This is a genomic window from Ruegeria sp. CDSA021 (assembly GCF_059612325.1).
The window spans coordinates 396,401-447,795 of sequence record NZ_JBXWQJ010000001.1; the positions used below are offsets into that span (position 1 = coordinate 396,401).

The 51,395-nt window shown below is 57.6% G+C and carries 54 protein-coding genes (1 of these 54 cut by a window edge); 32 read left to right on the plus strand and 22 right to left on the minus strand.

Annotation, left to right across the window (positions count from 1 at the left end; all coding sequences use genetic code 11):
• Together AC2FLD_RS01975 and dusB are read right to left on the minus strand one after the other, a co-directional pair.
• Positions 1 to 707: the 5' portion of a two-component system sensor histidine kinase NtrB gene (locus tag AC2FLD_RS01975; protein ID WP_050602287.1), read on the minus strand. 382 nt of this gene lie to the left of the window's left edge; 707 of the gene's 1,089 nt are visible here — the first part of the coding sequence; its start codon is at positions 705 to 707; its stop codon lies off the left edge, out of view.
• A complete protein-coding gene (gene dusB, locus AC2FLD_RS01980; RefSeq protein ID WP_496672910.1) occupies positions 704 to 1,687 on the minus strand; it encodes a tRNA dihydrouridine synthase DusB in 984 nt (327 codons plus the stop codon). Before dusB ends, AC2FLD_RS01975 begins: the two co-directional genes overlap by 4 nt.
• A gap of 182 nt (positions 1,688 to 1,869) precedes the next feature.
• On the opposite strand from dusB, the gene AC2FLD_RS01985 reads away from it, so the two are divergent.
• From AC2FLD_RS01985 to AC2FLD_RS02010, 6 genes are all read left to right on the plus strand, one after another.
• Positions 1,870 to 3,000, plus strand: a complete 1,131-nt coding sequence (locus AC2FLD_RS01985; protein WP_496672907.1) for a bifunctional 2-C-methyl-D-erythritol 4-phosphate cytidylyltransferase/2-C-methyl-D-erythritol 2,4-cyclodiphosphate synthase — start codon at positions 1,870 to 1,872, stop codon at positions 2,998 to 3,000.
• Positions 2,997 to 3,494 carry a phosphatidylglycerophosphatase A family protein gene (locus AC2FLD_RS01990; protein WP_496672904.1) on the plus strand — a complete coding sequence of 166 codons (498 nt, stop codon included), beginning with the start codon at positions 2,997 to 2,999 and terminating at the stop codon, positions 3,492 to 3,494. The genes AC2FLD_RS01985 and AC2FLD_RS01990 overlap by 4 nt, the downstream gene beginning before the upstream one ends.
• Positions 3,491 to 3,958 carry a CinA family protein gene (locus AC2FLD_RS01995; RefSeq protein WP_496672901.1) on the plus strand — a complete coding sequence of 156 codons (468 nt, stop codon included), beginning with the start codon at positions 3,491 to 3,493 and terminating at the stop codon, positions 3,956 to 3,958. Before AC2FLD_RS01990 ends, AC2FLD_RS01995 begins: the two co-directional genes overlap by 4 nt.
• A 424-nt stretch (positions 3,959 to 4,382) precedes the next feature.
• Positions 4,383 to 5,063, plus strand: a complete 681-nt coding sequence (locus AC2FLD_RS02000) for an orotate phosphoribosyltransferase (RefSeq protein ID WP_050602283.1) — start codon at positions 4,383 to 4,385, stop codon at positions 5,061 to 5,063.
• A 225-nt stretch (positions 5,064 to 5,288) separates the two neighbouring features.
• Positions 5,289 to 6,779 (plus strand): replicative DNA helicase, encoded by a 1,491-nt coding sequence (locus AC2FLD_RS02005; protein ID WP_050602282.1) that lies wholly within the window; start codon positions 5,289 to 5,291, stop codon positions 6,777 to 6,779.
• Between the two features lie 121 nt (positions 6,780 to 6,900).
• Complete coding sequence (locus tag AC2FLD_RS02010; RefSeq protein WP_496672898.1) at positions 6,901 to 7,947, plus strand: Hint domain-containing protein; 1,047 nt, start codon at positions 6,901 to 6,903, stop codon at positions 7,945 to 7,947.
• A gap of 35 nt (positions 7,948 to 7,982) precedes the next feature.
• On the opposite strand, the gene AC2FLD_RS02015 is transcribed toward AC2FLD_RS02010, so the two are convergent.
• Positions 7,983 to 8,522, minus strand: coding sequence for a GNAT family N-acetyltransferase (locus tag AC2FLD_RS02015; protein ID WP_496672896.1), 540 nt, complete (start codon positions 8,520 to 8,522; stop codon positions 7,983 to 7,985).
• A 240-nt stretch (positions 8,523 to 8,762) separates the two neighbouring features.
• On the opposite strand from AC2FLD_RS02015, the gene alr reads away from it, so the two are divergent.
• The 10 genes from alr to AC2FLD_RS02065 all read left to right on the plus strand — a co-directional run bounded on the left by alr (position 8,763) and on the right by AC2FLD_RS02065 (position 18,666).
• Entirely contained in the window at positions 8,763 to 9,797 is a 1,035-nt protein-coding gene (alr, locus tag AC2FLD_RS02020; protein WP_050602279.1) for an alanine racemase, read from the plus strand.
• Positions 9,794 to 10,576 carry an MlaE family ABC transporter permease gene (locus AC2FLD_RS02025; RefSeq protein ID WP_496672893.1) on the plus strand — a complete coding sequence of 261 codons (783 nt, stop codon included), beginning with the start codon at positions 9,794 to 9,796 and terminating at the stop codon, positions 10,574 to 10,576. Before alr ends, AC2FLD_RS02025 begins: the two co-directional genes overlap by 4 nt.
• Entirely contained in the window at positions 10,573 to 11,319 is a 747-nt protein-coding gene (locus tag AC2FLD_RS02030; RefSeq protein WP_496672890.1) for an ABC transporter ATP-binding protein, read from the plus strand. Before AC2FLD_RS02025 ends, AC2FLD_RS02030 begins: the two co-directional genes overlap by 4 nt.
• A 457-nt stretch (positions 11,320 to 11,776) precedes the next feature.
• Positions 11,777 to 12,229, plus strand: a complete 453-nt coding sequence (locus AC2FLD_RS02035) for a paraquat-inducible protein A (RefSeq protein WP_496672887.1) — start codon at positions 11,777 to 11,779, stop codon at positions 12,227 to 12,229.
• Between the two features lie 195 nt (positions 12,230 to 12,424).
• Positions 12,425 to 13,162 carry a DNA repair protein gene (locus tag AC2FLD_RS02040; RefSeq protein ID WP_496672884.1) on the plus strand — a complete coding sequence of 246 codons (738 nt, stop codon included), beginning with the start codon at positions 12,425 to 12,427 and terminating at the stop codon, positions 13,160 to 13,162.
• A gap of 121 nt (positions 13,163 to 13,283) precedes the next feature.
• Entirely contained in the window at positions 13,284 to 14,648 is a 1,365-nt protein-coding gene (radA, locus tag AC2FLD_RS02045) for a DNA repair protein RadA (protein WP_050602273.1), read from the plus strand.
• Between the two features lie 40 nt (positions 14,649 to 14,688).
• A complete protein-coding gene (locus tag AC2FLD_RS02050; protein ID WP_050602272.1) occupies positions 14,689 to 15,282 on the plus strand; it encodes a CvpA family protein in 594 nt (197 codons plus the stop codon).
• Positions 15,283 to 15,936: 654 nt separating this feature from the next.
• Complete coding sequence (gene purF / locus AC2FLD_RS02055) at positions 15,937 to 17,460, plus strand: amidophosphoribosyltransferase (RefSeq protein WP_496672882.1); 1,524 nt, start codon at positions 15,937 to 15,939, stop codon at positions 17,458 to 17,460.
• Positions 17,461 to 17,775: 315 nt separating this feature from the next.
• Entirely contained in the window at positions 17,776 to 17,979 is a 204-nt protein-coding gene (locus tag AC2FLD_RS02060) for a hypothetical protein (protein ID WP_253276798.1), read from the plus strand.
• A gap of 42 nt (positions 17,980 to 18,021) precedes the next feature.
• The gene (locus AC2FLD_RS02065) at positions 18,022 to 18,666 is read left to right on the plus strand and encodes an SDR family NAD(P)-dependent oxidoreductase (RefSeq protein ID WP_496672879.1); all 645 of its coding nucleotides are present in this window, start codon (positions 18,022 to 18,024) and stop codon (positions 18,664 to 18,666) included.
• A gap of 60 nt (positions 18,667 to 18,726) precedes the next feature.
• Here AC2FLD_RS02065 and AC2FLD_RS02070 read toward each other — a convergent pair whose 3' ends face one another.
• The 4 genes from AC2FLD_RS02070 to AC2FLD_RS02085 form a co-directional block, all read right to left on the minus strand.
• Entirely contained in the window at positions 18,727 to 19,569 is an 843-nt protein-coding gene (locus tag AC2FLD_RS02070; RefSeq protein WP_050602267.1) for an ATP-binding protein, read from the minus strand.
• 116 nt (positions 19,570 to 19,685) lie between these two features.
• Complete coding sequence (gene tatC / locus AC2FLD_RS02075) at positions 19,686 to 20,567, minus strand: twin-arginine translocase subunit TatC (RefSeq protein WP_496672876.1); 882 nt, start codon at positions 20,565 to 20,567, stop codon at positions 19,686 to 19,688.
• Positions 20,564 to 21,022: a Sec-independent protein translocase protein TatB gene (gene tatB, locus AC2FLD_RS02080; protein WP_050602265.1), complete on the minus strand. Its 459-nt coding sequence runs from the start codon at positions 21,020 to 21,022 to the stop codon at positions 20,564 to 20,566. Before tatB ends, tatC begins: the two co-directional genes overlap by 4 nt.
• Before the next feature lie 6 nt (positions 21,023 to 21,028).
• Positions 21,029 to 21,244: a twin-arginine translocase TatA/TatE family subunit gene (locus AC2FLD_RS02085; protein WP_050602264.1), complete on the minus strand. Its 216-nt coding sequence runs from the start codon at positions 21,242 to 21,244 to the stop codon at positions 21,029 to 21,031.
• A gap of 222 nt (positions 21,245 to 21,466) precedes the next feature.
• On the opposite strand from AC2FLD_RS02085, the gene AC2FLD_RS02090 reads away from it, so the two are divergent.
• A complete protein-coding gene (locus AC2FLD_RS02090) occupies positions 21,467 to 21,772 on the plus strand; it encodes a hypothetical protein (RefSeq protein WP_496672874.1) in 306 nt (101 codons plus the stop codon).
• Positions 21,773 to 21,793: 21 nt separating this feature from the next.
• Complete coding sequence (locus tag AC2FLD_RS02095; RefSeq protein WP_050602262.1) at positions 21,794 to 22,465, plus strand: helix-turn-helix transcriptional regulator; 672 nt, start codon at positions 21,794 to 21,796, stop codon at positions 22,463 to 22,465.
• Positions 22,466 to 22,527: 62 nt separating this feature from the next.
• Here AC2FLD_RS02095 and AC2FLD_RS02100 read toward each other — a convergent pair whose 3' ends face one another.
• The 8 genes from AC2FLD_RS02100 to AC2FLD_RS02135 all read right to left on the minus strand — a co-directional run bounded on the left by AC2FLD_RS02100 (position 22,528) and on the right by AC2FLD_RS02135 (position 29,977).
• Positions 22,528 to 23,706 carry a peptidoglycan DD-metalloendopeptidase family protein gene (locus tag AC2FLD_RS02100; protein WP_496672871.1) on the minus strand — a complete coding sequence of 393 codons (1,179 nt, stop codon included), beginning with the start codon at positions 23,704 to 23,706 and terminating at the stop codon, positions 22,528 to 22,530.
• A gap of 62 nt (positions 23,707 to 23,768) precedes the next feature.
• On the minus strand, positions 23,769 to 24,419 hold the full coding sequence (locus tag AC2FLD_RS02105; protein WP_050602260.1) for a protein-L-isoaspartate(D-aspartate) O-methyltransferase: 651 nt from the start codon (positions 24,417 to 24,419) through the stop codon (positions 23,769 to 23,771).
• Complete coding sequence (gene surE, locus AC2FLD_RS02110; protein ID WP_496672869.1) at positions 24,416 to 25,198, minus strand: 5'/3'-nucleotidase SurE; 783 nt, start codon at positions 25,196 to 25,198, stop codon at positions 24,416 to 24,418. The genes AC2FLD_RS02105 and surE overlap by 4 nt, the downstream gene beginning before the upstream one ends.
• A 118-nt stretch (positions 25,199 to 25,316) precedes the next feature.
• Entirely contained in the window at positions 25,317 to 26,441 is a 1,125-nt protein-coding gene (locus AC2FLD_RS02115) for an ABC transporter ATP-binding protein (RefSeq protein ID WP_496672866.1), read from the minus strand.
• Positions 26,442 to 26,486: 45 nt separating this feature from the next.
• Positions 26,487 to 27,539: a methyltransferase domain-containing protein gene (locus tag AC2FLD_RS02120; RefSeq protein WP_496672863.1), complete on the minus strand. Its 1,053-nt coding sequence runs from the start codon at positions 27,537 to 27,539 to the stop codon at positions 26,487 to 26,489.
• A 107-nt stretch (positions 27,540 to 27,646) separates the two neighbouring features.
• Complete coding sequence (locus AC2FLD_RS02125; RefSeq protein ID WP_496672860.1) at positions 27,647 to 28,759, minus strand: DNA alkylation repair protein; 1,113 nt, start codon at positions 28,757 to 28,759, stop codon at positions 27,647 to 27,649.
• Between the two features lie 2 nt (positions 28,760 to 28,761).
• The gene (locus tag AC2FLD_RS02130; RefSeq protein ID WP_496672940.1) at positions 28,762 to 29,541 is read right to left on the minus strand and encodes an SDR family oxidoreductase; all 780 of its coding nucleotides are present in this window, start codon (positions 29,539 to 29,541) and stop codon (positions 28,762 to 28,764) included.
• 73 nt (positions 29,542 to 29,614) lie between these two features.
• Entirely contained in the window at positions 29,615 to 29,977 is a 363-nt protein-coding gene (locus tag AC2FLD_RS02135) for a SnoaL-like domain-containing protein (RefSeq protein ID WP_496672857.1), read from the minus strand.
• Between the two features lie 109 nt (positions 29,978 to 30,086).
• Between AC2FLD_RS02135 and AC2FLD_RS02140 the strand changes: the two genes are divergently transcribed.
• From AC2FLD_RS02140 to AC2FLD_RS02155, 4 genes are all read left to right on the plus strand, one after another.
• On the plus strand, positions 30,087 to 31,691 hold the full coding sequence (locus tag AC2FLD_RS02140; protein WP_496672854.1) for a peptide chain release factor 3: 1,605 nt from the start codon (positions 30,087 to 30,089) through the stop codon (positions 31,689 to 31,691).
• A gap of 49 nt (positions 31,692 to 31,740) precedes the next feature.
• The gene (locus AC2FLD_RS02145) at positions 31,741 to 32,484 is read left to right on the plus strand and encodes a hypothetical protein (RefSeq protein WP_496672851.1); all 744 of its coding nucleotides are present in this window, start codon (positions 31,741 to 31,743) and stop codon (positions 32,482 to 32,484) included.
• Entirely contained in the window at positions 32,481 to 33,410 is a 930-nt protein-coding gene (locus AC2FLD_RS02150; RefSeq protein WP_496672848.1) for a glycosyltransferase family 2 protein, read from the plus strand. Before AC2FLD_RS02145 ends, AC2FLD_RS02150 begins: the two co-directional genes overlap by 4 nt.
• A 185-nt stretch (positions 33,411 to 33,595) precedes the next feature.
• Positions 33,596 to 34,957 (plus strand): DEAD/DEAH box helicase, encoded by a 1,362-nt coding sequence (locus tag AC2FLD_RS02155; protein WP_496672846.1) that lies wholly within the window; start codon positions 33,596 to 33,598, stop codon positions 34,955 to 34,957.
• Here the strand turns inward: AC2FLD_RS02155 and AC2FLD_RS02160 are convergent.
• From AC2FLD_RS02160 to AC2FLD_RS02170, 3 genes are read right to left on the minus strand one after another with little or no spacing between them, the layout of a single operon-like run.
• On the minus strand, positions 34,954 to 35,856 hold the full coding sequence (locus tag AC2FLD_RS02160) for a DMT family transporter (protein WP_496672843.1): 903 nt from the start codon (positions 35,854 to 35,856) through the stop codon (positions 34,954 to 34,956). The genes AC2FLD_RS02155 and AC2FLD_RS02160 overlap by 4 nt on opposite strands.
• Positions 35,857 to 35,877: 21 nt before the next feature.
• On the minus strand, positions 35,878 to 36,780 hold the full coding sequence (locus AC2FLD_RS02165; RefSeq protein ID WP_496672840.1) for a fatty acid desaturase: 903 nt from the start codon (positions 36,778 to 36,780) through the stop codon (positions 35,878 to 35,880).
• Positions 36,773 to 36,976, minus strand: a complete 204-nt coding sequence (locus AC2FLD_RS02170; protein WP_496672837.1) for a DUF2061 domain-containing protein — start codon at positions 36,974 to 36,976, stop codon at positions 36,773 to 36,775. The genes AC2FLD_RS02165 and AC2FLD_RS02170 overlap by 8 nt, the downstream gene beginning before the upstream one ends.
• A 108-nt stretch (positions 36,977 to 37,084) precedes the next feature.
• On the opposite strand from AC2FLD_RS02170, the gene AC2FLD_RS02175 reads away from it, so the two are divergent.
• Positions 37,085 to 37,954, plus strand: a complete 870-nt coding sequence (locus tag AC2FLD_RS02175) for a helix-turn-helix domain-containing protein (protein ID WP_496672835.1) — start codon at positions 37,085 to 37,087, stop codon at positions 37,952 to 37,954.
• 79 nt (positions 37,955 to 38,033) lie between these two features.
• Positions 38,034 to 38,216 carry a hypothetical protein gene (locus AC2FLD_RS02180; RefSeq protein WP_496672833.1) on the plus strand — a complete coding sequence of 61 codons (183 nt, stop codon included), beginning with the start codon at positions 38,034 to 38,036 and terminating at the stop codon, positions 38,214 to 38,216.
• 1 nt (position 38,217) lies between these two features.
• Here the strand turns inward: AC2FLD_RS02180 and AC2FLD_RS02185 are convergent, their stop codons facing one another.
• From AC2FLD_RS02185 to bcoG, 4 genes are all read right to left on the minus strand, one after another.
• Positions 38,218 to 38,976, minus strand: a complete 759-nt coding sequence (locus AC2FLD_RS02185) for an SDR family oxidoreductase (RefSeq protein WP_496672830.1) — start codon at positions 38,974 to 38,976, stop codon at positions 38,218 to 38,220.
• A complete protein-coding gene (locus AC2FLD_RS02190) occupies positions 38,973 to 40,439 on the minus strand; it encodes a carnitine 3-dehydrogenase (protein WP_496672828.1) in 1,467 nt (488 codons plus the stop codon). Before AC2FLD_RS02190 ends, AC2FLD_RS02185 begins: the two co-directional genes overlap by 4 nt.
• A gap of 8 nt (positions 40,440 to 40,447) precedes the next feature.
• Positions 40,448 to 40,765 carry a hypothetical protein gene (locus AC2FLD_RS02195; RefSeq protein ID WP_496672825.1) on the minus strand — a complete coding sequence of 106 codons (318 nt, stop codon included), beginning with the start codon at positions 40,763 to 40,765 and terminating at the stop codon, positions 40,448 to 40,450.
• A 62-nt stretch (positions 40,766 to 40,827) separates the two neighbouring features.
• Positions 40,828 to 41,742 carry a 3-dehydrocarnitine:acetyl-CoA trimethylamine transferase BcoG gene (gene bcoG / locus AC2FLD_RS02200; RefSeq protein ID WP_050602243.1) on the minus strand — a complete coding sequence of 305 codons (915 nt, stop codon included), beginning with the start codon at positions 41,740 to 41,742 and terminating at the stop codon, positions 40,828 to 40,830.
• A 133-nt stretch (positions 41,743 to 41,875) separates the two neighbouring features.
• Between bcoG and AC2FLD_RS02205 the strand changes: the two genes are divergently transcribed.
• The 8 genes from AC2FLD_RS02205 (at position 41,876) to AC2FLD_RS02240 (ending at position 50,942) form a co-directional block, all read left to right on the plus strand.
• The gene (locus tag AC2FLD_RS02205) at positions 41,876 to 42,862 is read left to right on the plus strand and encodes a GlxA family transcriptional regulator (protein WP_496672821.1); all 987 of its coding nucleotides are present in this window, start codon (positions 41,876 to 41,878) and stop codon (positions 42,860 to 42,862) included.
• Positions 42,863 to 43,283: 421 nt separating this feature from the next.
• Entirely contained in the window at positions 43,284 to 44,315 is a 1,032-nt protein-coding gene (locus tag AC2FLD_RS02210; protein WP_496672818.1) for a LacI family DNA-binding transcriptional regulator, read from the plus strand.
• 116 nt (positions 44,316 to 44,431) lie between these two features.
• Positions 44,432 to 45,724, plus strand: a complete 1,293-nt coding sequence (locus AC2FLD_RS02215) for an ABC transporter substrate-binding protein (protein WP_050602630.1) — start codon at positions 44,432 to 44,434, stop codon at positions 45,722 to 45,724.
• A gap of 173 nt (positions 45,725 to 45,897) precedes the next feature.
• Positions 45,898 to 46,836 carry a carbohydrate ABC transporter permease gene (locus AC2FLD_RS02220; protein WP_496672815.1) on the plus strand — a complete coding sequence of 313 codons (939 nt, stop codon included), beginning with the start codon at positions 45,898 to 45,900 and terminating at the stop codon, positions 46,834 to 46,836.
• Positions 46,837 to 46,843: 7 nt separating this feature from the next.
• Positions 46,844 to 47,677, plus strand: coding sequence for a carbohydrate ABC transporter permease (locus AC2FLD_RS02225; RefSeq protein ID WP_050602632.1), 834 nt, complete (start codon positions 46,844 to 46,846; stop codon positions 47,675 to 47,677).
• A 9-nt stretch (positions 47,678 to 47,686) separates the two neighbouring features.
• Positions 47,687 to 48,691, plus strand: a complete 1,005-nt coding sequence (locus tag AC2FLD_RS02230) for an ABC transporter ATP-binding protein (RefSeq protein WP_496672812.1) — start codon at positions 47,687 to 47,689, stop codon at positions 48,689 to 48,691.
• Positions 48,691 to 49,461: an L-iditol 2-dehydrogenase gene (locus AC2FLD_RS02235; protein ID WP_496672809.1), complete on the plus strand. Its 771-nt coding sequence runs from the start codon at positions 48,691 to 48,693 to the stop codon at positions 49,459 to 49,461. Before AC2FLD_RS02230 ends, AC2FLD_RS02235 begins: the two co-directional genes overlap by 1 nt.
• Complete coding sequence (locus AC2FLD_RS02240; protein WP_496672806.1) at positions 49,449 to 50,942, plus strand: mannitol dehydrogenase family protein; 1,494 nt, start codon at positions 49,449 to 49,451, stop codon at positions 50,940 to 50,942. The genes AC2FLD_RS02235 and AC2FLD_RS02240 overlap by 13 nt, the downstream gene beginning before the upstream one ends.
• The last annotated feature ends 453 nt before the right edge of the window (positions 50,943 to 51,395 follow it).

Sequence of the window (51,395 nt, forward strand, 5' to 3'; positions counted from 1 at the left end):
TGATCCGGGTCTCCATAAGCCAACGGCAAAGACGGGTCATAATCTTCGATGATCGTCATATCCGCACCAAAACCCAGCAAGGCAGACCGGCGTGCGCGATCCAGAACGTCATGGATATTGACCGGCTTGAAGTCAGGTTTCTGCAGGTTTCCAAATTGTTCGACCTGTTCCAACAGCTTTACGATCCTACGGCTCTCAGCCACGATAAGATCCGTAAGTTCAAGGTCTTGTGGTGGGATATTCATGCTCAACAACTGTGCGGCACCTGTAATCCCGGCCAACGGATTCTTGATCTCGTGGGCCAGCATTTCGGCCATGCCGATGGCCGATTGCGCAGCCGATTTGACGGTATTGCCCCGTGTCATCCGCCCCGACAACTCGCGCGGTGAGATAATCATGATCATCGATCCCGGATGCCCAACCAACGGCGCGATCTGCAAAGCGCATTGCAGCGGTGCGCGGTTTCCCGACCCGGCGTCGACATCGTTGACAAAAAGTGGCGTGCCAAGGGTTCGCGCGCGCTCGAATGCTTCTTCCAGCGGTGCGTCCACGGCGATCTGATCCCACACCGGATGGCCGACCACTGCCTTGCGTGACGCGTTCAGAAACCCCTCACCTGCTGCATTTACATCTGAAATCCGATCATCCACGTCAATGATGAAGGCCGGAACAGGCAAGGAATTCCAAATGCTGGCGTTTGAGTTCATGCTGCCACCTCGCCCGTATCATTCAACGCATCCGCCAGCAGACGCAGCACTTCCCTTGGATCGCGAGAGGTCAGAACGGCCCGCCGCAGCGGCGCAGGGGTCGCGGCCTCATCCATGTACCAGCCCAGATGTTTGCGTGCGACGCGCAGACCCAGATTCACATCGTAGAAGGCCAGCATCGCCTGATAATGCGCCTGCACCATGTCGATCAGATCCGCCCCGACCGGAATATCCGGGGCCTCTGCCCCGTAAAGGTCATGGCATATTTGAGCCAAGAGCCAGGGCTTGCCCTGCGCGCCGCGCCCGACCATCACCCCATCCGCGCCCGACTGATCCAGCGCAATCCGCGCAGCAGCGGTATCCACGATGTCGCCATTTGCAACGACTGGAATCGAAACAGCCTCTTTCACGGCTCGGATCGCCCGCCAATCAGCATGGCCTTTGTAGAACTGACACCGCGTGCGACCATGGATCGTGACCATCTGAATGCCTGCGTCCTGCGCACGCCGCGCCACATCCGGTGCATTGAGCAGAGAGTCGTCCCAGCCCAACCGGGTTTTCAAGGTCACAGGCAGATCAACTGCATCGACCACGGCTTCGATCAGGGTCAGGGCGTGATCCGGTGTTTTCAGCAAAGCTGAGCCGGAGTAGCCATTGGTCACTTTCTTGGCGGGACAGCCCATGTTGATGTCGATTACCCGCGCGCCCCTGTCGGCGACCTGACGGGCGGCTTCGGCCATCCAATGCGCCTCGCGTCCGGCCAGTTGCACGGCAGTGTTTTCCACATCCGCAGACAGTTCCGCACGTTCGCGCACGCCCGGCTTGGCTTGCACCATCTCCTGACTGGCGACCATTTCACTGACCACCATGCCAGCGCCAAATCGCATCACCAGATCGCGAAAGGGGCGATCAGTGATTCCGGCCATCGGGGCCAGCAAGACCGGCGGTGTTACTTCCTTGTCAGCGAGGTGCAGGGTCAACGTGCTTAATCCTTGGGCAGTTGCTGTTTTGATATCGAATTCTGCGCATATGAACAACAAAACGCCGCGAAACAAGCCCGCGAAATCATCACATGCCTATTTTTTAATCGCTTTACCTTGAGTGATTGCCTCGGCTTTCACCGCCGCCTAAACACAGACCAATACGAAGGAGCGCCCGAGACATGACCACAGCCGCCATCATAGTTGCCGCAGGGCGCGGAATGCGTGCCGGAGGCGGCGTACCCAAGCAATGGCGCAGCCTTGCGGGTCGTCGCGTGGCTGACTGGACGATCGAGCGGTTTCGCGGACAGGTGGATCACATCGTTCTGGTGCTTTCAGACGAAGACACACCAGCGTGGGAAGAGTTTCGCGAATCTGATCTGATCCTCGCTTCCGGCGGGTCAGATCGCTCGGGTTCGGTGCGTAGCGGACTGACGGCCCTGGAAGGTCTGGGTGTTCAACATGTTCTGATCCATGACGTGGCCCGGCCTTGTGTCTCGCAGCGCATCATACAGGACGTGCTGACCGCGCTGGAAACGCACCAAGCGGCTGCCCCGGGGCTTGTCGTCACAGATGCATTGTGGGTTGGTCAAGACCATGCTGTGACCGGCACGCAAGACCGCAACGGCCTTTACGCCGCGCAGACACCGCAGGGATTTCACCATGATGCCATCACCGCCGCCCATGCAGCCCATTCGGGCAGCGCTGCGGATGATGTGGAAGTAGCCCGCGCAGCAGGGCTTGAAGTGTGCATTGTCCCCGGCGACGCGGATAATCTGAAGATCACCCGACCCGAGGATTTTGCCCGGGCAGAACGGATAATGGGAACGGATATGGATGTGAGGCTGGGCAACGGGTACGACGTGCACCGTTTTGGCGACGGAGATCACGTAATCCTGTGTGGCGTGAAAGTACCGCATGATCGCGGATTGCAGGGGCATTCGGATGCCGATGTCGGAATGCATGCCGTAACCGACGCAATCTATGGCGCTTTGGCACAAGGTGACATCGGTCAACACTTCCCGCCTTCTGATCCACAATGGAAAGGCGCGGCCAGCGAGATTTTTCTACGCCATGCGGTCGAGATGGCCGGGCACATGGGATACCGCATTTCGAACGTCGACTGCACGCTGGTCTGCGAGTATCCAAAGATCGGCCCTCATGCTGCCGCCATGCGCGCCGAGATGGCTCGTATCATGGGGTTGAGCGAGGATCAGGTCTCGGTCAAGGCCACCACGTCCGAGCGTTTGGGCTTTACCGGCCGCAGCGAGGGGATCGCCTCGCTCGCCACTGCCTGTCTGGTGAAGGCATGACTGCGGCGCAGGTGATCGGCACGGTCGGCGGTGTCGGCTATTTGCGCCCTGCCCCCGGCACCTGGGGATCTTTGGCAGCGCTGCCCATGGTTTGGGTGTTGCACACGCTGGGTGGGTTTCCTCTGCTGGCACTCGCAACGCTTGTTGTTTTTGTCGGCGGCCTTTGGGCGACCCGCGTGATGACAGAGGGGCAAGACGATCACGACCCATCGGAAATCGTCATTGATGAGGTCGCAGGTCAGTTCACCGCGCTTTGGGCGATTTCTTACCCGTCCTGGGCCCATGGGATCGACATTTCCGCCCTTTGGCCAGGTTGGGTGGCAGGGTTCATTCTGTTCCGCCTGTTCGACATCACCAAGCCGGGGCCCGTTGGCTGGGCCGACCGGCGCGGCGATCCGATGGGCGTGATGCTGGACGACGTCATCGCAGGCGTTTTTGCAGCCATCGGCGTGATGGTTCTGGCCGGATTGGCACACGGAGTTCTGGGCCTATGAACGTGACCGAGCTGCTGGATCTTGCCAAGGCGCAGGGCGTTATGATCTCTACTGCTGAAAGTTGCACCGGCGGCATGGTGGCCGCGGCCCTGACCGATATTCCCGGCAGTTCCGCCGTGGTGGACCGTGGATTTGTCACCTATACCAACGCAGCGAAACAGGACATGCTGGGCGTTCTTGCCGAGACGCTGGCCGCGCATGGTGCAGTGTCGGAAGACGTCGCCCGCGAGATGGCAGACGGCGCCCTGCGCCATTCTCAGGCCCAGCTTGCCGTATCGATCACCGGCATTGCCGGACCGGGCGGATCCGAGTTCAAACCGGAGGGGCGCGTATGTTTCGGGCTGGCGCGCGACGGCCGGACCACCCAAACCGAAACCGTTGAATTCGGCGCGTTGGGGCGAGATGCCGTCCGTTTGGCGGCCCGTGATCACGCGCTGGGTCTGCTGAAAGACAGCCTTTCATAGGCACTCGCTCTTCAGGCATATCACAAGCAATTTTGCAGAACCTGTCGTCCCTTTAGCAAAAGGCGATATTTTGAGCGCTTATTGAGGAACCGCCACTTTTGTCCCGGACACCCGGACCGCGCATTTTACGGGCTGGTGTTTGTGGGTGCCTTTACGGCAGTTGTCACGATTGTTTTGGTGAAGGTGGTTGCACTTCTCATCCTGCGTCGCGTAGACGCCAAGACCGAAACAAACAGGCGCGATCTGTCGACACAGGGCGAGCGCGTCTAAGACATGAGCAGCTAAGCCCACCTTGGCTGCCCATCGCCCGTAAGGGCAAAAGCGGACCTCTTGGGGGTCCGCTTTTCTTTTGCGGGCCTCTCGACTCCGGCCCAAGGGTCGGGCTATCAGCCCGCAACGTGTTTTCAGCCCCGAGGTTTGCGCCATGATCCCTAGTTCCTTTCCCGACAGCACCGAAATCGCTCGCCTGACCGCGCGGATGCTGCTGGAGATCAAGGCTGTCCATTTCAACGCGCGCGAGCCGTTCACGCTGGCCAGCGGTCTGCCCAGCCCGACCTATATCGACTGCCGCAAACTGATCTCGTACCCGCGCATCCGCTCGACCCTGATGGATTTCCTGACCGTCACCGTGATGCGAGAAGCCGGGTTCGAAGCGTTCGACAATATCGCAGGTGGCGAGACGGCAGGCATTCCGTTTGCCGCCATGGTGGCCGAGCGTATGGCGCTGCCCATGACCTATGTCCGCAAAAAGCCCAAAGGATATGGCCGCAACGCGCGCATCGAAGGCGCAATGAGCGAAGGCGAGCGGGTTCTATTGGTCGAGGACCTGACCACCGATGGCGGTTCGAAACTGTCATTTGTGGATGCGATCCGAGAAACCGGCGCGACCTGCGGGCACACGGCGGTGATCTTCTATTATGGAATTTTCCCGGAAACCGAAAAGACGCTGGGCGACCACGGCGTGAAGCTGCACGCGCTGTGCACCTGGTGGGACGTTCTGGCCGAAGCAAAAGTGCAGAAAGCCTTTGACCAAGAGACACTTGACGGTGTCGAGGCGTTCCTGAACGATCCGCGTGGCTGGCAAGAGGCCAATAAACCCACGTAAACCTCTTGTGGGCAAGTTGGGGATAAGTGCGAAAGAATCGAGCCTTGAGCCACGATATCTGGTGACTTTTCCCCTAATTCCTACATAATGAGCTACGCATACGCAGGTATCCAAACGGTTCGGAAAGTTATCCCTAGGCCTTACCCCAAGTTAGCCACAGGTTTTTCCAGATAGCTTGCGATGACGTTTCACGTGTAGAACCGACGCACGGGCAGCGGGGACAAGATGAACGAGATCAGCAGTATCGAGCAGGCAGCAGCGCAGATTCAAAACGCGGAAACCATGCCGAACTCCATCGAGGCCGAGCAGCAATTGCTGGGCGCGATTCTAACCAATAACGATCTGTATGACCGCGTCGCCTCGATCATCGGGGCCGAGCATTTTTATGATCCGGTTCATGCCCGGATTTATGAAGTCGCCGCCGCCCGTATTGCTAAAAACGCGCTGGCCTCACCCGTCACACTGAAATCCTTCATGGGTGAAGATGAGGGCCTTAAGGAGCTTGGCGGCCCGGCCTATCTGGTTAAACTGGCCGGTGCCTCGATCAGCGCCTTTGCTGTGCATGACTATGCCCAGATGATCTATGACCTCGCCATTCGGCGCGAGTTGATCCGTCTTGGCCGCGACATTTCGGACAAGGCGGCGCGGGTTGAAGTCAGCAGCGAACCCAAAGAACAAATCGTCGAAGCCGAGCAGCAACTCTATCAGTTATCCGAGCAGGGCCAGACCGAACAGGGATTTCAATCCTTCCTCAAGGCGGTCACAGAAGCCGTCAACGTCACCAACGAAGCCTACCAGCGTGGTGGCGGTATGGCGGGGATTTCCACCGGTCTGGCCGACTTGGACAAGCAGTTGGGTGGTCTGCACCCATCCGACCTGATCATTCTGGCTGGGCGTCCGTCGATGGGGAAAACCTCATTGGCGACCAACGTGGCCTTTAACGTTGCCAAGGCTTATAAGCGCGGCACCAAACCAGACGGCAGCGAAGGTGCGATTGACGGCGGTGTGGTTGGGTTCTTTTCTCTCGAAATGAGCGCCGAACAGTTGGCGGGACGTGTTCTGGCCGAAGCCTCGGAAATCTCCAGCCACAAAATCCGTCAGGGTGACATGACCGAGGCCGAGTTCCGCCGCTTTGTGGATGCGGCGAAGGAACTGGAAGCCTGCCCCCTGTTCATTGACGATACCCCGGCCCTGCCGATCTCGCAGCTTGCCGCGCGTGCGCGACGATTGAAGCGAACCCACGGGCTGGACCTGCTGGTTATCGATTATTTGCAGCTGTGCCGCGGCATGGCCGAGAACCGCGTCAATGAGATTGCCGAGATTTCGATGGGCATGAAGGCCATCGCCAAGGAATTGCAGATACCGGTCGTCGCCCTGTCGCAGCTGAGCCGTCAGGTGGAAAACCGCGACGATAAACGCCCGCAACTGTCCGACCTGAGAGAATCCGGCTCGATCGAGCAGGATGCCGATGTGGTGATGTTCGTGTTCCGCGAGGAATACTACAAGGAACGCGAGAAGCCCGGCGATCACGAACTGGAAAAGATGGAAGAGTGGAAGCAGGCCATGGAGCGTCTGCACGGCAAGGCCGAAGTCATTGTCGGCAAGCAGCGTCACGGCCCCATCGGAACGGTCGAGCTTTCTTTCGAAGCCCAGTTCACCCGCTTTGGAAATCTGGTCAAACCCTGGCAGCAGAGCGGCGAGATCGAGGGATACTGATCACACTGATTCTGAACTATGGGCACGTCGCGGGTCAAGCTGGTGGCGCAACCTTTAGGCTGTGTTAACATCCCTGAACGAACCTTGCGCAGCGCCACACACCGGTCGGAGTCCCTGAGTTTTGCCCGCGATCATCTCGGAAATAAGATATCGTAACGGCCCAAACTTTGCGCCGGACGGGGATTTCATCGAAGTCCGCGTGCCGACCGGAACGGATGTCACCGGCCTTCAGGTTGATGTTTACAACCCAAATGGCACGGTGCGCAGTTCTACAGATGTCGACACCGCTACGATGACAACGGTGGGCGGATTCGACTATTACGTGGTCTCGGCGCGCATCAACCGATTGGGCGCAGTTTCATTGTCTGACAACGGCACGGTTCTGAGCTTTGTCTCGTTCGACGCGCAAGTGACGGCAACCCAAGGCCCGGCCAACGGCCAAACTTCGACTCAGATCGGCAGCAACGGAAGGGATGACACGTCTTCTCTGTCGTCAACGGATGGGGTGAATTTTGTCCAGGATCCGAACCCAAGCCCAGGTGCACCCTGTTTTACCTCGGACACGCTGATAATGACCGATCAGGGTGAAATCCGCGTACAGGACATCAAACCCGGCATCCGGGTTGTGACAACCACAGGCGGGTCAGAACCGGTGCGCATGGTCTTGTCCCGGACCCTACGGCAGTCGGATCTATTGAAGAAACCGGAGTTGCGCCCGATCTTTATCGCGGCCGGCTCGCTTGGCCACGGCCTGCCCCGCCGCGATCTGCGGGTGTCGCGCCAGCATCGGATGCTGGTCCGCTCAGCTATTGCGCTTCGGATGTTTGCGACGCGCGATGTTTTGATCTCGGCCGTTCGTCTGACCGAGCTGCCAGGCATTTTCATCGACGATGCGGCAACGCGCGTGACCTATCACCACCTCATTTTCGACCGGCATGTGGTTCTTTTTGCCGAAGGCGCACCAAGCGAAAGCCTGTTTACCGGCCCCGAAGCGCTGAAATCCTTACCGTCAGAAGCCCTGCATGAGCTCTTGCAGCTGTTTCCCGGCCAGGTCCATCACCAGAACATGGCCCCTGCCTATTATATCCCCAGCGCAAAGCAGCAGAAGAAACTGGTGACGCGTCATAAACAGAACAGAAAACCCGTACTGGATCAGCCTTTGATCTAACGACGAGAAACGCTAATTGTGCCCTGCCTTTCCGTTCACCAAAGCGACGGATTGTTCAACGCAGGTACGCAACGCGAAGGGCCTTTCAGCGGTTTCAGATCCTGACCATCCAATGCTTGCCCCAACCATCCATGCGGGTGGCTCAGCGTCAGCGGCGGTTGCGCGGTGGTCTCAGAGATCTGCCCGAAGCCGGTCTTACCGTAATACCCCGGATCGCCATAAGTCAGCGCCACATCCGCACCTGAGGACCGCAAGCGATCCAACCCGTATGAGATCAATGCCTGACCCACTCCACTTTTTTGGCTGTCTGTTCTCACGGCCATGGGCGACAGGATGAACACACATCGCGTGTCCCGCGGAAATGCGACACGGGAAAAAATGGCACAGCCTAGCAATTGGTTATCCCGATGGGCTGTGAACACCATAAGATCCTCGGATGGTGTATTGTCGATCAGGTCTTGTACAAAAGCGCCAATTACCGCGCCTTCGTCTTTCCCCTCAGACGCGGCAAAAACATCTGTAAAAAGCCGGACCACCTCGTATGGGTTTGATGTCAAACCGGTTGAAAATTCCATGAATTCCTTGTCCCTGCGGCCGCACCCCTGGATGTGTGGTGATGAGACGATCCCGCTCACAAGATCGTTTTAACATCAATGTGAAGACAATCACAAAGCGGTTTGTTCAAAGCAACAAATCGCTAATATGTCTTGGTTTTCGGCGCTATTCGGCGATTGCGACGACGTGGCAACGGAATACGCCAAGGAAATGCGCCATTCCCTCTTGACCTTGGACGGCGCAATGTCATGAACAGTTCCATGAGTACTGCACGTTTGACGATCAATCTACAGGCGCTGGCCAGCAACTGGCGCGCGCTTGATGCGAAGACCGGGGTAGAAACCGGGGCCGTGGTCAAGGCCGATGCCTATGGGCTGGGTGCCGGGCCTGTCAGCGACACGCTGGCCGAAGAAGGCGTTCGAAAGTTCTTTGTTGCCGCTGCCGAGGAAGGCGCCGCCGTGCGCGAGGCGGTCGGACCGGGCCCGATGATCGGTATCTTCTCCGGGCACATGGAAGGCGATACAGATTTGCTGCGTGCGCACGATCTGACACCGCTGATCAACTCGGCCGAGCAGTTCCAGCGTCATTTGCAAGCGCTGCCCGATCACGCATTCGGTATTCAACTGGACAGCGGTATGAATCGCTTGGGACTTGAGCCAGCCGACTGGGCCGAACTGCGCCCAAAGGCCGAGGCCTTGAACCCGGTGGTGGTCATGTCTCATCTGGCCTGTTCGGATGAACCGGATCACCCGATGAATCAGCAGCAGTTGAAAACCTTCCGCGAGATGACCGACGGCGTCACCGCACCCCGTTCGCTAGCCGCAACCGGAGGCACCTTTCTGGGGCCTGAGTTCCATTTCGATTTCTGCCGCCCGGGCATTGGCCTTTATGGTGGCCTGCCTTTTGCCGGGGCCAAGCCGGTTGTCACCGTCGATCTGCCCGTCATACAGGTGCGCCAACTGGACGTGGGCGAAACAGTCGGCTACGGCAACAGCTGGGTTGCGCGCCGCCCGTCTCGTATCGCCACAGTTGCTGCAGGCTATGCAGATGGTCTGCATCGTGCGATTGGCGGCGGGATTGACACGTTCGCTGGCAACCAGCCTTGCCCGGTTGTTGGTCGTATCTCGATGGATCTGATCACGGTGGACGTCACCGACTTGCCGAACGACCCGGAACGTCTGCGTATTCTCAACGGCCATCAGACCGTCGATGATCTGGCCGAAGCTGCCGGAACGATCGGCTACGAGATTCTGACATCTATGGGCAATCGCTATTCGCGGGGCTACGTAGAATGAACCCAATGACCGCGCTTGGGGGGCTGGGCCGCGCTGTTCTGAGGCTGATGGCAGCCTTTGGTCGGGTGGCCCTGTTTGCGCTTGATGCCATCTCTCATATCCTTCGCCCACCCTTTTATCCGCGCGAATTTGGTATGGCCCTGCTGAACATCGGCTGGCTGTCCCTGCCCGTGGTCGGCTTGACCGCGATCTTCACCGGCGGCGCGCTGGCGTTGCAAATCTATGCCGGCGGCGCGCGTTTCAACGCCGAAGCCGTGGTGCCCCAAATCGTCGCCATTGGCATGGTCCGAGAGCTTGGCCCGGTGCTGGTCGGCCTGATGATTGCTGCCCGCGTGACCTCGTCCATCGCGGCCGAGATTGCCACGATGAAAGTGACCGAACAGATCGACGCGCTGGTCACGCTGTCGACCCATCCGATGAAATACCTGACCGCCCCGCGCGTCTTGGCCGCGTTGATCACCGTGCCCGCATTGGTTGCGGTAGGTGACGTGATCGGCATTGCCGGGGGCTACACCGTCGCCACGCAAAATCTGGGCTTCAACCCAGCGACTTATCTGAAAAACACGGTCGATTTTCTTGAAACCCGCGACATCGTCTCATCGCTGGTCAAAGGCGCGGCCTTTGGCCTGATCGCGGCCATTATGGGCTGTTACTACGGCATGAACTCTGGTCGCGGCGCACAGGGCGTGGGGCGTGCTACCAAAGGCTCGGTCGAGGCCGCAGCGGTGCTGATCCTGGCTGCAAACTTCGTTCTCACAGGGGTATTCTTCTCGCTATGATCCGGATGGAGAACGTACATAAAGCCTTTGGTGACAACCACGTATTGCAAGGGCTTGACCTTGAGATCCCCAAGGGCACCTCGATGGTCATCATCGGCGGGTCTGGCACCGGGAAATCGGTGGCTCTGAAATGTATCCTTGGACTGATCCAACCCGACAGCGGCATGATCTATGTGGACGGAAAGGATGCCAGCAAAGGCGACCGCGACGCGTTTCTGGCCCGCTTTGGCATGCTGTTTCAGGGCTCGGCCCTGTTTGACTCGATGACCGTCTGGCAGAACGTTGCCTTCCGCCTGCTGCGTGGCTCACTGAAACGTCCTGCGGACGAAGCCCGCGAAATCGCCATCGAGAAACTGCGCCGTGTGGGCCTGAAATCCGACGTGGCCGACCGCTTTCCGGCGGAACTGTCAGGCGGCATGCAGAAGCGCGTCGGCCTTGCCCGCGCCATTGCCGCCGAGCCCGAGATCATCTTTTTCGATGAACCCACCACAGGGTTGGACCCGATCATGTCCGGCGTCATCAACGATCTGATCCGGGAAATCGTGACCGAGATGGGCGCCACTGCGATGACCATCACCCATGACATGAGCTCGGTCCGCGCGATTGCCGACAACGTGGCCATGCTGCACGGAGGCGTCATCCAATGGACCGGACCCGTCGGGCAGATGGATGCCTCGGGTGATCCGTATGTGGAGCAGTTCATCAGCGGCAGTGCCGAGGGGCCGATTGAGGCGGTGCGGTAGTAGATTTTCCGGACGGTCAAATAGTGAAACCTACACTATTTTACTCTTGAGTCTTCGCTTTCGCGAGAATGGGCTGAGACCCTTTTCAGCAGTAAAAATACTGTCCACGGTATCAATAACGGAAACAACCAAACCGCGTATGGAATAAGGTGAACAGATCTGCTCTCTAGGTAGAATTCAGGTTCGTAAACAACATAGTAGATCAGTACAATTTCCGTAATTGTAACGATTAAAAAAAACTTATAGATACCTCGGCTTTCAGGGACTTCTTTAAAGTAACGAACTAGCTGCGACACACTTGGCATTGCGTAAGCCACCCAACTTTTAATGCTAACCTAGTCAGCTATCTTACATTTCCATGAAACAGCGTAAACCTTAGCCAGCTATGCTTTAACCAATAGCGCGGTGGAGTTGAGTGACACTTGATACGTTTTAATGGCTTAACTAGGTGTCCTACATGACCCTCCGCCTCGCCACCCTCTCCCTGCTGATCCTCTACCCCATCGCATGGTTCGCCCCGCTGATGCGGGCGGGGTTCCTGCCGATCTTCGGCCTCAGCGAAATCAGCGTCATCACCGGGCTGCAATCCTTGTGGAAATCCGACGTCTTCCTCGCACTGATCGTCACCATCTTCGCCCTCTTCGCGCCCTACATCAAAACCATCGGCACCGCGTTGATCCAATGGAACCTGCTGGATGCCCGCGTCCAACCCGCGCTGAACATCCTTGGCAAACTGGCGATGGCCGACATCTTCCTGATCGCGCTCTACATCACTCTGGCCAAGGGCATCTCTTACGCGACTATCGAAACCGCATGGGGTCTCTACCTGTTCACAGCCTGCATTCTGGGATCCATCGCGCTTGGCCATATTACAGAGATGACATCCACTTCACGAAAACCTCAGACCTAATTGATTGAAAACACGTACCTAAGTATCATCTTTATATTTCGAGCAGCGCAGTTTTGTAGTTTCCAGGTCCGCAGCGGATCGCCCTAAGTTCTGTGATCTTCCTCCGCTTCGGCCCGGTGTGTTCCGGTTTGAAGAAGGAGTACGACGATCATGGCCGCCCTCCATAATATAACATTGCAATGTCAGAATGCCTTTTTGAGATTGACTTTTTTACTGATCTGCATGGCGGCCTTGCTGGCCGTTTCAGCCACGCTTTTATCCGCATTGGGTGTTTTGCCCTGGCTTTCAATGCAGGCCGGATTCGGCAATGGGCCGGTGACAGACGCCGGGATGTTCATTCAGATTGGCCTGACCGCACTGATTCTCATGCTGGCGTTCTATCTGCCTGCCAATGCGCGAATGATGGCGCTGGAAAACAACCATCGCAAATTTGCCCTCAACATGCATGACATCGCGGAAGCCTATCAGATGGCCCATGCCGCCGACCGTGGCGGGCTGTTCATGATGTCGTCCGAGTTTGACGCGGTCAAAGAACGCATGGCATTTTTGCGCCAGCACCCTGATCTGCAATCGCTCGAGCCTGAGATACTGGAATTGGCCGCACAGATGAGCCAGATCAGCCAGGAACTGGCCGAGACCTATGGCGACGCACGGGTCGAACGTGCGCAGATGTTCCTAAAACAGCGGCAGGAAGAGATTGAGCTGTTCCAACAGCGGCTGGGAGAGGCTCAGGTCATCCAGAACGAATTGCGCCAATGGACGCGCGATGTGGAAATGGAAGAGACGATCGCCAAGTCGCAACTGGCACGCCTGCGGGACGAGCTGTTTGAGCTTCTGCCCGAGCTGTCGACCCAATTGCAGACACCGCGCAGCGAAAAGTCCTCCAAAGCGTCCAGCGTGATTGCCATGTCCCCCCCTCGGGCGGCGGAATAGGCGCGTCAGCGCCCGCTGTGGGCGATGGCCCATCCGGGCCTGAGGCCGCAGCGCGCCACCGGCGGCAAGGAAAGCCCGCAAGGGCTTGAAGAACCGCCCAAGCTCGGGCACGAAGTGCGTCATGGCAAAAACGACTTCTTTCTCCTGCTCAGCCTGCGGAGCAACTCATACGCGGTGGTCCGGACGCTGCGATGCCTGCGGCGAGTGGAACACAATCATTCAGGACGCGCCCCTTTCGGCTGGCCCGGCCAAAAAATCCCTCGGCGGCAAACGCGGCCAGTCCATCGCACTCACGGATTTGTCGACCGAGGAAACACCTCCGCCCCGCACCCTCTGCGGAGTCGAAGAACTCGACCGCGTACTCGGAGGTGGTTTGGTCCCGGCCTCTGCGCTTCTGGTGGGCGGAGACCCGGGTATCGGTAAATCCACGCTACTCTTGCAAGCCGCAGCCCGTTTTGCGCGTGCAGGCGTTAAAACCATCTATGTCTCGGGCGAAGAAGCCAGCGCACAAGTCCGAATGCGCGCACGTCGTCTGGGACTTGAGGACGCGCCGGTGCAACTGGCGGCAGAGACCAATCTGCGCGACATTCTTACGACGCTTGAGGCCGAAAAGCCCGGTCTGGCGATCATCGACTCGATCCAGACCATGTGGGCCGACAACGTTGACAGTGCTCCGGGGTCGGTGTCACAGGTCCGGGCCGCAGCACATGAATTGACCACGTTTGCAAAACGACACGGTGTTTCGATCATCATGGTCGGCCACGTCACCAAGGACGGCCAGATCGCAGGCCCTCGCGTTGTTGAACACATGGTCGACACCGTGCTGTACTTCGAAGGTGAGCGCGGCCACCAGTTTCGTATCCTGCGCGCCGTCAAGAACCGCTTTGGCCCCGCTGATGAGATCGGCGTTTTCGAGATGACAGGCAAAGGGCTGGCTCAGGTCACCAACCCGTCGGCCCTGTTCCTGTCGGAACGCGGTACGCCCAGCCCAGGTTCGGCCGTTTTCGCTGGCATTGAAGGCACCCGCCCCGTTCTGGTGGAACTGCAGGCCCTCGTGGCCCCCTCGCCCCATTCTCAGCCCCGCCGCACGGTGGTTGGATGGGACAGTGGGCGGCTGGCCATGATCCTTGCCGTGCTCGAGGCGCGCTGTGGAATCCCCTTTGCCGGGCTCGATGTTTATCTGAACGTCGCCGGAGGGCTGAAAATCAGCGAACCCGCTGCTGATCTCGCTGTGGCCGCGGCCCTGCTCAGTGCCCGCGAAGACACCGCCCTGCCCGCTGAGACGGTTGTTTTTGGAGAAATCTCGCTGTCCGGGGCACTTAGACCAGCCCCGCAGACCGAAAATAGGTTGAAAGAAGCGCAAAAACTTGGTTTCACAGCGGCAATTGCTCCGGCAGGTGGCAAAACCGGCACTGTGGCAGGTCTGTCACTCACCCGACCCTCTGATTTGGTTGGGTTTGTTGGCGAAACCTTCGGATCAGGTTAAGGTCGCGCCCTGAGGGGCAGAAAACAAACAGGCGAGGGCCATGGAAGGTTTTACAATAATTGACGGGGTCGTCGCCCTGATCATCGTGATGTCGGGCATATTGGCCTACTCGCGTGGCTTCATGCGCGAGGTTCTTGCCATCGCAGGCTGGGTCGCAGCGGCCGTTCTGGCGTTCATCTTTGCACCACAGGCCGTGCCGCTGGTCAAGGAGATCCCGGTTGTAGGAGATTTTCTGCGCGACAGTTGCGAGCTTTCGGTCATCACAGGTTTTGCGGCAGTCTTTGCCATTGCGCTGATTGTGGTCAGCATATTCACCCCCCTGTTTTCTTCGCTTGTGCAACGCTCGGCCTTGGGCGGTCTTGATCAGGCACTGGGTCTTTTCTTCGGAATCGCACGCGGCATCCTGCTGGTTGCGATCGCCTTCTTTGTCTATGACACCGTCATGACCGGCCAGTCATACACGATCGTCGACGAAAGCCGTTCGGCCAAAGTGTTTGAACAGTTCAGCAGCCAGATCGAAGAACAAAACCCCGAGGCCGCTTTGGGTTGGGTTACAGCGCAATATGAAGAGCTGGTGGCTAGCTGCACGGCAGACAACGCCCAGCCCGCAACCACGGCACCTGCCGAAGGTTAAACGCTCTTTCGTTTGGATTTCACGGAAAAGCCCGGCCCTGCCCGGGCTTTTTTCATGCCGGTCAGCTGAAACCTTCGCCACCACATACGGTGCAGCGGATGGTTTTCAATCCGAAACACCCATCGCACCGGCTGAAGATGGGTTTACCCAAAGTATCGCGGCCTTTGACAACTTCGCCTGCACCGTTGCAGATCTGACAGGGCGCGCGCCCCATGCCTCGGCACCGATGACACCGTTGTTTGATCCGTTCCTGCTTGTTCTGTTGAGGCTTATGCTGCCACATTCAGGCCCTCTGCGTGCTTGACCACTCTAAACTTGCACATATTCACTAGCATGACAGCATATATGACTGCACATGTCATCCATTTCATGAGCAAGCGTCTCCGCGCACAAATTCAGCCTGCGGCAATAGGTGAGTGTGATCCTTTGATGACAGCCCGCTCATTAGTCTTTATGTGAAGGCCAACCCGCCACGGAATCGGAGCCACCGATCTTGTTCTTTCTGTACGAATGCGCGCTGGTCGTGATGATAGTCGCCCTATTGGCGTCAAGTTCACCTGCTACCAAAACACCCGCGCAGGCTTTGCAGACGGCCCGAAACCGAAGAGCGGTCAGTCCTCAGATCAAATCGTCATAGAAGTTGGAGCCCCGTAAATGTGTGGGATTTTGGGAATCGCAAGCCGGACACATGATGTGTTTGCCGAGATCTATGACGGGCTGCTGATGCTGCAGCACCGGGGTCAGGATGCTTCCGGGATCGTGACCTATAATGGCGAGTTTTTCCGCGAGAAGAAGGCCAACGGTCTCGTCAAAGACGTGTTCAATGCGCAAGATGCCGAAACCCTTTTGGGCCAGGTTGGCATGGGCCATGTGCGTTATCCGACGGCCGGATCGCTTAGTGCCGCCGAGGCGCAGCCCTTCTTTGTGAACGCCCCTTACGGCATCTACCTGGTTCACAACGGCAACATTACCAACACCGCCGAACAGCGCGAAAAGGTTACCGGCAAATACAGCCGTCACCTGCGCACCACGTCAGATTCCGAAATCCTGCTGAACGTACTGGCCGACAAGGTGGCGGACGCGATCAAGGTGAACGGCAATGCCGAACCCATCCGCAATCTGTTTGCCGGTGTGAAGATGACGATGGAACGCGTTCAGGGCGCCTATTCCGTGATCTGTCTGGTCGCAGGTGTCGGGATGCTGGCATTCCGCGATCCGTTTGGCATTCGTCCGCTGTCGGTTGCAAAGCGCGAGGTGGATGGCCAAGGCGATGACTATGCATTTGCTTCGGAAGACGTGGCCTTTGGCATCAACGGCTTCGAAAAACTGCGTGATCTGCGCCCGGGTGAAGCGATTCTGATCGATCTGGACGGCAACATGCACGAGTTCCAGGCCGTCGAAGGCAAGCTGACGCCCTGTATCTTTGAGTATGTCTATCTGGCTCGTCCGGACTCCTTGCTGGATGGCGTTTCTGTTTACAAAACCCAGATGCGTATGGGTCAGACGCTGGCTAAACAGATTCAGGACTCGGGTCTGGAAATCGACCGGATCATTCCTGTGCCGGACAGTGCCCGCCCCGTGGCGCTGGAAGCCGCCAAGATCACCGGCATCCCTTATCGTGAAGGACTGGTGAAAAACCGTTATGTCGGACGCACCTTCATCATGCCGGGTCAGGCAGAGAGACAGAAGTCCGTTCGCCGCAAGCTGAACGCCGTCCCGCTTGAGTTTGACGGGCACAGCGTTTTGCTGATCGACGATTCCATTGTGCGTGGCAACACCATCAAAAAGATCGTTCAAATGTGTCGCGACGCCGGAGCCAAGAAAGTCTATGTCGCCAGCGCCTCGCCCCCGGTGCAGTATCCCAATGTCTACGGCATCGACATGCCAACCAAGGCCGAACTGATCGCAAACGGCAAAGAGATCGAAGAGATCCGCGAAGAGCTGGGCGCGGATGCGCTGTTCTATCAAGACCTCGACGATCTGATCTGGGCGGCCAAAGAAGGCAATCCCGAGATCGAAGCCTTTGACTGTTCTTGCTTCGACGGCAATTACATCACCGGCAGCGTCAGCGAGGATTATCTGGACAATCTGGAAAACAGCAGCCGCGTCAGCCAGAAACGCGCCGATATGCAGATTCCGGGCGGATCGTGGAACGCAGCCAAGCTGGCCTCGGGCTGATCGGCAAACGCTTGGAATTCAGCCGACACCGAGACGATACGAATCGCTTCGGCAAAACCGATTGATCCCAACAGCTCACGGTGCTGCGATGAGTGGAAACTTGCCGCAACTCCGCGGTGAACGTCTTGAGTTCTCAATGGCTTTCATTTGCCGGTTTCAGCCTTGATGACGTGTGCGTGTGATGCGCTTTTGCTTATCCCCTGGTTTTGGTAACTGACCGGCACCACTCACCTAGCAAAGGGGTTCGGGCCATGGTCCGCGCCGCAAACCATGTCGAACTCGATAGTCAAAAGCACGGCCACGCAGAAGGGCGCATTGAAGAAGAATACCGTGTCGGTATTGGGGATATTTGGACCCAAAAGTGATCTGCGTGCCTTGATGCGCCTATCATCGGGCCGTGTGAAAGAAGTCAAACCCGGCAGCCGTGTTGCCTCGGGTACAGTGATTGCCATTGATGAAGATGGCATCATGCTGCGACAAAGCGGCCAGACCAAGCGTATCACCATTCCCGGCAGCTAATCGCGTCTTGACGCCCCGCGCGCGGGGGTTCAAACCGCAGCCATGACCGATCAGACCAAAATTGCCCTTGTCACCGGGGCCTCTCGCGGGTTGGGCGCTGCCCTTGCCGAAGCTCTGGCACCCGAATATCACATCGTCGCCGTCGCCCGCACCACCGGCGGGCTGGAAGAGCTGGACGACCGGATCAAGACCAAGGGCGGCTCGGCCACGTTGGCCCCTATGGACATCACCGATCCCAATGCCATGGCGACCCTGTGCCGGGGTATTCACGACCGATGGGGTAAGGTGGACTTATGGCTGCACACGGCCATTCACACGTCTGCGCTGACGCCTGCACATTTCATTGATCCGAAAGAGTGGTCAAAGGCCGTCAATACCAACGCCAATGCAACCTCGGTTCTGATTCCCTATGTGACGCCCCTTCTGGGCGAAAATGGTCATGCGGTGTTCTTTGACGACCCGAAAGCTGGCGAGAAGTTCTATGGCACCTATGGGGCCACCAAGGCCGCGCAGATCGCTCTGGCCCGAAGCTGGGCCGCCGAGACCGAGCGTACTGGTCCGCGCGTTTCGATTGTCGAGCCTGCACCGATGCCTACTGCCGTACGCGCACGTTTCCATCCCGGAGAGGATCGGGAAGCGCTGAACAGCACCGCAGATGAAGCAGCGCGGATTCTGGCGTTACTTTAGAAAATGGCCCTGACGGGCCATGCCTCCGGCGGAGGTATTTTTAGCCAGATGAAGCCGGGATCAGGCGATATGAACGCCGTTGCGGCCAGCCAGATCGACAAAGAACTGCCAGGCGACACGGCCCGAGCGCGAACCGCGCGTGGCCTGCCATTCGATCGCCTCGGCGCGCAGGGTATCTGTATCAACTGAGACACCATAAGCCGCGCAATAGCGGTCGATCATGGCAAGATATTCGTCTTGATCGCAGGGGTGGAAACCCAGCCAAAGACCGAAGCGGTCGGATAGTGAGACTTTTTCCTCAACTGCTTCCGATGGGTTGATGGCGCTGGACCGTTCGTTTTCGATCATGTCTCGCGGCATCAGGTGACGACGGTTCGAAGTGGCGTAAAAAACAACGTTTTCAGGGCGTCCTTCTATGCCACCATCCAGAACGGCCTTGAGCGATTTGTAATGCTGATCATCGTGGCTGAACGACAGGTCGTCACAGAACAGGATGAATCGGTACGGTGCAGAGCGCAGGTGGTTCAGCAAGCGGGCGACCGAGGCCATGTCCTCGCGCTGTAGCTCCACAAGTTTCAGGTCAGGATGATCCGCGCTTAGTGTGCCGTGGACCGCCTTTACAAGGCTGGACTTCCCCATTCCCCGCGCACCCCACAACAACGCGTTGTTCGCCTTGTAACCGGACGCGAACCGGCGGGTGTTGTCGAGCAATGTGTCCCGCGACCGGTTTATTCCAACCAACAGATCCAGATCGACGCGATTAACCTGCTCAACCGGTTCCAACCGTTCCGGTTCCACATGCCAGACAAAAGCCGGGGCTGCGTTGAAATCCGGTGTGGCCAGAGGCGCCGGTGCCATGCGTTCCAATGCAGCGGCAATGCGGTTCAGGGCTTGTTCGTCCATCGGATCCTCCGGTCAAATTTGGATGGGTTCAAAGCATGTTCTGATTGGCGCAACAAGGCCCACAAACGAAAAAGGCGCACCCCGATGAGGCGCGCCTGTGTTGTTTTCTTAGCAGATTACTTCTTGTCTTCGAATTCCTGCATCAGGTCTTCATCCGCCTCTGCCTCTTCATCGTCGTAGTAGCCGTCGGCACGCAATTGCTCTTCCCGCTTCCGTTCAACCCGGGCCACCAGGAAGATCGAAATCTCGTAGAGGCCATAGACCACAATAAAGAGAATGATCTGAGTGATCACGTCAGGTGGCGTCACAACGGCCGCCAGAACCAAAATGCCAATAACCGCATATTTGCGCACGGCACCCAGCCCCTCGGCGCTGACCAGCCCAGCCTTGCCCATGAGGGTCAAAAGAACCGGCAACTGGAAGCAAAGTCCAAAGGCCACGATAAACTTGATCGTCAGGTTCAGATATTCCTGCGCCGAACCCTGGAACACCACGCTCAATGGTGCAGTGGTTGAACCATCTGCCAGGGCTTCACCTTCAGCGCCGAACTGCTGGAATCCCAGGAAGAAATCATAGGCCAGCGGCGTGACGACATAAAAGGCAAAGCTTGCGCCCAGAAGGAACATGAACGGCGAGGCCAGCATGAAGGGCAGAAACGCGTTCTTTTCCGTCTTGTACAGGCCCGGTGCCACGAAGCGCCACATCTGCATTCCGATATATGGAAAAGCCAGAATGAACCCGCCCAGCAGCGAGACCTTGATGGCCACAAAGAACCCTTCCTGCGGCGAGATGAAGATCAGCCCGCAATCCTGCCCGCGTTCGGTCAGAACCTCACACAGAGGATTGGTCAGAAAATTGAAAAGCGGCGTGGCCACGGTAAAGCAGATGATCATACCGACCAGAAAGGCCGCGACACAGTGAATCAACCGCGTGCGCAGCTCGGCCAGATGTTCGATCAATGGGGCCGAGGTATCTTCGATCTCGTCGGTTTTAGTCATGTCTTGCTTTCAGTGTTCAGCGCCGCTTCGGCCTCTTCAGCTTTGACCAGCGCATCTGCAGCTTCTTTGGCCTTACGCTCGGCAGCGGCGCGGGCAGTGGTGGCCTGAATCTTCTTGGCCTGCTCGGCGCGCTCTGTCGCCAGCTTACCGGTTTCGCTGTCCGGATCGAACTTGGTGGGATCGATGCTTTTCGCCATTTCCTGCGCAGCTTGTTTTACGCCGTCCATAGCCGAACCCACAGGATTCGCGGCGGCGTTGAGACCTTGCTTGATCTCATTCACCCCGGCCTGATCGGCGGCCTCGTTCATGGCACTGCTGAACTCACGCGCCATTCCGCGCGCCTTGCCAACGAAGCGCCCGACATTGCGGAACATCACCGGCAGGTCCTTTGGCCCCACAACGATCAGGGCAACAATGCCAATGACCAGAAGTTCGGTCCAGCCAAGATCAAACATCTGAGCTTACACCTTGTCTTTCTCGGTCTCGGGTGTGACGTCTTTGGCCACTTCGGCAGCGTCCTGATCCAACTCGTCCGCGCCTTCCTTGACACCTTTCTTGAACGACGTGATGCCTTTGCCAACTTCGCCCATCAGCGAACTGATCTTGCCACGGCCAAACAGAACCAGAACCACAACGGCGATCAGCAGAAGACCGGGAAGGCCGATATTGTTGAGCATGTCTCTTCTCCTTTTTCATCGACGCGGTTGCGCGCCGGGAATATGAACTGGGTCCGTGTTTACGCCCGGACGCTTTGTGTCAAAAGGGATCAGGCGCAGATTGAGGGTAAAATTTGATGTCATCCGGCAGAATCTAAGGGGTCGCATTTTCCAACTGACAGGTTTATGTCAGTTGGGTATGATTAATGAGGCGATATCGAAACCTGGTCAACGGAGAACCACATGACCCATGTTGCAGAAATCGTCACCTTCACCCTCGCCAATGACACCACACCGGAAGAGTTCGTGAAACTCAGCCAGACCTCTGAAGCCTTTGTGCGCAGCGCGCCGGGCTTTGCCCACCGCCAGCTCAGCCAGGGCGAAGACGGTCGTTGGACCGACTATGTCGTCTGGACAGATATGAAGGCCGCTCAGGACGCCGCAGCGCAATTTCCGAAACAGGACTTTGCTGCGGGCATGATGGCTGCCATTGACCCGGAAAGCGTCCAGATGCGCCACGAGAACGTGCTATGGAACATGACTGCCTAGGCGCAGTCTGGACGGCGTGACATGCGCCGCACGGATCGCCTGTTTGATATCATCCAGATCCTGCGCGACGGCAAACTGCACCGCGCGCAGGACATTGCGGACCGGCTCGAGGTGTCGGTCCGTACCATCTATCGCGACATGGATACGCTGGTGGCTTCGGGTTTTCCGGTCGAGGGTGAACGCGGCGTAGGTTACATGGTGCGCGAGCAGATCACGCTGCCCCCACTGAACCTGACCACAGCCGAGCTTGAAGCGCTGAACCTTGGCATGGCCATCGTGGCCGAGGCTGCCGACCCGGACCTGAAAGCCGCCGCCAATTCTCTGGCCGACAAGATCGACACTGTCCTGCCCACGCAAGTGGTAGCAGAGGCCGACGCATGGAAGTTCGCGGTCTACCCCTTTGCCGATGCCGCCCGCGGGCTGGCACATATGGCCCCGATCCGCGCTGCCATCAAATCCCGCCAGAAACTCCGCTTGTCATATCGACGGATAGACGGGGTTCTGACCGACCGATCCATCCGTCCGCTTCACATGGAATATTGGGGCCGCGTCTGGACCCTTACGGCATGGTGCGAGTTGCGCCAGGGTTTCCGCGTCTTCCGTATCGACCTGATCGAATCCGTGACGCCGCTACCGGAACTCTTTGCAGATGAACCCGGCAAACGCCTGAGCGACTACAACCCAAACGCCTGACCTTCTTCATCTTTTCAGAAATACTCCCGCCGAAGGCATGGCCCGGAACGGGCCATTCACCCTCACTTCAGGTAAGGTTCGGGATCGACCGACTCGAACCCTTTGCGCACTTCAAAATGCACATAGGCGTTGTCGCCACCCCGCAACTGCGCCAGCTTTTGCCCACGACGCACCTGGTCGCCTTTCTTGACCGCGATATCATCGACATTGGCATAGACCGTCAGCAGGTCGTTCTTGTGTTTGACGACGATGATCGGCACCTGATCCGCATCAGCCGTAATCGCCGCAACGGTGCCTGCCTCGGCTGCTGTCACGGCCGTTCCGGGTGCTGCGGCAATGTCGATGCCTTCATTCTTGCCCTTGTTATAGCCACGAATGATGGTACCGCTCACCGGCAAAGACAGCGCTGAAGACCGAGAGTTGGTCGGGGCCTCGGCTGTCACATCCGGGGCCTCTGCCAGAGGCGCGACGCTTTCCTCGGGCAGCGGTTGCGTAGCACTCGGAGGGGTCGGGGTCGGCGACCCCTGCCCCGGCTCGGTCACTTCCGTAGCCACTACCGGCGCCGCAGCAGCAGCGTTTTGCCGTGGTGCAGTTTGGTTCTTGACCGGGATCAGCAGAAACTGACCTTCGCGTACGGTGAAGTCGGGGCCCAGCCCATTCCATTCGGCCAGCGCGTCGATCGGCACCTGATAGAGCCGCGAGATGGTATATGCCGTCTCGCCCCGCTTGACCTTGTGCCGGACCGGTTCCGGCCCCGTGGCCACAGGGGCCGGCGTTGGCGTTGGCGCGGGTTGCACAGGTTCCAGTGTTGTCGTCTGGACCGAGCTGGTATCCTGGGCCTGATCAATAGCGTTTCCAGCAACCGAGGCGATGTCCACCCCGCTGCCCGCACCGACCGAACGCGGCAGGGCCAACACTTCGCCATCTCGCAGGGTGTCGGTGGTCTGTAACCCGTTGAAGCGCGACAACTCACCTTCCGGCAGACCCACCCGTGCCGCCACATCCCGCACCGTGTCACCCTGTCGGGCCACGACAACCTGATAGTTGGGATAAGTGATTACGCCCCGGCTGTCCGGCGTCGGCCGTGATGTGGTGGCGGATTGCACCGCGTCAGTGGTCGAGAACCCGCCGACCTGCCCGCGCAGATCATAGTCCAGAGGCCCCTCACACCCGGCCAGAACGGCCACAGCGACCAGTCCGGTCGCGCAGAGGCGCATAGATGGTTTGGATACTGCTTTCATAATTCTGTCCTCAAAGCCTGCCCCTGTTGTCCGGGGTTCCGGCGACCAATTCACAAAGCCTGCTACGTTTCGTCCCTGCCAAGCCCCTCAAGCAGAGGCACAAAACGAACCGACGTCAATTCATCATAGTCCAGACCGGTCTCGGTGCGCGTCACTTTGATCAGCTGCTGCACCGCATCCGACTGTCCCACGGGTAAAACCATGATACCCCCGATTTTGAGCTGCGCCAAGAGCGGGCCCGGAGGGTCTTCGGCTGCAGCCGTCACAATGATCCGGTCAAAGGGTGCCTGTTCCGAAAGACCATAAGATCCATCCGACAACATCGCGGTGATATTGGTCAGCCCCAGATCGGCAAATAGCTTGCCCGTTTCGCTGACCAGCCGCCGGTGGCGTTCGACGGTATAGACCCGACGTGCCAGTTTCGACAGGATCGCCGCCTGATAACCCGAGCCGGTTCCGATCTCGAGCACGGTGTCCCGCGCCCGCACATCCAGCGCCTGTGTCATCAACCCGACGACCGAAGGCTGGCTGATAGTCTGACCGCAGGCAATCGGCAGTGGCATGTCCTCGTAAGCACGGTCTGCGAAAAGGCCGGTGACAAACCGCCCCCGGTCCACCTGCTCCATCGCCGCCAGAACGCGCGCATCGGTCACGCCCCGTTTACGCAGGGCAAACAGGAACTGCATTACGGTTTCAGGATCCAGTCCGCTCATTCGACTGCCTTCAATGCCTCCAGCATGTCGTGCGCGGTCAAGTCAGCGCGCATCGGCGTGACCGAGATATAGCCTTCCAGATTGACCGCCGCATCGGTGCCCGGAGCCGTCGGGTTGTGCTGATAGCCGCCCTTGATCCACAAGAACCGCCGCCCCGAGGGCGAGCTGTGCGGCTCGACCGAGAAATGCGTGTCGCGTCGAAAGCCCTGCGCCGCCACGCGTGTTCCCAACACGTCATCTGCCGGAACGGGTGGGAAATTCACGTTGTAGAACAGACGGTAATCGCCCTGCTCTGCCGGGGTGGCATCCAGAATGCGCCGCACCAGATCGGCCCCAAAGCGCGCAGCGGCCTCAAACGGATCATCCAGCCCCAGATTGCGTGGGCCAAAATACTGCGACAATGCAATCGCGGGTACGCCCTGCAGCGCCGCTTCCATCGCGCCACCAATAGTGCCGGAATAAAGCGTGTTCTCAGCCGAATTGTTCCCGCGATTCACACCGGACAAAATCAGATCTGCCGGGCAATCCACCATTACATCATGCAACCCTGCCAATACACAATCCGCAGGCGACCCCTCGGCCGCATAGCGCCGCTCGCTCAGCTTGGCGATCATCGTGGGATGGGTGTAGCTGATGCAATGCCCTACGCCGGACTGCTCGAAGGCAGGCGCAACCACCCAGACCTCACCATCCGGTCCGGCCAGCTCGGCTGCAATCGCTTCCAGCGTGATCAGGCCCGGAGCGTTGATCCCGTCATCATTGGTCAGAAGAATACGCATGCCCGTTTCACCCCCGCGTTTGGCCCTTGATAGACCCCGACCTGCGTTGCGGCAAGCGACGTGGACCCCCAATCTGAGGCTTTCGCGCACCACTTGCGGGGAAATCGAGCGGTTGAACTTACGTGTCGGGGAAAACGAAACACCGGTCGCGTCGGATAGTCAGCCACATGACCCTGCCCGGACCCGGCACAAAGACATTCGGAACCGTGGCCCTGAGGATCGAACCGTCATAGTCCATGCGAAATTCTATCAGGCTTTCGTTGCCAAGGAAGCGCGCGCGTTCAACGACACCGCGCGCCGCGACACCATCCGTCGGCGTGGGCAGAGGTCCCTTGCCGTTGCGGTCGAAATCCAGCTTGACGTGCTGCGGGCGGAAAACGATCTCGACATCCGTTCCATCCGGAATACCCGGCGCAAGGAATTGGCCAAACGGCGTATCCGCCAACGCCCCATTCACCTGCGCGCGCAACACGTTGACATCACTGAAAAAGGCCACAGCCGCCTTGTCTGCAGGGCGGGTATAAACGTTATAGGGCGCGCCCTGCTGGACGATCTTGCCGCGCCGCATCAGGGCGATTTCGTCAGCCATGCGCATCGCCTCTTCCGGCTCGTGCGTGACCAGCAAAACGGCGGCGTCCTCTTCCTTGAGGATGGCCAGTGTTTCGTCCCGAATGCCGTCTCGCAAACGGTTGTCGAGGCCCGAGAACGGTTCATCCATCAGCATGATCCGCGGGCGCGGCGCCAATGCGCGGGCCAATGCCACACGCTGCTGCTCACCGCCCGACAACTGATGCGGAAACCCGTCGATGAAGCGCATCAGGTCTACTTTGCGCAGCAATTCCTCAACCCGGGCGCGCTTTTCGTCCTTGGTGCCTTTCAGACCGAATGCCACGTTGTTGGCCACGCTCAGATGTGGGAACAGCGCAAAATCCTGAAACATCAGACCGATCTCGCGCCGTTCCGGCGGCACCCGGAACACCGTGTCGCAGATCAGCTTGCCATCAACGTAAATCTCACCCGAGTCCTGCATTTCGACCCCGGCGATCATGCGCAGCGTCGTGGATTTGCCGCAACCTGACGGCCCCAGCAAACAGGTCACCTTGCCCGCCCGCACGGTCAGCGACACGTCATCCACGACCACCCGCCCTTCGAACCGGCGGATAATGTTGCGAATTTCCAAACGCGGAGGAGTTGCGTTACCTGTCACCGATGGACCCCATTTGCCTTTCCCGATCAATTCCATCGGGCTTGGGCGGGGATAGCAACCCCGCCCCTCAGGTGCAAGGGATCAGCAGCAACCACCGCCCGAAGATGCGGCCTCACCCATGGCCTCAAACGGGCTTTCACCGCCGCAGCCTTCGAAGATGCCGTAATGGGTAGAGAAGTCGCCGATAAAATCAAAGTGCCGCGCGAACCGTGTATCCTGCAACATCATCCATGTGTTGCCACAGACCGGAAAGACCTTGCCGGTTTCGATGATATGGTGATCGTCCAGAACAAACTCATGCGGCGCATTGGGCACGGTGCCCTTATAGATCACCGCCTGGCCATAGTCTTCACAGGCCGGTTCCAGCGCGGGCAGTTTGAACAGGCGGTAGGTGGCCGACAGGAATTTCAGCGGGGCCACACGTGCTTCGAGCACGGGGTTTTCGATGGTCAACGGGCGGTGCGTCTCGCGACGCGGATCACCAAAACCGGCCTTGCGCGCCATCGACAGGAAGTCATTCCAGTACAAAGCACCCGACAGGCATTCGCCATACAGAACCTCATCTTCGGCCATCGCCTGCGGGATACGGCGGTCTGCGTAGACGTCCGAGAAATACATCTCGCCGCCCTCTTTCAGAAGCCGATGCGCGCCGCGCAGAACAGCATCCTTGTCGGTTGCAAGGTTGATCACGCAGTTCGACACGATGATATCGAAAGACCCCGGTTCAAGGTCCAGTTCATCCAGTTTTTCGATATACCCGTGATGGAATTCAACGTTGCTTTTTGCATGCCCAAAGGCTTGGGCATGATAGTCCTGATGCGCGCGGGCAACATCCAACTGCTCGGGCGTCATGTCCACACCGACCACCCGGCCCTTTTCGCCCACCATGGCCGACAAGGCATAGACGTCACGCCCCGCGCCGCAGCCCAGATCGAGGATCGACATGCCTTCAAGATCCAGAGGCGCAATCAGACCGCAGCCGTAATACCGGGTCAGCACCTCGTCATGGACCTTCGAGAGGATCTTTTTGACGTGATCCGGCATGTCATCGGGCGTGCAGCACGCGTTGGTCTGCAAATCCGCGCTGCTTTGCAGGACTTCACCATAATAATTCTGCACCGACTCATGCTTCATCGCGCTCTTCCCCTTGTAAGTGGTTGCATCGCAGCTAATGCAGCTACCTCTCGTTCGCAATCCGGGGAAGGTGTTTCTGACGAAACCGTGAGCCTTCCGGCGCAGCTTTAGCCCAGCAGATCAAAATCCAATCCAGCGCGAACTACACCGTTTACCTGAACTTCCAACCGATGCGCGCCGGGCACCAGCTTGAACGTCGTGGCATCACCCTTAAACTTGTGACGCTTGGCCAGCTTCAGCTTGCCGCCTTTCAAAGCTGCCTGCTTCAGCTTATGAACCTTGGCTGAGGTTTTCCCCCCAGGGCGTTGAAAATGAATAATATAATCGACCAGAACCGGTTGTTCGCCGTGCCCGCTCAGACTAACTGAAAACTCAAGTGCCTCGCCAATGCGCGCTTCGGAATTCAGATCAATCACAACCGCAATACCAGCATCCGGATCATATCCCAGCATCTTCATTGCTTCCGGATGCCCCGCTTTTACAAGGCCGCGCAGCGTATGAGAGGTTATCCAGTCCAGCTCTGCCGCGGCCTGACGTCCCTCAGAGCGCCAATCCCCCAGACGCACCAGCACCAAGTCCGGGTCCTTCTTCGTGATGTCGTTCAGGTGATTGGCCACTGACCGCGTCACATACCTGGTGGTGTCACCGTGCAGCCGGTCCAAAAGAGGCAGCGGATCGGTCAGCTCAAGATCAATACCCTGCCCCCAAGGCAACCGGGGTCGTGTGCCCTCGCTGACCAATCGGCGCACATGATAGCTGTCATGGGTGCACCAGTCCTGCATCCGCCCCAGCACTTTGTCCGGGTCATGGTTCAGAAAGGGCCGAATGGCCCATTCCATTGAAAACCGCTGGGTTATCTCTTCCAGAACATCCAACGCCAAATCCACGTGATCCAGCCCGATGTCTGCGACCCACTCACCCAACGGTCCAAAGATGAAATCCCCGAAATCATCATCTGTTTTCGTGGGGTCCAAAGGCGGTGGCAAGGCACGCAGGATCACCGGAGCAACCGTTGGCAAATCCCCCGGCACGGCCTGTTGCAGGCACGTTGCGATCCAGGCCATACGCTCTTTCAATTCCAGTTCAGGCAGGCGCGACATGACTTGCGCCTGAAACGCCGAGGCATCGAACGCCGGTTCAGCACTCGCAAATAACCCACTGATATAGCGCGTCTTCTCAGCGTTGAACAACTGATCCTTTAACGAATAACCCTGCGCCATGGTCACATCGTCACATTGGTCGCGCCGCCATCCAGCAGGATGTTCTGGCCGACAATGAAGCCCGCGTGTTGCGAGCACAGGAAAGCGCAGGTCGCACCAAACTCCAGCCGCGAGCCATAGCGTCGAGCCGGAATTGTCGCCGCGCGGTTGGCGCGCGCTTCGTCCATCGTGATGCCCTGCTGCGCTGCCACCCCGCTGTCCAGCGAATCCGCTCGATCCGTGGCATGAATACCCGGCAACAGGTTGTTGATTGTGACGCCATGAGGCGCAACCTGACGGGCCGTTCCCGCCACATATCCGGTCAATCCGGTCCGTGCCGCATTCGACAAGCCCAGAACCGCAATCGGCGCACGCACGGATTGCGAGGTGATATTCACCACCCGACCCCAGCCCTTGTCCATCATTCCGGGAAGCAACGCTTTCATGAACGCAATTGGCGTCAGCATGTTGGCGTCCAGCGCCTTGATGAAATCATCGCGCTCCCAGTCCAACCACATTCCCGGAGGAGGTCCGCCTGCATTTGTCACAAGAATATCAACGCCCTGCGCGGCGTCTATGACCTGCGCCTGACCCTCGGCGGTTGTCACGTCACATGCGACCGTCTGCACCTCAACGCCATGCTCTGACCGCAGTCGAGCCGCCTCGGCCTCCAAAGCGTCAGAACCACGTGCATTCATCACAAGGTTCACACCGGCAGCCGCCAAAGCCTCGGCACAGCCCAGACCCAACCCTTTGCTGCTGGCACAAACCAGCGCGCGTTTTCCTTGAATTCCCAGATCCATCGGATCCTCCCTGTCAGTCATTGCCGTATGTCTAGCACCGGCCAGACAGGGAAGACCAGAAACGGCTTGGTGATTAGTAGAAGAACTCTTCCCGAATGATCTTGCCGTCAGCGACGTGATAAACACCCACTTCGCGCATATCGAACGCTTCGCCGCTTTCCTTCACCTTGCCCTGCACTTCGAAGATCACGGCAAAACGGTCGTCGCCATGGGGAAACGGGTCACTGACGGACGCACCGGAAACCTCATGGGCGTTTTCCCACCACTCATGCTTGCCACGGATGGCTTCGACCCCTTTGGTTTCCCGACCCATTCCCTGAAAGTCCTGCCCTTCGACCGAAACGGCGTCAGGGGCGTAAAGCTTTTCAAGGTTCTCTTTGGCACGATTTTCCCGGCAACCGGCCACCAATTCGTCGGCGATCTCTTTCAAATTCATTGATCCACTCCATAATTTGTTCACTATATGTTCTTATTGCCACAGACGTATGATTCGAACCACCCCCTTTGTCTTGCCTCGGCAGGATTCACCGCATATACGCGCGCTTATGCTTGACACCTCGAACCAACCCACCTTGCCGCCCCAGATTGCCCGGCGCCGGACATTCGCCATCATCTCGCACCCGGATGCGGGCAAGACCACGCTGACGGAAAAGTTCCTTTTGTACGGCGGCGCGATCCAGATGGCGGGACAGGTGCGCGCCAAAGGCGAGGCACGACGGACACGGTCGGACTTCATGCAGATGGAAAAGGATCGGGGCATCTCGGTCTCGGCCTCGGCGATGTCGTTTGACTATGACAACTTCCGCTTCAATCTGGTGGACACGCCCGGTCACTCGGATTTTTCCGAGGATACCTATCGCACGCTGACCGCCGTGGACGCGGCTGTAATGGTGATCGACGGCGCGAAAGGTGTGGAAAGCCAGACCCAGAAGCTGTTCGAGGTCTGCCGCCTGCGCGATCTGCCGATCCTGACCTTCTGTAACAAGATGGACCGCGAAAGCCGCGATACGTTCGAGATCATCGACGAAATTCAGGAAATGCTGGCCATCGACGTCACGCCTGCCGCGTGGCCGATCGGCGTAGGCCGCGACTTCATCGGCTGTTACGACATGCTGCGCGACCGGCTGGAACTGATGGACCGCGCCGACCGCAACAAGGTGGCTGAAAGCATCGAGATCAACGGTCTGGACGACCCGAAACTGGCCGAGCACGTGCCCGAGCATCTGCTGGACAAACTGCTGGAAGAGGTCGAGATGGCGCGCGAGTTGCTGCCCAAGCTTGACCCACAGGCGGTACTGGAAGGGCATATGACCCCGATCTGGTTCGGTTCGGCCATCAATTCGTTCGGCGTCAAGGAACTGATGGAAGGCATCGGTGCCTATGGCCCGCAGCCGCAGGTTCAATCCGCTGAACCCCGCCAGATTTCACCGGACGAAAAGAAAGTCTCCGGGTTTGTTTTCAAGGTGCAGGCCAACATGGATCCCAAGCACCGCGACCGGGTTGCCTTTGTCCGCATGGCAAGCGGTCACTTCAAGCGCGGCATGAAGCTGACCCATGTGCGGTCGAAAAAGCCGATGGCAATTTCCAACCCTGTGTTGTTCCTGGCTTCTGACCGGGAATTGGCGGAAGAGGCATGGGCCGGAGACATCATCGGCATCCCCAACCACGGGCAACTGCGCATTGGTGATACGTTGACCGAAGGTGAAGCGATCCGCGTCACCGGCATCCCCTCTTTCGCACCGGAATTGCTGCAAACAGTGCGCCCCGGCGACCCGATGAAAGCCAAGCATCTGGAGAAGGCGCTGATGCAATTCGCCGAAGAAGGCGCGGCCAAGGTGTTCAAACCTTCGATCGGCTCGGGGTTTATCGTCGGCGTCGTCGGCGCGCTGCAATTCGAAGTGCTCGCCAGTCGGATCGAGATGGAATATGGCCTGCCCGTGCGCTTTGAGGCTTCGCAATTCACGTCGGCCCGCTGGGTCAGCGGTGAAAAGGGCGAGGTTGAAAAGTTCGTGAATGCCAACAAGCAGCATATCGCCCATGATCACGACGGTGACATCGTTTACCTGACCCGCCTGCAATGGGATATCGACCGGGTCGTGCGCGACTATCCGGCGCTGAACCTGACCGCCACCAAAGAGATGATGACCTGAGGCAACTGGCTGATTGCACAGCTGAACCCGGCTGTGCAATTCTGCGCGCATGAGTGACGACGACCTGACTTTTCCGGGCGGCCTGCCGCAGATGCTGGACCGCTACGAATCCCGGCGCAACCCGTTTCAGTTTGGCATCGATCCTCTGCCCGATCTGGACGTCGATCTGGACGCGTTAGCCCGGCAGAAGGTGCCTGAAACGGCCACCGCACTGCCACCCGGCCGCAATACGCGCTGGCAACGCAAACGCGCCCAGATTGCCAAGGAGTTCGTGGGGAATTCCGAGCTTGCCTTTCTGAATGCTCAGTTGATCTCGAACCTGCGGAAACGGTCTTTTCCGCGTCATGCACCGGCCCTGTTTTGCCGCCTGTGGCAAGAGCAATCAGAACACCTTTTGAGCGCGCTTGATCTGCGGTGGCTGGTGTCGTCGGTGCAGACCTTTGCCGATCACGGGCAAACCGCAACCCAGCGCGAGGTTGGCCACGCCCTGCGGATGCTGTTCGGCATGATGAAGCTGTATGAATACGAGCGGCTCTTCTCGGGTCTGCCGCCCGAGACAGCGTTTCAGTATCAAGACAAAAACCACGCCTCCCTTCCCTATCAGATGCGGGGATTTTCCCTGCAGAAAGGCGGTCTGGACGTGAATCTGATCGCTCCGGTCTGGACCAAGGCTTTGAATGATCCCACTATCTCGGGGCTGGTCGATCATCTGATGACCGAGCTGAACCAGGACCCCGGCAGTATATTCCGTCGACTGGAACATATGCGCCAAACACGCAAGCCGCGCGAATGACCACCTGGGGGATCGTGTCCATGGTACGGGGCCCGACCGAAGACGTTCTTCGGTTCGCGGCGCATCACCTCGATCTGGGGGTGGATGTTCTGTATGTCTTCATGGACGAGCCCAACCCACGCACCTTCCAGGCGCTCGACGATCACCCCCGAGTGCAGGTGCAGCTGTGCGATGACGCCTTCTGGCAAAATCAAGGCCGCCCGCGCCCCGAGAAACATCAGGTCCGCCAGTCCCTTAATGCCACGCTCACCTATCGGTCCACACCGATGGATTGGCTGGCACATATCGATGTGGACGAGTTCCTGTGGTCCTCAAAACCGATTGCAGGCACGCTGCAATCGGTGCCGCGCCATGTCCACGCGGCGCGTGTCCGTCCGATCGAGGCACTGGCAGCGGGCGCGGATCTGTACAAGGCACATATCCCCCAAAGCCCCGGGCGGAACAGCCTGGTCGAAACGCTTTACCCGACCTACGGCGCCTTCATCCTCGGCGGCTTCCTGAGCCACGTGCAGGGCAAGCTTTTTGTGCGGACAGGATTGGAAAAGCTGAGCTTTCGCATCCACAACCTGTATCAGAACAAAAAATTGCTGCCCTGCAAGTTCGAGCTTCCGGACGTCGATCTGTGTCACCTGCATGCACCGGATTGGGACCACTGGATTGGGCATTATCAATTTCGCAAGAATCGTGGCTCGTATCAGGCAGGCATGGCCCCCAATGTGCCGCGAGAACAGGGTGGTCTGAACAAAAACGAATTGTTCAACTGGATCGAGGCCGAACAAGGCATGGACGGGCTGCGCGCGTTTTTCGATGAGATGAGCGGCGCAGACCCCAATATCCGCGCCCGTTTGGACCAGCATGGCCTGTTGCGTCACCGCCCCTTGGACCTGGACAAAAAACTGGCGAAACACTTCCCCGGAACCTGCTGAATTGTTGCGAAAAATCCTGACACGCTGCCGCGCAACCTGGATTAAGCGGTCTTCATTTGACCCTGACCAACGTTTTTGTTATGTCCGCCATCAAGCCGATACGGCGCATTGCGCGCATGGCCAACCGGGCCCGGCACATCTTAGACGCGCGGGCCAGGTCAAGTGTCCGCAAAAACCGGACTTACATGACAAAATTCAACGAACTGAACCTGAACCCGAAGGTCCTCAAAGCCATTGAGGAAGCCGGGTACGAAACCCCCACTCCGATTCAGGAGGGCGCGATTCCGCCCGCTCTGGAAGGACGCGATGTTCTGGGGATAGCGCAGACAGGCACTGGCAAAACCGCCAGCTTTACCCTGCCGATGATCACCCTGCTGGCCCGTGGCCGCGCACGTGCGCGGATGCCGCGTTCGCTGGTTCTGTGCCCAACGCGGGAACTGGCCGCGCAGGTAGCCGAGAATTTCGATACCTATGCCAAAAATGTAAAGCTGACCAAGGCGCTGCTGATTGGCGGCGTCAGCTTCAAAGAACAAGATGCGCTGATCGACCGGGGCGTTGACGTTCTGATCGCCACACCGGGTCGACTGCTGGATCACTTCGAACGCGGCAAGCTGTTGCTGACAGGTGTTCAAATCATGGTGGTGGATGAGGCCGACCGGATGCTGGATATGGGCTTTATCCCTGATATCGAACGCATCTTCTCGCTGACGCCGTTCACCCGGCAGACGCTGTTTTTCTCAGCGACCATGGCATCCGAGATCGAACGAATCACAGATACCTTCCTGTCGGCCCCTGCCCGCGTTGAAGTCGCCCGCCAAGCGACCGCATCTGAAACGATCGAACAGGGCGTTGTCATGTTCAAAGGCGGCCGTCGGGATCGTGAGGCAAGCCAGAAGCGCAACGTGCTGCGCGCACTGATCGACGCCGAGGGCGAAAAGTGCACCAACGCGATCATCTTCTGCAATCGTAAAACAGATGTCGATATCTGCGCGAAATCTTTGAAGAAATATGGCTATGATGCGTCAGCAATCCATGGCGATCTGGATCAGTCACAGCGGATGAAAACACTGGACGGATTCCGCGACGGATCATTGCGTCTGCTGGTCGCGTCGGACGTCGCTGCGCGCGGTCTGGACGTTCCGGCCGTCAGCCATGTGTTCAATTTCGACGTCCCCGGCCACCCCGAGGATTATGTACACCGTATCGGCCGAACCGGCCGCGCCGGGCGCGAAGGTAAAGCAATTACGATCTGCTCAGGCCGAGATGAAAAGGCCCTGGCTGCGATCGAAAAGCTGATCCAGAAAGAAATTCCGCGCATAGATAATCCGATCAAGGAAGAGCCCAAGCCCGAAAGAGCCAAGTCTGAGCAACCAAAGCCAGAGAAAAAGGTCAGGGAAACGGAAAGCCCTAGGGACAACCGGAAAGAGCGCGAACCCAAAGGGCGCGGGCGGGGCCGCAAAAACGACAACGGTCCGGCCGTTGTGGGGATGGGTGATCATCTGCCCAGCTTCATTGCGCTCAGTTTTGATGAGCGTCGCGCTGGTTAAATCGCCATCACAAGCGCCAGTATCGAAAACCCCAGCAAGGTCATTCCGGCGATCTCTCGCCGGGTGATCGTTTCGCGGAACACCAGGATTGAGGCCATCAGGCTGAGGAGCAGTTCGACCTGCCCCAGCGCTTTGACGTATGCCGCGTTTTGCAAGGTGAAAGCCCAGAACCAGCAGAACGATCCACCCAGGCTGGTCAGCCCGACAAACACACCGGTGGACCGTGTTTGCCAGACTGCGATCAGCTCGGACCGGTCCCGCCACAACAGCCAAAGCCCCATGCTGACGAACTGAAACGTGACAACGGCGGCCAGAGTGACCAGTGCCCGAAACCACGCATCGACGTCGCCCAGTTGCAGCGAAGCGCCGCGATAGCTGACGGCGGAAAAGGCAAACAAAACGCCAGAGCCAAGCCCAAGTTGTGAGGCGCGATTGGTCAGATGTCGCCACCAAGCCGCATCGCCGCCAGGTGTCTTCGACAGCAGCAGAACAGCGGCAAGACCCGACACAATAGCCACCAGCGCACCTGATGAAACGCGATCACCCAGAACCAGAAAACCGACAATCGCGGTTTGAATCACCTCGGTTTTCTTGAAGGTGATCCCCACCGCAAAATTGCGCTGTTTGAACAGGGCAACAACGCAAATCGTCGCCAGTATCTGCGCAGTTCCGCCGATCACCGCGTAGGTCCAGAACAAAGGGCCAAGTGATGGTAGGCTTGCCCCCGTCACCTGCAAAGCAACCAGCAACCCCGCGACAGCCAACGGCATGGAATAGGCAAAACGCGCAAACGTTGCGCCAACCGCAGACAGTTTCACGCTGCTCAGCGATTTTTGCAGCATGAAACGTACCGTCTGAAAACTGGCGGCGGCGATGGTGACAGGGATCCAGAGACTCATGTCACCCGTTGTGTCGTCAAATCAGGACTTTGGCCAGAGCGGATGCGGCACAGGGTCTTTCGCGCGCCACAAGTACTGCCGGAAAATCTGCGCATAAGACCGGTATACGTATGCCTCATTACAGGCCAGATACCTGTCTCTGCCGTCCCGGTACAGTTGCGGCAAGTGATACCAGGGGGCGTTGGGGTTCATGTGATGAACCACGTGCAGGTTATTGTTCAGAAACAAAAAAGCCAGCGGTCCCCGATCTTCGATGATGACCGTGCGCGCCCGTGACTTCTCATGCGCGCGGTGCTCCAGAAAGGTGCGTATTTTCAATAGAGACAGCCCTAGATAGGCTGAGATAAGATAGGCCCAGACCGGCAGCGCCGACTGCGCAACCACCCACACCACCACCGCAACACCTGGCAGGTGCAAAGCCCAGGCCAGCAGGATGTCTTTGTCCCAGTGCCGCAATCCACGCCATTCGTCACGCAGAAACAGAACCTGCCCGATGGCCGGGCCCAATATCATGCGCCCAAGAAGCGCGTTGTTCAGCGTCAGAAGCAGCTGTACGCCACGCGATAATTTCGACCAGACCTTGGGGTCAAGATAGTTCGATTCCGGGTCGTCATACGGATCGGTCAGCGCGGCATCCAGATGATGCGCCAGATGCAGATCCCGAAAGCGGTTAAACGGGATGAACAGCGTGAGCGGCAGCGCCAAAAGCGCCTCGTTAATCCATTTTGTGCGAAACGGGTGACCGTGCAGGGCCTCATGCGTCAGTGACGAATGCAATGCCGCGACAACAGCCAGGGCTGGCACGGCCAGCCACACCGACACGCCAGCCAGCCAGAACAGCCCGGCAATCCACGCCGTATAACAGGCAATGATCAGGAAAAACGTGCCCCATTCAGGGGATTGGGATGTGGGTCGCTCAGCCATTGCGCCCCCACGAGATGCCTGCCCAAACCCGCTCGTAGATCAGGTACATGGTCAGGCCAATGGCCGTGTTCACCAGCGCCACCGCCCCGCCCACAGTGGCCGAGCCCGTGGCAATCAGCCCCACCACAGTCATGGTGACAAGCCCCATGACATTCCAAACGATTGCTTTCACGACAGATCTTTGTCGAGTTTCCATTCCGACCCTCAGTCTTTTTTCTTTTAGCAAAGGGTTACAGTTCGATGGTCATTGTGGAAATTCCGAATATGATTAACAAAATTCAGCAACTATGATATTTGTCACCACATGCAAAATAAAGTAGACAAAAGAGACCGCGCCGCGCAGTTTCGACAACGCCTTGCCCGTGCGATGGAACAGCGCAACGTCACCCAAAGCGCGCTTGCGCGTGACATCGATGTGGACCGCTCGACCGTATCGCAGCTTTTGACCGGGCATGGCGCTCGCCTGCCCAACGCGCATGTGGTCGGGGGATGTGCGACCGCGCTCGGCGTATCCGCCGACTGGTTGCTGAGCCTTTCCGACAGACCTGAAAGCGCAGCCGAGATTCTGGCCGGCTCTCTGACCTTTACCAAAGCCCCTCGCGCGCTGGTCGATGAACGGATCTTCGAGTGGCACAAAGAAGCCGCTGGCTACAAGATTCGCTATGTCCCGGCCAAACTGCCTGACATGCTCAAGACCCGTGCCGTGCTGGAATGGGAATATGCCCCGCATCTGGGGCGAACGTCGGATCAGGCCATCGGCGCGTCCGAGGACAGGTTGACCTGGATGCGTAGTGCGCAATCGGACTATGAAATCGCCATGCCCCTGTTCGAAATCGAGAGCTTTGCAAGCGCCACAGGGTATTATCACGGCCTCAGCCCGCAAGTGCGGCTGGAACAGATCGACCGCCTGCTTGCATTATGTGATCAGCTTTACCCCAGAATGCGTATCTATCTGTTCGATGCCAAACGGCTTTATTGCGCTCCGGTGACGGTTTTCGGCCCCCTACTTTGCGTGTTTTACGCGGGCAGTCACTATATGGCGTTCCGCGACCGGGACCGAATCGAAACCTTTACCCGCCACTTCGACACGCTTGTCCGCGAGGCCGACGTGACTGCCCGGAACTTTCCCAACCACTTGCGACAGCTCAGATCCAGGATTTCCGAAGGCACTTGATGCAGGCTGGTCGATACTGTGCTATTGTCCCTTGGCGCGAACCTTCGGGCATTCCGATCACAGACGGAGGACCACAGGAATGGACGCAATACAAACGGCTCAATACGCACGTGCCCTTTATGCCGCTCACGGAGACCGCGCCGAGGCGGAAGCTGCGCAGAAAATGCGCGAATGCGAGGCTGCCGGAAACCAGCAGCAAGCACAGGACTGGCAGGCGGTCCGCCAGTCCATCCGACAGATCAGAGGGCCAAACCAGGGCTAGATTACAGCTTCGGGTCAGGATTGACCGTATGGCCGTCCACGGCGATGACCTGACCCGACACCAGCCGCGCCGCGTCGGACGCCAGGAAAACGGCCATATTGGCGATATCCTGCGCCTCGACAAAGCACCCCATGGACGTGCCCGAGGCATAGCCTTGGTACACGGCTTCGCGGCTCATGCCTTTGGCTTCTGCCTCACGGGCCAGAACACCCTCCATGCGCGGGCCTTCCACTGCGCCCGGGCATATGGCGTTTGCGCGTATGCCATGCGGACCCAGCTCCATCGCAAGCGTTTTCATCAGACCAATCACCGCCCATTTTGCCGAAGCATACGGCGCGCGGAACGGATAGCCGTACTGACCTGCCGTCGACGAGGTCAGGATGATGCTGCCCGAGCGTGCCGATTTCATCAAAGGCGCGGCATATTTGGCGGCCAGAAACGCTCCGTCCAGATTGACCGCAATGCAGGCCCGCCATGCTGTCAGGTCGATGTCTTCGATTGCATCTGTTGGCCCCGCAATTCCGGCATTGGCACACAGGGTATCCAATCCACCTGCCTCTGAAACAGCCTCAAAGACACCGCGCATATCAGCCTCATCCGAGGCATTGGCGGAATGTGTCGTCCAATGACCCGGCACAGAACTTAGCGCTGCCTGATCGATATCCGTGACCCAGACCTCATATCCAGCGGCGTCAAATGCCTGCGCCATGGCACAACCGACACCAGACGCGCCAGCCGTCACCAGAACCCTTCGGTTCATGACGGCTTCCGAATACCGGCCCCCGCGCCTTCTGGGTAAGGCAACGCGGACTGAGCCTCTGCAATCCGCGCCATCACCGCCTCAATCTCAGGAGACGGAGGACCCGGTCGGCGCGTCTCGAGACTGACATGCAGCAAGAAGCTTTCGCCCGTGGCCAGCAACTTGTCGCCTTCATACATGCTGTGGAACACGTGCAGCTTCTTGCCCTGCCCCAGCAGCATCTGCGTGCGCACCTCGATCTTTGCACCCGCATAGACCTCGTCGATGTAACGAATGTGGTTTTCTGCGGTGAAATAGCTGCCGCCGGACGATATGTACTCCATATCGCATCCAATAATCTCCATGAATCGGTCCGTGGCGGCGGCAAAGGCTTCCAGATACTTCGCCTCATTCATGTGGCCGTTGTAGTCCGTCCAATCCAACGGGACGGCTCGGGACAGGGTCAGGATTGGCTGACTCAGATCTGCCTGATCCAGAGTCGGCAAGGCACCCGGTTTCAGCAGTGCATCATGCTGGTTCAGCACCGCGCCCGCCCCGTAATTCTGCGCCTTGAGTGCCCGCATCATGCCTACAAGATTGTTGTCGCGAATACGCTCCAACTCGCGGATCGAATGCATTCCCGATTGCGCGTCCGACTGATCGGCGATCATGTCGACCAGTTCGTCGGTGAATTCGGGCACATCCATCAGCTTGGTCCACGGCCATTTCAGGGCCGGGCCGAACTGCGCCATGAAATGCCGCATCCCCGCTTCACCGCCCGCAACGCGATAAGTTTCGAACAAACCCATCTGCGCCCAGCGGATGCCGAATCCCATGCGGATTGCCTCATCCACCTCTTCCGTTGTCGCGATGCCGTCCTTGACCAGCCACAGTGCCTCACGCCAAACGGCTTCCAGAAAACGGTCGGCAATATGCGCGTCGATCTCTTTTTTGATGTGCAGTGGGAAAAATCCGACCGATTTAAGCAGCTCCTGCGCCCGCGTGACCATCTCGGGCGGGTTCTTGTCGGTTGGAACCAGCTCGATCAGTGGTAACAGGTAGACCGGATTGAACGGATGCGTCACGACGATCTGTTCGGGCCGCAGCGCGCCCTCCTGCAACTCGGACGGCTTGAAACCACTGGTCGAGGACCCGATGATTGCCTCCGGATCACAAGCCGATAGCAAACCTTTGTAAACCTTCAGTTTCAGGTCCAGCCGTTCCGGCACACTTTCTTGAATCCACGTCGCGCCTTGTACGGCGTCGGTCATGTCGTCATGAAAGCTCAACGCGCCTTCGGGCGGCAATGGCACGTCGCTCAGGCCCGGCAGCGACCGCCGCGCATTATCTAGGACTTCACCGATTTTGCGTTCCGCTTCCGGGTCAGGGTCGAATACCCGTACGTCCCAGCCATTCAGTAGGAACCGCGCGGCCCATCCGCCGCCGATGACCCCACCCCCGATGATTGCTGCCGTCTTTGTCATGTCATCCTCTAATCGATACAGATCACTTGCGCCTGACCCGCCTCGTCCAGATGCGCGGTGCATCCGAATTTTGGCGTGATGGCACTGCATTGTTTGGTGTCCGATAGGCAGAACCCTGCACAATCGGAGGCTTTTTCGCAGGACGCTCCGGCGTCGGGCAAGGGTTCAAAGCAGATAAACTGCTGGATCCGCCCGCCTACCTCATAGCGTCCCCCCTTGGCTTCGCACTCCTGACGGGCTGAGGCGTCCTCTGTGGGTTGTGCCGCCCCTTCTCGGGGCAGGCATACCGCCATAATGGCCGCGCATGTTACAACAACCGCCTGCATGGTTATCATCCTTCTGCTGACAACCCCTGAGTTTTCCGATTTTGTCACCAGACGCAAGCAGATCAGCCCTTTGGCGCGCGTTTCACCAGCCCCAGCTTCTCGCGCACCTCTTGCGGCCCTATGACTCGCGCGCCCATATTCTCAATGATGGTCCCCGCCCGTTCGACCAGCTGCCAGTTCTCGGCCAATTCGCCCTTGCCCAGCCACAGGTTGTCTTCGAGCCCGACACGCACGTTGCCGCCCGCTAGCACCGATGCCCCCACATATGCCATCTGGTTGCGACCCAGCGCGAATGCGCTGAATGTCCAGTCGTCAGGCACATTGTTGACCATCGCCATGAAGGTGTTCAGATCGTCCGGCGCGCCCCACGGTACGCCCATGCACAGCTGGACCAGAGCATTGGGTTCCAAAATCCCTTCTTTCACCAATTGCTTGGCAAACCACAGATGCCCGGTGTCAAAGGCTTCGATCTCGGGCTTAACACCCATATCCGTCATCATCTGTCCCATGGCGCGCAGCGCACCGGGGGTGTTGGTCATGACATAGTCGGCCTCGGCAAAGTTCATGGTGCCGCAATCCAGTGTGCAGATCTCGGGCAGACATTCGGCAATATGCGCCACACGCTCCGACGCGCCGATCATGTCGGTTCCGGCCTCGTTCACCGGGAATGGGCTTTCGACGCCGCCAAAGACAATGTCCCCGCCCATTCCAGCCGTCAGGTTCAGAACAACATCCACATCGGCGTCGCGAATCCGGTCCGTCACCTCGCGATACAAATCCAACCGGCGGCTTGGCGCGCCGGTCTCGGGGTCGCGTACATGGCAATGTACGACCGCGGCCCCGGCCTTGGCGGCAGCTATCGCGCTGTCGGCAATCTGCTGCGGCGAGCGTGGCACATGAGGGCTACGATCCTGTGTTCCACCCGAGCCCGTCACGGCGCAGGTGATGAAGACGTCGCGGTTCATTTCCAGAGGCATGGTGTTTTCCCCAAGTTATACCCGGTTTTGACCTGAGTTTTCCCCAGGCTTTTCCCCGGATTCCGATTTGCGTTCGTACCCGACTCTGGCGCAGCTTTGGGGAAACAACTTGGCAAAATGCGAATCGAACTTGATGCAATCCGCAAAAAACATACTGCAACCCGAACATCGCGCCCTGAAAACGGCGGTGCTGGTACTTGATGACTGCAACACGCTCAGCTTTGCCTCGGCCGTCGACCCGATGCGTGCTGCCAACCGCCTTGCCGACCGCCCGGCCTTTGACTGGGACTATGTAACCGCCACACCAGAACCCGCGATGCTGACCAGCGCCCTGCAAGTGCCCGGCATTCCGCTGGCGCGGCTGCAAAGCTGTGATCTGATGATCGTTGTCGCAGGCTTCCAACTGGCCCGCCACGCCACCCCCAGCCTGCTGGCCGGTCTGCGCCGCATTGCAGGCACCGGCGCAACGATGGCTGGCATCGATGGCGGCCCCTGGCTGCTGGCCGAGGCTGGCCTGCTGGACGGTCACGCCACCTCGACTCATTGGGAAGACCTGGAAAACTTCGCCGCCCGCTTCCCGGAAGTGGATGTGCGCCCCGACCGCTTCACTGTCTCGGGCGCCCGGTTGACATCGGGCGGAGCGATCCCGGCGGTCGAGATGATGCTGCACATCATCGCCGCCCGCCACGGCGCGGGTTTCGCCGCACGCGTATCGGGCCTGTTCCTCTATGAGGGTGCGCCGGACCCCGCCAAACCGCAAAGCCGCACTGGCGCACCACACCGCCACACGGCTTTGACCGCCAAGGCCAACTCACTGATGCAGGAATCTTTGGATGACCCCTTGCCGCTTGCCTATATCGCAGACCGACTGGGCACCAGTCCACGCACCTTGCAGCAACAGTTTCGCCTGCGCCTGAACACCACGCCGCAGGATCATTATCTGCAACTCCGCCTGGCCGAGGCGCGCCGTCTGGTCACCGATACCGACATGCCCCTGATGGAAGTGGCGCTGGCCACCGGATTCGCATCACAATCCAGCTTCGCCCGCGCCTTCCGCACGACACACGGCCTGTCAGCCCGCGATCTCAGACAAGAGCGCGCGCATCCCACCCATCACTGACGGGATCCAACTTCATCTGGCCAAAAATATCCCGGGGGAGGCGTGCGCAGCACGACGGGGGCAGAGCCCTTGGCCCGTTCGAAAGTTGCACTTTCAAATGTGGTCAAGAAGTGCTCAATTCTGATTGGGGTCTTTCTGAAACATTGCCTCAAGTGCGAACGTCAAAACCTGACCCAAAGCTGTGGTTCTCAATCGATTGGCGATGCGGCGCATGCACCCCGCATCGCCGCCAATCCGCAAGTGTTAAGATTAGCAACTTCACCTCAGTGGCATGTCGCTCAAGTTTGTAATAAGTGGAATTTCTACGTCGCCGGCGGAGCACAAAGCGACCAAATCCGGGTAATCCCTTGACGTGACGCCGGGGCACTTCGTAAAGTATTTAAGTTGCCGCGCGCCATCTTTTTCGTCATCAGGTGTAAAAATGAGATACTCGAAAATTCGCAATATGGAAGAATTTGCTGCAATAAGCGGCATCTCGCGGCCCACTGTGTCGAAGTATTTCAATGATCCCGGTAGTGTGCGCGCTTCAACACGAGCAAGGATCGAGGCCTCATTGAAGAAGTACGATTACCAGCCTAACGTCTTTGCAATGAATCAAAACAGGCGCACGACAAAGAACATCGGCATTGTGGTCCCGAACCTTGCAGACCCATTTTTCTCCGAGATCGCCAGGCGGGTCGAACTTGCGTGTATAGACGCTGGCTACAGCCCAATTTTGGCAAGTTCTCATGGTCGCCCCGAGATGGAACGAGAAAACTTGCTGTCTTTGCGGTCCTTGAAACCAGCTGGTGTGTTGCTTGCCCCCTTTGGCCGAATGTCCGACGAGGACGCGGTTAAAGACATCAGCCATGATTTCCCCTTAGTTCTTTTTGACGCCAATATAGGCGACGTCGGTCAGGCATTTGTGGGGACGGACAATGCGCAAAGTGTGGATATGATGGTTGAGTATCTGTGTCGCAGTGGCGAGCCGCCCTGCTTTTTTGAAATGAAATCCCCCTCGAATCCAAACGCCAACAAGCGCCGTCAGGCTTATCTCGACAGCATGCAAAGGCACGGACGTGAACCGTCTATTTTTCAGGCTGATGGTGAGGGTTGGCATTTCGAGGAAATCGGGAAAACCGAAGGCGGTCGGCTGCTATCTTCCAAAGCATTCAGCACCAACACTGTGTTATGCAGCAATGACCGTTTGGCAATTGGCATGCTGTCCGCAGCTTACGGCCTTGGGCTACGCGTGGGTCACACTGAGGGTTGCGACATAAGGGTGGCTGGCCATGACGACCACCCCTTCTCCAAATTCACCTGTCCTCCGTTGACCACAATCGCGCAGGACTATGAAGCCATCGCGAATCGTGCATTCAACGATCTTTTCGAGATGCTTGAGCAAGGTGAGCGCCTTTCAGAACGTACGGAAACCACCTTTGAGGGACGATTAGTCATGAGAGATTCCGCCTAAGCAATTCATTACAATAAATAAATTACCTAAATATTTACGCGCGCAAATTTTTAATTGACTTCGCGTTGCGACACCCGGTATCGTCCTATTTATCACCCAAGGAGGAGGAAATTGGGATGTCCATCAAGAAAGCACTACTCTCTGCCACGGCGGTGTCACTTTTTGCAGTCAGCGGCGCACTTGCCGACGGTCACGCCAAAGAACTGACAATCGCGATCGTGAACAACGGTCACATGATCAACATGCAGAAAGTTGCAGAAGCCTACACAGAAGAAACCGGTGTAAAACTCAATTGGGTTTCTCTCGAAGAAGGCGTTCTGCGTGAGCAAGTCACGTCCGATACCGCAACCGGAGGCGGTCAGTACGATGTCATTAACATCGGCATGCAGGAAGCGCCCATCTGGGGTGCAGCTGGTTGGATCGAGGCCCTGGACTTCGGTGCCGATTATGACGCTGACGACATCCTGCCCGCAATTCGCGCTGGTCTGTCCCACGAGGGCACTATGTATGCGGCACCGTTCTACGGCGAAAGCTCCATGGTTATGTATCGTAAAGACCTGACCGACGCTGCAGGTGTAACCATCGCTGACAACGACAGCTGGGACAATATCAAAGCGGCGGCGGCAGCAATGCATGACCCTGACAACGGCATTTACGGTGCGTGTTTGCGCGGCAAGCCGGGTTGGGGCGACAATATGGCCTTCGTCACCACTATGGTAAATTCTTTCGGTGGTGCCTGGTTCGACGCGGATTTCAAACCGACCATCGATTCAGACGAATGGAAAGCAGCAATCAACTTCTACGTTGACCTCTTGGGCAACTATGGCCCTCCTGGATCGGAAGGAAACTCCTTCAACGAAATCCTCGCTCTCTACAACGAAGGCAAGTGCGGCATGTGGATCGACGCTACGATCGCAGCTTCCTTCTTGACCGTTGACGGTGTTGAATACGCGCAGTCGCCAAACGCTGGTAACCCAGTTGGCGCGAACTGGCTGTGGGCGTGGGCAATGGCTGTTCCTGCCGGAACACCTAATGCGGAAGAAGCAAAAGCCTTCATCGAGTGGGCTACTTCCAAAGATTATGTGCAGGCCGTTGGGAACCACCCTGAGTTCGGCTGGGCGAAAGTCCCTACAGGTCAGCGTGCATCAACGTACGCTCTGCCCGAATTCCAAGCTGTTGCAGGTTTCGCAGCAGCTGAGATGGCAGCGATTGAGTCAGCCGCACCTGAAGCGACAGACCTGAAACCATACGTTGGTGTTCAGTTCGCAGCGATACCTGAGTTCCCAGAGGTGGGTTCCGCTGTTGCGCAGGAAATCGCGGCTGCTCTGTCTGGCGCCAAATCTGTCGATGACGCTTTGGCGGCTTCACAGGCTGCTGCTGCATCCATCATGGAAGAAGCAGGCTACTAAGCTACGACTTTGAATAACATGGATGGTCCGGTTCATCCGGGCCCTCTCCAATACTATTCGCGCTGAGAGACCAGCGGTTTACAGAAGTCCTGTTCTCCAGCAACCTGACCACCGATCACTTACGAAATTATTGATATCATTGCGAGCAATTTGCTTCGCGGGGGTCCTTAGCCATGTCTAATAGAAAACTTCCACGCACGCTTCAATCACCAGCGGTCATTTTACTGCTGATCTGGATGCTAGTGCCGTTGTCGATGACGCTCTACTTCTCGTTTATCCGCTACGTCTTGAACAACCTGCGTCGGCCTGAGTGGACAACTCCATCTATAAGCAACTGGCGCGGTTTAGGTAACTACGAGTTTGTTTTGAAGTCCAAGGACTTCCTGTTCGCAATCCAGAATAGCCTTCTCATTGTATGCAGCATTCTCTTCCTGACCGTTGTTCTGGGAGTATTGATTGCCGTGTTGATCAACAAGTCCTTCCCAGGCCAGGGAATCGTTCGCGTGTTGCTGATTTCGCCCTTCTTTGTGATGCCCGCCGTGAACGCGGTGTTGTGGATCAACATGATCCTTGACCCTGTTCTGGGCCTGCAGGGCATCGCGGTCGCAGGAATAAACGAGACGGTTGCCGGGCTTCGAAACACACCGTTGATCGGAGGATTCTTCTCCTTATGGCCGGAGTTTAATCCAATTTCTTTCCGCGCCACACAGACATCCGCCTACGCTGTGATCATGATGGTCACGTGGCAATGGACTCCATTTGCGGTTCTAATCTTTATGACGTCGTTACAGTCAGAGGATCAGCAGCAAAAAGAGGCGGCAATTCTGGATGGGGCCAGCGCGTGGTCGCAGTTCCGCTTTCTGACTCTGCCTCACCTTGGTCGGCCTATCGCGATCGTAGTGATGATCCAAGCGATCTTCCATCTCTCACTCTATGCCGAGATTGAGATTGTCAGCCGGGGCAACGGTAACAAAAACCTGCCTTACTTGATCGGCGAATTCGCCAACAACAACATCGGCGCGGCCTCTGCTACGGGGATATTCGCCGTAATCCTTGCCAACATCGTTGCGATTTTCTTGCTGCGGATGGTCGGCAAGACATTGATGGAGTAACAGACCTATGGCCATTGTTGCACAATCCTCGAAATACGGAGATATCGGCCGCGCTATATTGGCTTGGGCAGTGGGACTTCTGTTCTTCTTCCCAATCTTCTGGCTGGTTCTGACGAGCTTCAAGACGGACGCTGATGCGGTGAAACCTGAGTTCCTATTCTTCTTCACACCTACGTTGGAGAATTACCTAAACATGACCGAAAACTACGACTACTGGCGCTTCGCGACCAATTCGGTCATCACTTCTGTCTTCGCCACGGTTTTCGCACTCGCAGTGGGTATTCCATGCGCCTACGCCATGGCATTCAAGCCGACACGCGCGACCAAGGACGTATTGATGTGGATGCTCTCCACGAAAATGCTGCCTGCAGCGGCGGTGTTGTACCCGATGACCTTTCTGACAAAGAGTCTTGGTCTGTTTGACACCCATTTTATGGTCATTGTGGTGTTGATGTTGATCAACCTGCCCATCGTGATTTGGATGCTTTTCACCTACTTTAAGGAGATCCCGAAAGAGATTATCGAAGCGGGGCAGATGGATGGCGTGAATACCTGGGGAGAGATCCGAGAAATCCTCATTCCGCTGGCCTGGGGCGGCATCGCCTCAACCGCGCTATTGTGCTTTATCTTCTGTTGGAACGAGGCCTATTGGACCGTCCGGCTCACAACTACCGAGGCGGCAACACTCTCCAAGCTCATCGAAGGTAACCGTGCGCCGGAAGGTCTATTCTTTGGGCGTCTCTCCGCTGTCTCTGCTGCTGCAGTCGGCCCCATCATTGTGTTGGGCTGGTTCTGTCAAAAACAATTGGTCCAAGGTCTCACCTTTGGCGCCGTGAAATAGGAAAAGATCATGGGACGTATTGTACTTGAAAACGTAACCAAAAACTTTGGCTCGACAGAAGTCATCCCGCCGTTGAACTTAACTATCGAAGACGGCGAGTTCGCTGTGTTTGTCGGACCATCAGGCTGCGGTAAATCCACCCTATTGCGTGTAATCGCGGGTTTAGAGGACGCAACGTCTGGTAAAGTGCTCATCGATGATGAGGACGTGACAGAGATCTCCCCTTCCAAACGCGGACTTGCCATGGTGTTCCAGACCTATGCGCTCTATCCGCACATGAGCGTTCGCAAAAATATTGCTTTTCCAATGCGGATGGCAGGCATGAGCGAGGAGGAGCAAGAAAAACGCATAACAGCGGCGGCAAATTCGTTGAACCTGACCGACTATTTGGACCGTAAACCAGGCCAATTGTCCGGTGGTCAACGTCAGCGTGTAGCCATTGGCCGTGCCATTGTCCGTGACCCATCCGCGTTCCTTTTCGACGAACCTTTATCGAACCTCGATGCAGCTTTGCGGGTCGGTATGCGGCTCGAGATCACTGAAATGCATGAACGTATGAAGACTACGATGATCTATGTGACCCACGATCAGGTTGAAGCTATGACGATGGCCAACAAGATAGTCGTGTTGCAAGCAGGTGTAATCGAACAGGTCGGCTCTCCGCTGGAACTTTACCACCGTCCGCGCAATAAGTTCGTGGCGGGCTTTATCGGCAGCCCCAAAATGAATCTGATTGAAGGTGCGTTGGCTGAGGAACAGGCTGCAGATACCATTGGTATTCGCCCTGAGCATTTAAGCATCTCGGACAAGGAAGGTTTGTGGCAGGGGACAGTCGGTGTTGCAGAGCACCTGGGATCTGACACATTCATCCACATACATGGCATTGAAGGTTGTGACCCTATGACCATGCGTGCCGCAGGTGATGTTTCGTTCACACACGGTGATCGGGTCTATCTTACACCGGATGCAACGCAAATTCACAAGTTTGATGCGCAAGGTCTTAGGATCGAGTGATGCAACTGGCGCGAAAGACAGCTCTTATTACTGGAGCCGCTCGCGGAATCGGGCGGGCCATTGCAGCCGCTTATATCCGCGAAGGCGCTCAGGTTGCGGTTGCCGACATTGACGCGCACAGCATCGCCTTAACGGCCAATGAACTCGGAGAACAGGCTTGGTCTCTGCCCATGGACGTAACCGATCAGGTCAGTATTGATGAAGGGGTAAATCGCACGATCGATCACTTTGGGCAGATCGATATCCTAATCAATAATGCGGCACTTTTCACGGCGGCACCCCTGGTTGAGATCAATCGCACAGATTATTCTCGCGTGTTTGATGTGAACGTCTCCGGCACACTTTTCATGACGCAGGCCGTTGCCCGCCACATGATCGCACGCGGTCAAGGCGGAAAAATCATCAACATGGCCTCTCAAGCAGGTCGGCGTGGAGAACCCCTTGTCGCCGTTTACTGCGCCACCAAAGCGGCAGTGATCAGCCTGACCCAGTCTACCGGACTAGACTTGATCAAGCACGGAATCAACGTCAATGCGATCTCCCCCGGTGTTGTGGACGGTGAACACTGGGACGCCGTTGATGCCTTCTTTGCCAAATATGAGAACAAAGAATTGGGTCAAAAAAAGCGAGAAGTTGGGGCCGCTGTCCCCTTTGGGCGCATGGGCACCCAAGAAGACCTCACAGGTATGGCCGTCTTTCTGGCAAGTCATGCTGCAAATTACATCGTTGCGCAGACCTATAACGTAGATGGTGGACAATGGATGAGCTAATCTCCCTTTCGAACGCGACACTTGATCAATTGACCGTCGAACACCCTCGGTATGACCGCACAACCCTGACAGCCGGAATTGTTCATATCGGCGTTGGCAACTTTCATCGCGCTCATCAGGCCTGGTACCTACATCGCCTGATGCAAGCAAACCAAGCAAAGGACTGGGCCATTATCGGTGCTGGCGTACGTCCATATGACGCGGCCATGCGCGAGAAGTTGCTTGCTCAGGATTGTTTGACCACCCTGATTGAACTTGATCCCAAAAATGTCTCTGCCGAGGTCATCGGCTCAATGATCGATTATCTGCCAATCGAAGAAAGCAATGCGACGCTAATTTCTCAAATGGCGGAACCCGCAATACGTATCGTTGCAATGACAGTGACTGAAAGCGGCTACTACATCGATCCGGTCACTAAGGAATTTGATGCCGCACACGCCGATCTGCAACACGACGCGGCTAATCCCGACAGGCCGATCACCGCCTTCGGCGCAATTGTCGCCGCTCTACGCCTGCGCCATGCCGCCGGTCATGGGCCGTTCACCTGTCTCAGCTGTGACAACCTGCAAGGGAACGGGGACATCCTGCGCCAAACCGTCGTGTCCTTAGCGCGCCTATCCGATGCAGATCTGGCTGATTGGATTGACACCGAAGTGACGTTCCCAAACTCCATGGTTGACTGTATTGCACCTTCCAATGGGCCCAAAGAGCTGGCGCTTGCCGCGGATTTTGGCATCATCGACAATGCGCTGGTCACGCACGAAGCCTTTCGCCAATGGGTCATTGAGGATAAGTTTTGCGTAGGGCGGCCGAATTGGGAACAAGTGGGCGCGACCTTCTCGGACGATGTTCATTCATTTGAGACTATGAAAATCCGAATCCTGAACGCTGGTCATCAGGTCATTGCAAATGTCGGTGAAATACTGGGGATCAAAACGATTGCAGATTGTATGGCGCATTCCGAACTTGCAGGGTTTTTTGGCACAGTCCAACGCACAGAAATCGCACCTACAGTCGCCGCTGTGCCAGGCAAAACGCCCGCACAATATGTAGAGCTTGTCGAAGATCGCTTCTCGAACCCCCGAATTGTGGATACAACCCGCCGCGTAGCCTTCGACGGTTCTGCTCGCCACCCCGGTTTTGTCTTGCCCATCCTGCGCGATCAGCTTGCCGCTGGGCGCAGTGTTGAAGGATTGGCGCTGGTCGAGGCTCTCTGGGCGCGTATGTGTTTCGGTACGCGGGAAGACGCGAGTGTGATCGAAGCAAATGATCCCATCTGGAATGATCTTTGCAAAACGGCGAAAGCGGCGAAAGAACGTCCGACGGCGTGGCTAGAACTAAATCGGATTTACGGCGACTTGGCTCAACCGAGTCCTTTCTCAGAGGCGTTTTGTAGATGGCTCCCGATGATCTGGGAGCAAGGTTGCGAGTCGGCATTGAAGGCTTACGCCGTCCGTGTTCGAGAAGAATCCTGTGCCTGATATCATCTGCGCATGCGTAACTTGAACCTCTGGCTTTTGGGGTAAACTAGATGTCCTAATCGACATGCTAAGCGTTGCAGAAGCCGGAATAATGACTATGAAACTTGTCCATTCAAAGTCCTGATTAAATCATGCGGAGTCTGACTTGATTGTACTGGCAAAATGGCCAAGTTTTGGAGTTTCTTGATCCAAGCGCACAGCGCCCAAGTTTTACGTGAACCAATTCTAGAACACTGATTTCCAAAATAAATTGAGCTTTCACTACACGTAGCGGCCACTTTTAGTACGCGCGACTATTCATTCCTTCATTTCAGAGACGGAAAAAGGACACAAACGAATGCCCCCTTTTTCTTATAGGGAATTGATTTTTTCGTTTGCAGCGAACTTCTGCTTCTCGCCCGTTTCCTCGCCCTCACGCTCAACAGGGGACAACAACGGTTTCGTCTTCAGCGC

Bases quoted from the DNA above. Each gene is read 5' to 3' on its own strand.
- AC2FLD_RS02015 (WP_496672896.1), bottom strand. From the start codon at position 8,522: ATGGAATTTTCAACCGGTTTGACATCAAACCCATACGAGGTGGTCCGG.
- surE (WP_496672869.1), bottom strand. From the start codon at position 25,198: ATGCGTATTCTTCTGACCAATGATGACGGGATCAACGCTCCGGGCCTG.
- AC2FLD_RS02160 (WP_496672843.1), bottom strand. From the start codon at position 35,856: ATGAGTCTCTGGATCCCTGTCACCATCGCCGCCGCCAGTTTTCAGACG.
- tatC (WP_496672876.1), bottom strand. From the start codon at position 20,567: ATGACTAAAACCGACGAGATCGAAGATACCTCGGCCCCATTGATCGAA.
- AC2FLD_RS02125 (WP_496672860.1), bottom strand. From the start codon at position 28,759: ATGGCGCAGGGTTATTCGTTAAAGGATCAGTTGTTCAACGCTGAGAAG.
- purF (WP_496672882.1), top strand. From the start codon at position 15,937: ATGTGTGGGATTTTGGGAATCGCAAGCCGGACACATGATGTGTTTGCC.
- AC2FLD_RS02220 (WP_496672815.1), top strand. From the start codon at position 45,898: ATGTCTAATAGAAAACTTCCACGCACGCTTCAATCACCAGCGGTCATT.
- AC2FLD_RS02195 (WP_496672825.1), bottom strand. From the start codon at position 40,765: ATGCAGGCGGTTGTTGTAACATGCGCGGCCATTATGGCGGTATGCCTG.
- AC2FLD_RS02170 (WP_496672837.1), bottom strand. From the start codon at position 36,976: ATGGAAACTCGACAAAGATCTGTCGTGAAAGCAATCGTTTGGAATGTC.
- AC2FLD_RS02090 (WP_496672874.1), top strand. From the start codon at position 21,467: ATGACCCATGTTGCAGAAATCGTCACCTTCACCCTCGCCAATGACACC.
- AC2FLD_RS02215 (WP_050602630.1), top strand. From the start codon at position 44,432: ATGTCCATCAAGAAAGCACTACTCTCTGCCACGGCGGTGTCACTTTTT.
- AC2FLD_RS02155 (WP_496672846.1), top strand. From the start codon at position 33,596: ATGACAAAATTCAACGAACTGAACCTGAACCCGAAGGTCCTCAAAGCC.
- AC2FLD_RS02240 (WP_496672806.1), top strand. From the start codon at position 49,449: ATGGATGAGCTAATCTCCCTTTCGAACGCGACACTTGATCAATTGACC.
- AC2FLD_RS02140 (WP_496672854.1), top strand. From the start codon at position 30,087: ATGCTTGACACCTCGAACCAACCCACCTTGCCGCCCCAGATTGCCCGG.
- AC2FLD_RS02095 (WP_050602262.1), top strand. From the start codon at position 21,794: ATGCGCCGCACGGATCGCCTGTTTGATATCATCCAGATCCTGCGCGAC.
- AC2FLD_RS02105 (WP_050602260.1), bottom strand. From the start codon at position 24,419: ATGAGCGGACTGGATCCTGAAACCGTAATGCAGTTCCTGTTTGCCCTG.
- AC2FLD_RS02230 (WP_496672812.1), top strand. From the start codon at position 47,687: ATGGGACGTATTGTACTTGAAAACGTAACCAAAAACTTTGGCTCGACA.
- bcoG (WP_050602243.1), bottom strand. From the start codon at position 41,742: ATGCCTCTGGAAATGAACCGCGACGTCTTCATCACCTGCGCCGTGACG.
- AC2FLD_RS02070 (WP_050602267.1), bottom strand. From the start codon at position 19,569: ATGGACGAACAAGCCCTGAACCGCATTGCCGCTGCATTGGAACGCATG.
- AC2FLD_RS02025 (WP_496672893.1), top strand. From the start codon at position 9,794: ATGAACCCAATGACCGCGCTTGGGGGGCTGGGCCGCGCTGTTCTGAGG.
- AC2FLD_RS02205 (WP_496672821.1), top strand. From the start codon at position 41,876: ATGCAATCCGCAAAAAACATACTGCAACCCGAACATCGCGCCCTGAAA.
- AC2FLD_RS01995 (WP_496672901.1), top strand. From the start codon at position 3,491: ATGAACGTGACCGAGCTGCTGGATCTTGCCAAGGCGCAGGGCGTTATG.
- AC2FLD_RS01985 (WP_496672907.1), top strand. From the start codon at position 1,870: ATGACCACAGCCGCCATCATAGTTGCCGCAGGGCGCGGAATGCGTGCC.
- AC2FLD_RS02120 (WP_496672863.1), bottom strand. From the start codon at position 27,539: ATGAAGCATGAGTCGGTGCAGAATTATTATGGTGAAGTCCTGCAAAGC.
- AC2FLD_RS02035 (WP_496672887.1), top strand. From the start codon at position 11,777: ATGACCCTCCGCCTCGCCACCCTCTCCCTGCTGATCCTCTACCCCATC.
- AC2FLD_RS02065 (WP_496672879.1), top strand. From the start codon at position 18,022: ATGACCGATCAGACCAAAATTGCCCTTGTCACCGGGGCCTCTCGCGGG.
- AC2FLD_RS02150 (WP_496672848.1), top strand. From the start codon at position 32,481: ATGACCACCTGGGGGATCGTGTCCATGGTACGGGGCCCGACCGAAGAC.
- tatB (WP_050602265.1), bottom strand. From the start codon at position 21,022: ATGTTTGATCTTGGCTGGACCGAACTTCTGGTCATTGGCATTGTTGCC.
- AC2FLD_RS02085 (WP_050602264.1), bottom strand. From the start codon at position 21,244: ATGCTCAACAATATCGGCCTTCCCGGTCTTCTGCTGATCGCCGTTGTG.
- AC2FLD_RS02030 (WP_496672890.1), top strand. From the start codon at position 10,573: ATGATCCGGATGGAGAACGTACATAAAGCCTTTGGTGACAACCACGTA.
- AC2FLD_RS02145 (WP_496672851.1), top strand. From the start codon at position 31,741: ATGAGTGACGACGACCTGACTTTTCCGGGCGGCCTGCCGCAGATGCTG.
- AC2FLD_RS02135 (WP_496672857.1), bottom strand. From the start codon at position 29,977: ATGAATTTGAAAGAGATCGCCGACGAATTGGTGGCCGGTTGCCGGGAA.
- AC2FLD_RS02165 (WP_496672840.1), bottom strand. From the start codon at position 36,780: ATGGCTGAGCGACCCACATCCCAATCCCCTGAATGGGGCACGTTTTTC.
- AC2FLD_RS02225 (WP_050602632.1), top strand. From the start codon at position 46,844: ATGGCCATTGTTGCACAATCCTCGAAATACGGAGATATCGGCCGCGCT.
- radA (WP_050602273.1), top strand. From the start codon at position 13,284: ATGGCAAAAACGACTTCTTTCTCCTGCTCAGCCTGCGGAGCAACTCAT.
- AC2FLD_RS02005 (WP_050602282.1), top strand. From the start codon at position 5,289: ATGAACGAGATCAGCAGTATCGAGCAGGCAGCAGCGCAGATTCAAAAC.
- AC2FLD_RS02050 (WP_050602272.1), top strand. From the start codon at position 14,689: ATGGAAGGTTTTACAATAATTGACGGGGTCGTCGCCCTGATCATCGTG.
- AC2FLD_RS02130 (WP_496672940.1), bottom strand. From the start codon at position 29,541: ATGGATCTGGGAATTCAAGGAAAACGCGCGCTGGTTTGTGCCAGCAGC.
- AC2FLD_RS02175 (WP_496672835.1), top strand. From the start codon at position 37,085: ATGCAAAATAAAGTAGACAAAAGAGACCGCGCCGCGCAGTTTCGACAA.
- AC2FLD_RS02185 (WP_496672830.1), bottom strand. From the start codon at position 38,976: ATGAACCGAAGGGTTCTGGTGACGGCTGGCGCGTCTGGTGTCGGTTGT.
- AC2FLD_RS01990 (WP_496672904.1), top strand. From the start codon at position 2,997: ATGACTGCGGCGCAGGTGATCGGCACGGTCGGCGGTGTCGGCTATTTG.
- AC2FLD_RS02100 (WP_496672871.1), bottom strand. From the start codon at position 23,706: ATGAAAGCAGTATCCAAACCATCTATGCGCCTCTGCGCGACCGGACTG.
- AC2FLD_RS02235 (WP_496672809.1), top strand. From the start codon at position 48,691: ATGCAACTGGCGCGAAAGACAGCTCTTATTACTGGAGCCGCTCGCGGA.
- AC2FLD_RS02190 (WP_496672828.1), bottom strand. From the start codon at position 40,439: ATGACAAAGACGGCAGCAATCATCGGGGGTGGGGTCATCGGCGGCGGA.
- AC2FLD_RS02115 (WP_496672866.1), bottom strand. From the start codon at position 26,441: ATGGAATTGATCGGGAAAGGCAAATGGGGTCCATCGGTGACAGGTAAC.
- alr (WP_050602279.1), top strand. From the start codon at position 8,763: ATGAGTACTGCACGTTTGACGATCAATCTACAGGCGCTGGCCAGCAAC.
- AC2FLD_RS02180 (WP_496672833.1), top strand. From the start codon at position 38,034: ATGGACGCAATACAAACGGCTCAATACGCACGTGCCCTTTATGCCGCT.
- AC2FLD_RS02000 (WP_050602283.1), top strand. From the start codon at position 4,383: ATGATCCCTAGTTCCTTTCCCGACAGCACCGAAATCGCTCGCCTGACC.
- AC2FLD_RS02210 (WP_496672818.1), top strand. From the start codon at position 43,284: ATGAGATACTCGAAAATTCGCAATATGGAAGAATTTGCTGCAATAAGC.